The organism is Sulfuritalea sp., from assembly GCF_031426875.1.
Lineage (GTDB): Bacteria > Pseudomonadota > Gammaproteobacteria > Burkholderiales > Rhodocyclaceae > Sulfuritalea.
Genome location: NZ_JASJPC010000012.1, coordinates 50,778 through 106,753, shown reverse-complemented (window position 1 = coordinate 106,753; position 55,976 = coordinate 50,778). Strand labels below are relative to the sequence as shown.

At 64.8% G+C, this 55,976-nt stretch carries 54 protein-coding genes and 1 tRNA gene (1 of these 55 only partly in view); 25 read left to right on the top strand and 30 right to left on the bottom strand.

The annotated features are described in order from the left end of the window. The 4 genes in view from RMO95_RS06150 to RMO95_RS06135 are tightly spaced (at most 6 nt apart) and all read left to right on the top strand, a layout consistent with a single transcriptional unit that may run on beyond the window. Positions 1-1,553, top strand: partial view of an ATP-binding protein gene (locus RMO95_RS06150; RefSeq protein ID WP_310449715.1) — the 3' portion only. The gene continues 370 nt to the left of window position 1, outside the view; the window shows 1,553 of its 1,923 coding nt (coding positions 371-1,923); its start codon lies off the left edge, out of view; the stop codon is at positions 1,551-1,553. Beyond that, a complete protein-coding gene (locus RMO95_RS06145) occupies positions 1,547-3,709 on the top strand; it encodes an ATP-binding protein (protein WP_310449714.1) in 2,163 nt (720 codons plus the stop codon). Before RMO95_RS06150 ends, RMO95_RS06145 begins: the two co-directional genes overlap by 7 nt. After that, on the top strand, positions 3,693-4,142 hold the full coding sequence (locus RMO95_RS06140; RefSeq protein WP_310449713.1) for a response regulator: 450 nt from the start codon (positions 3,693-3,695) through the stop codon (positions 4,140-4,142). Before RMO95_RS06145 ends, RMO95_RS06140 begins: the two co-directional genes overlap by 17 nt. A gap of 6 nt (positions 4,143-4,148) precedes the next feature. Continuing rightward, positions 4,149-6,434, top strand: a complete 2,286-nt coding sequence (locus tag RMO95_RS06135; protein WP_310449712.1) for a PAS domain S-box protein — start codon at positions 4,149-4,151, stop codon at positions 6,432-6,434. A gap of 22 nt (positions 6,435-6,456) precedes the next feature. On the opposite strand, the gene RMO95_RS06130 is transcribed toward RMO95_RS06135, so the two are convergent. The 4 genes from RMO95_RS06130 to RMO95_RS06115 all read right to left on the bottom strand — a co-directional run bounded on the left by RMO95_RS06130 (position 6,457) and on the right by RMO95_RS06115 (position 11,069). Further along, a complete protein-coding gene (locus tag RMO95_RS06130) occupies positions 6,457-8,595 on the bottom strand; it encodes an EAL domain-containing protein (RefSeq protein WP_310449711.1) in 2,139 nt (712 codons plus the stop codon). Between the two features lie 64 nt (positions 8,596-8,659). Continuing rightward, positions 8,660-9,109: a response regulator gene (locus tag RMO95_RS06125; protein ID WP_310449710.1), complete on the bottom strand. Its 450-nt coding sequence runs from the start codon at positions 9,107-9,109 to the stop codon at positions 8,660-8,662. Then, positions 9,106-10,380 (bottom strand): sensor histidine kinase, encoded by a 1,275-nt coding sequence (locus RMO95_RS06120; protein WP_310449709.1) that lies wholly within the window; start codon positions 10,378-10,380, stop codon positions 9,106-9,108. The genes RMO95_RS06125 and RMO95_RS06120 overlap by 4 nt, the downstream gene beginning before the upstream one ends. Positions 10,381-10,634: 254 nt before the next feature. After that, entirely contained in the window at positions 10,635-11,069 is a 435-nt protein-coding gene (locus RMO95_RS06115) for an Rrf2 family transcriptional regulator (protein WP_310449708.1), read from the bottom strand. Between the two features lie 101 nt (positions 11,070-11,170). Here RMO95_RS06115 and RMO95_RS06110 point away from each other — a divergent pair, with 101 nt between their 5' ends. The 7 genes from RMO95_RS06110 to RMO95_RS06080 all read left to right on the top strand — a co-directional run bounded on the left by RMO95_RS06110 (position 11,171) and on the right by RMO95_RS06080 (position 15,691). Then, a complete protein-coding gene (locus tag RMO95_RS06110) occupies positions 11,171-11,512 on the top strand; it encodes a metal-sulfur cluster assembly factor (RefSeq protein ID WP_310449707.1) in 342 nt (113 codons plus the stop codon). A gap of 79 nt (positions 11,513-11,591) precedes the next feature. After that, positions 11,592-11,882: a DUF2249 domain-containing protein gene (locus RMO95_RS06105; RefSeq protein WP_310449706.1), complete on the top strand. Its 291-nt coding sequence runs from the start codon at positions 11,592-11,594 to the stop codon at positions 11,880-11,882. Positions 11,883-11,894: 12 nt separating this feature from the next. Then, positions 11,895-13,007, top strand: a complete 1,113-nt coding sequence (locus RMO95_RS06100) for a hypothetical protein (RefSeq protein WP_310449705.1) — start codon at positions 11,895-11,897, stop codon at positions 13,005-13,007. 30 nt (positions 13,008-13,037) lie between these two features. Next, positions 13,038-14,138 carry a methyl-accepting chemotaxis protein gene (locus tag RMO95_RS06095; protein ID WP_310449704.1) on the top strand — a complete coding sequence of 367 codons (1,101 nt, stop codon included), beginning with the start codon at positions 13,038-13,040 and terminating at the stop codon, positions 14,136-14,138. Between the two features lie 109 nt (positions 14,139-14,247). Beyond that, on the top strand, positions 14,248-15,021 hold the full coding sequence (locus RMO95_RS06090; RefSeq protein ID WP_310449703.1) for a ferredoxin--NADP reductase: 774 nt from the start codon (positions 14,248-14,250) through the stop codon (positions 15,019-15,021). A gap of 16 nt (positions 15,022-15,037) precedes the next feature. Next, complete coding sequence (locus RMO95_RS06085; protein WP_310449702.1) at positions 15,038-15,433, top strand: hemerythrin domain-containing protein; 396 nt, start codon at positions 15,038-15,040, stop codon at positions 15,431-15,433. 36 nt (positions 15,434-15,469) lie between these two features. Next, positions 15,470-15,691 (top strand): DUF3079 domain-containing protein, encoded by a 222-nt coding sequence (locus RMO95_RS06080; RefSeq protein WP_310449701.1) that lies wholly within the window; start codon positions 15,470-15,472, stop codon positions 15,689-15,691. A gap of 285 nt (positions 15,692-15,976) precedes the next feature. Here RMO95_RS06080 and RMO95_RS06075 read toward each other — a convergent pair whose 3' ends face one another. Together RMO95_RS06075 and RMO95_RS06070 are read right to left on the bottom strand one after the other, a co-directional pair. Beyond that, positions 15,977-16,507, bottom strand: coding sequence for a FlgO family outer membrane protein (locus RMO95_RS06075; protein ID WP_310449700.1), 531 nt, complete (start codon positions 16,505-16,507; stop codon positions 15,977-15,979). Continuing rightward, the gene (locus RMO95_RS06070; protein ID WP_310449699.1) at positions 16,504-17,193 is read right to left on the bottom strand and encodes a hypothetical protein; all 690 of its coding nucleotides are present in this window, start codon (positions 17,191-17,193) and stop codon (positions 16,504-16,506) included. Before RMO95_RS06070 ends, RMO95_RS06075 begins: the two co-directional genes overlap by 4 nt. A gap of 108 nt (positions 17,194-17,301) precedes the next feature. Here RMO95_RS06070 and RMO95_RS06065 point away from each other — a divergent pair, with 108 nt between their 5' ends. Then, complete coding sequence (locus RMO95_RS06065; protein ID WP_310449698.1) at positions 17,302-17,556, top strand: helix-turn-helix transcriptional regulator; 255 nt, start codon at positions 17,302-17,304, stop codon at positions 17,554-17,556. A gap of 76 nt (positions 17,557-17,632) precedes the next feature. On the opposite strand, the gene RMO95_RS06060 is transcribed toward RMO95_RS06065, so the two are convergent. From RMO95_RS06060 to RMO95_RS06030, 7 genes are all read right to left on the bottom strand, one after another. Continuing rightward, a complete protein-coding gene (locus RMO95_RS06060; protein WP_310449697.1) occupies positions 17,633-18,064 on the bottom strand; it encodes a putative toxin-antitoxin system toxin component, PIN family in 432 nt (143 codons plus the stop codon). 6 nt (positions 18,065-18,070) lie between these two features. Beyond that, positions 18,071-18,364 (bottom strand): type II toxin-antitoxin system Phd/YefM family antitoxin, encoded by a 294-nt coding sequence (locus RMO95_RS06055; protein ID WP_310449696.1) that lies wholly within the window; start codon positions 18,362-18,364, stop codon positions 18,071-18,073. Between the two features lie 108 nt (positions 18,365-18,472). Then, complete coding sequence (locus RMO95_RS06050; RefSeq protein WP_310449695.1) at positions 18,473-19,189, bottom strand: protocatechuate 3,4-dioxygenase; 717 nt, start codon at positions 19,187-19,189, stop codon at positions 18,473-18,475. Positions 19,190-19,213: 24 nt separating this feature from the next. Next, a complete protein-coding gene (locus RMO95_RS06045) occupies positions 19,214-19,951 on the bottom strand; it encodes an SDR family oxidoreductase (protein ID WP_310449694.1) in 738 nt (245 codons plus the stop codon). A 150-nt stretch (positions 19,952-20,101) separates the two neighbouring features. Then, on the bottom strand, positions 20,102-22,168 hold the full coding sequence (locus RMO95_RS06040) for a nitric oxide reductase activation protein (protein WP_310449693.1): 2,067 nt from the start codon (positions 22,166-22,168) through the stop codon (positions 20,102-20,104). 6 nt (positions 22,169-22,174) lie between these two features. Beyond that, on the bottom strand, positions 22,175-23,005 hold the full coding sequence (locus RMO95_RS06035) for a CbbQ/NirQ/NorQ/GpvN family protein (RefSeq protein WP_310449692.1): 831 nt from the start codon (positions 23,003-23,005) through the stop codon (positions 22,175-22,177). A gap of 70 nt (positions 23,006-23,075) precedes the next feature. Then, the gene (locus tag RMO95_RS06030; RefSeq protein WP_310449691.1) at positions 23,076-24,536 is read right to left on the bottom strand and encodes a M48 family metalloprotease; all 1,461 of its coding nucleotides are present in this window, start codon (positions 24,534-24,536) and stop codon (positions 23,076-23,078) included. Between the two features lie 48 nt (positions 24,537-24,584). On the opposite strand from RMO95_RS06030, the gene moaC reads away from it, so the two are divergent. From moaC to RMO95_RS06005, 6 genes are all read left to right on the top strand, one after another. Beyond that, on the top strand, positions 24,585-25,124 hold the full coding sequence (gene moaC, locus RMO95_RS06025) for a cyclic pyranopterin monophosphate synthase MoaC (protein WP_310449690.1): 540 nt from the start codon (positions 24,585-24,587) through the stop codon (positions 25,122-25,124). Then, positions 25,121-26,173, top strand: a complete 1,053-nt coding sequence (locus tag RMO95_RS06020) for a COX15/CtaA family protein (RefSeq protein ID WP_310449689.1) — start codon at positions 25,121-25,123, stop codon at positions 26,171-26,173. Before moaC ends, RMO95_RS06020 begins: the two co-directional genes overlap by 4 nt. A gap of 213 nt (positions 26,174-26,386) precedes the next feature. Continuing rightward, entirely contained in the window at positions 26,387-26,674 is a 288-nt protein-coding gene (locus tag RMO95_RS06015) for a DUF1778 domain-containing protein (RefSeq protein ID WP_310449688.1), read from the top strand. After that, positions 26,671-27,171: a GNAT family N-acetyltransferase gene (locus RMO95_RS06010; protein WP_310449687.1), complete on the top strand. Its 501-nt coding sequence runs from the start codon at positions 26,671-26,673 to the stop codon at positions 27,169-27,171. Before RMO95_RS06015 ends, RMO95_RS06010 begins: the two co-directional genes overlap by 4 nt. 204 nt (positions 27,172-27,375) lie before the next feature. Continuing rightward, positions 27,376-27,588 (top strand): FitA-like ribbon-helix-helix domain-containing protein, encoded by a 213-nt coding sequence (locus tag RMO95_RS23110; RefSeq protein WP_409574929.1) that lies wholly within the window; start codon positions 27,376-27,378, stop codon positions 27,586-27,588. Positions 27,589-27,596: 8 nt separating this feature from the next. Then, positions 27,597-28,007, top strand: coding sequence for a type II toxin-antitoxin system VapC family toxin (locus RMO95_RS06005; protein ID WP_310449686.1), 411 nt, complete (start codon positions 27,597-27,599; stop codon positions 28,005-28,007). A 196-nt stretch (positions 28,008-28,203) separates the two neighbouring features. Here the strand turns inward: RMO95_RS06005 and RMO95_RS06000 are convergent, their stop codons facing one another. Continuing rightward, on the bottom strand, positions 28,204-28,392 hold the full coding sequence (locus tag RMO95_RS06000; protein WP_310449685.1) for a hypothetical protein: 189 nt from the start codon (positions 28,390-28,392) through the stop codon (positions 28,204-28,206). 226 nt (positions 28,393-28,618) lie between these two features. After that, positions 28,619-29,161 carry a transcription elongation factor GreB gene (gene greB, locus RMO95_RS05995; RefSeq protein WP_310449684.1) on the bottom strand — a complete coding sequence of 181 codons (543 nt, stop codon included), beginning with the start codon at positions 29,159-29,161 and terminating at the stop codon, positions 28,619-28,621. 43 nt (positions 29,162-29,204) lie between these two features. Between greB and RMO95_RS05990 the strand changes: the two genes are divergently transcribed. Then, positions 29,205-30,428: an MFS transporter gene (locus RMO95_RS05990; RefSeq protein WP_310449683.1), complete on the top strand. Its 1,224-nt coding sequence runs from the start codon at positions 29,205-29,207 to the stop codon at positions 30,426-30,428. A 184-nt stretch (positions 30,429-30,612) separates the two neighbouring features. Further along, positions 30,613-30,963, top strand: a complete 351-nt coding sequence (locus RMO95_RS05985; RefSeq protein WP_310449682.1) for a flagellar protein FliT — start codon at positions 30,613-30,615, stop codon at positions 30,961-30,963. Between the two features lie 18 nt (positions 30,964-30,981). Here RMO95_RS05985 and RMO95_RS05980 read toward each other — a convergent pair whose 3' ends face one another. The 5 genes from RMO95_RS05980 to RMO95_RS05960 all read right to left on the bottom strand — a co-directional run bounded on the left by RMO95_RS05980 (position 30,982) and on the right by RMO95_RS05960 (position 36,002). After that, positions 30,982-31,776, bottom strand: a complete 795-nt coding sequence (locus RMO95_RS05980) for a M48 family metallopeptidase (protein WP_310449681.1) — start codon at positions 31,774-31,776, stop codon at positions 30,982-30,984. Between the two features lie 4 nt (positions 31,777-31,780). Beyond that, entirely contained in the window at positions 31,781-32,680 is a 900-nt protein-coding gene (locus RMO95_RS05975) for a recombination-associated protein RdgC (RefSeq protein WP_310449680.1), read from the bottom strand. Positions 32,681-32,825: 145 nt separating this feature from the next. After that, a complete protein-coding gene (gene flhC / locus RMO95_RS05970) occupies positions 32,826-33,383 on the bottom strand; it encodes a flagellar transcriptional regulator FlhC (protein ID WP_310449679.1) in 558 nt (185 codons plus the stop codon). Positions 33,384-33,427: 44 nt separating this feature from the next. Further along, on the bottom strand, positions 33,428-33,745 hold the full coding sequence (gene flhD, locus RMO95_RS05965) for a flagellar transcriptional regulator FlhD (RefSeq protein ID WP_310449793.1): 318 nt from the start codon (positions 33,743-33,745) through the stop codon (positions 33,428-33,430). A 274-nt stretch (positions 33,746-34,019) separates the two neighbouring features. Then, entirely contained in the window at positions 34,020-36,002 is a 1,983-nt protein-coding gene (locus tag RMO95_RS05960; RefSeq protein ID WP_310449678.1) for a diguanylate cyclase, read from the bottom strand. Between the two features lie 85 nt (positions 36,003-36,087). Here RMO95_RS05960 and RMO95_RS05955 point away from each other — a divergent pair, with 85 nt between their 5' ends. Then, on the top strand, positions 36,088-36,630 hold the full coding sequence (locus tag RMO95_RS05955; protein ID WP_310449677.1) for an NUDIX hydrolase: 543 nt from the start codon (positions 36,088-36,090) through the stop codon (positions 36,628-36,630). A gap of 8 nt (positions 36,631-36,638) precedes the next feature. Here RMO95_RS05955 and RMO95_RS05950 read toward each other — a convergent pair whose 3' ends face one another. Next, positions 36,639-37,046 carry a TonB family protein gene (locus tag RMO95_RS05950; protein WP_310449792.1) on the bottom strand — a complete coding sequence of 136 codons (408 nt, stop codon included), beginning with the start codon at positions 37,044-37,046 and terminating at the stop codon, positions 36,639-36,641. Positions 37,047-37,432: 386 nt separating this feature from the next. On the opposite strand from RMO95_RS05950, the gene RMO95_RS05945 reads away from it, so the two are divergent. The 3 genes from RMO95_RS05945 to RMO95_RS05935 all read left to right on the top strand — a co-directional run bounded on the left by RMO95_RS05945 (position 37,433) and on the right by RMO95_RS05935 (position 45,681). Further along, positions 37,433-38,008, top strand: coding sequence for an HNH endonuclease (locus tag RMO95_RS05945; RefSeq protein ID WP_310449676.1), 576 nt, complete (start codon positions 37,433-37,435; stop codon positions 38,006-38,008). Positions 38,009-38,054: 46 nt separating this feature from the next. Beyond that, positions 38,055-43,280 (top strand): RecQ family ATP-dependent DNA helicase, encoded by a 5,226-nt coding sequence (locus tag RMO95_RS05940; RefSeq protein WP_310449675.1) that lies wholly within the window; start codon positions 38,055-38,057, stop codon positions 43,278-43,280. 235 nt (positions 43,281-43,515) lie between these two features. Continuing rightward, the gene (locus RMO95_RS05935; RefSeq protein WP_409574930.1) at positions 43,516-45,681 is read left to right on the top strand and encodes a YgiQ family radical SAM protein; all 2,166 of its coding nucleotides are present in this window, start codon (positions 43,516-43,518) and stop codon (positions 45,679-45,681) included. Between the two features lie 40 nt (positions 45,682-45,721). Here the strand turns inward: RMO95_RS05935 and RMO95_RS05930 are convergent. Then, positions 45,722-45,811, bottom strand: a tRNA-Ser gene (locus RMO95_RS05930). A 61-nt stretch (positions 45,812-45,872) separates the two neighbouring features. Between RMO95_RS05930 and mltF the strand changes: the two genes are divergently transcribed. Next, positions 45,873-47,285: a membrane-bound lytic murein transglycosylase MltF gene (gene mltF / locus RMO95_RS05925; protein ID WP_310449673.1), complete on the top strand. Its 1,413-nt coding sequence runs from the start codon at positions 45,873-45,875 to the stop codon at positions 47,283-47,285. Here the strand turns inward: mltF and serS are convergent. The 8 genes from serS to RMO95_RS05885 form a co-directional block, all read right to left on the bottom strand. Continuing rightward, positions 47,224-48,504 (bottom strand): serine--tRNA ligase, encoded by a 1,281-nt coding sequence (gene serS / locus RMO95_RS05920; RefSeq protein ID WP_310449672.1) that lies wholly within the window; start codon positions 48,502-48,504, stop codon positions 47,224-47,226. The genes mltF and serS overlap by 62 nt on opposite strands. Before the next feature lie 35 nt (positions 48,505-48,539). Next, complete coding sequence (locus RMO95_RS05915) at positions 48,540-48,905, bottom strand: GxxExxY protein (RefSeq protein WP_310449671.1); 366 nt, start codon at positions 48,903-48,905, stop codon at positions 48,540-48,542. Positions 48,906-48,937: 32 nt separating this feature from the next. After that, positions 48,938-50,194, bottom strand: coding sequence for a replication-associated recombination protein A (locus tag RMO95_RS05910; RefSeq protein ID WP_310449791.1), 1,257 nt, complete (start codon positions 50,192-50,194; stop codon positions 48,938-48,940). A gap of 43 nt (positions 50,195-50,237) precedes the next feature. After that, complete coding sequence (gene lolA / locus RMO95_RS05905) at positions 50,238-50,855, bottom strand: outer membrane lipoprotein chaperone LolA (RefSeq protein WP_310449670.1); 618 nt, start codon at positions 50,853-50,855, stop codon at positions 50,238-50,240. A gap of 33 nt (positions 50,856-50,888) precedes the next feature. Further along, positions 50,889-53,204: a DNA translocase FtsK gene (locus RMO95_RS05900; protein WP_310449669.1), complete on the bottom strand. Its 2,316-nt coding sequence runs from the start codon at positions 53,202-53,204 to the stop codon at positions 50,889-50,891. A 183-nt stretch (positions 53,205-53,387) separates the two neighbouring features. Continuing rightward, the gene (locus tag RMO95_RS05895; protein WP_310449668.1) at positions 53,388-54,056 is read right to left on the bottom strand and encodes a hypothetical protein; all 669 of its coding nucleotides are present in this window, start codon (positions 54,054-54,056) and stop codon (positions 53,388-53,390) included. Beyond that, a complete protein-coding gene (locus tag RMO95_RS05890) occupies positions 54,050-54,607 on the bottom strand; it encodes an OmpA family protein (RefSeq protein WP_310449667.1) in 558 nt (185 codons plus the stop codon). The genes RMO95_RS05895 and RMO95_RS05890 overlap by 7 nt, the downstream gene beginning before the upstream one ends. A gap of 149 nt (positions 54,608-54,756) precedes the next feature. Further along, a partial coding sequence (locus RMO95_RS05885) for a hypothetical protein (RefSeq protein ID WP_310449666.1) occupies positions 54,757-55,976 on the bottom strand: 1,220 nt, incomplete at its 5' end.

The following is a 55,976-nucleotide window of genomic DNA, read 5'->3' as shown; positions in this document are numbered from 1 at the left end:
AAAAAGGGCGCATCGTCAGCTTGCGCCCGCTCAATCCCATCAACACGCCGGATCAATGGGAACACGCGGCACTGCTGCGCTTCGAAGCGGGCGCGCAGGAGGTGTCGGCGGTCGATAAGCTCGGCGGCGTGCCGCACCTGCGCGTGATGAAGCCCATCTACACCGTGCAGGGCTGCCTGAAATGTCACGGCCACCAGGGCTACAAAGTCGGTGAAGTGCGCGGCGGAATCGTCGTCTCGCTGTCCCTGGAACCCTTCTACGAGGCCGCCAGCCAGACCAAACGGCATCTGCTGGTCAGCCATTCCGCCGGCTGGCTGATCGGCCTGCTGGCGATCGGCCTGGTGGCGATACGCAGCCATCGGCGCGAACTCGAACGCGAGGCGGCGGAAGACGTCCTGCGCCACAGCGAATCCAGCCTGGCGGAAGCCCAGCGCATCGCCCATCTGGGCAATTGGGAACTCGACCTGGTCGGCAACGTGCTGACCAGGTCGCCGGAGATATTTCGGATATTCGAAATCGACCCGGCGAAATTCGGCGCCTCCTATGAAGCCTTTCTCGCAGCAGTCCATCCCGACGACCGGGCGATGGTCAATCAGTCCTTCACCGAGTCCGTGGCCAACCGGCAACCCTATGACATCGTGCATCGCCTGCTGATGCAGGACGGCCGCGTCAAGTACGTCAATGAAAAATGCGAGACCCACTATGCGACGGACGGCAGGCCGATACGCTCGCTGGGCACGGTGCATGACATCACCGAGCGCCAGCGCGCCGAAGAGCAGGTCCGCGCCCTCAACCAGGAACTGGAGCAGCGGGTCGCGGCGCGCACCACTCAACTGGAAGCCGCCAACAAGGAACTTGAGGCCTTCGCCTTTTCCGTCTCGCACGACCTGCGGGCGCCCTTGCGCGCCATCGACGGCTTCTCGCGCATCCTGGTCGAGGATTACGAACACACGCTCGATGACGAAGCCCGGCGCCTGCTCGGCGTGGTGCGCGAGAACAGCCAGCGCATGGGCCAGCTGATCGACGACATACTGAGCTTCTCGCGCATGAGCCGCCGCGACATGGGCTTCAGCGACTTCGACCTGGCGCTGCTGGCGCAATCGGTTTTCGACGAGCAGCAGGCCGCGGTTCCCGAACGCCGACTGCTGCTGAAGCTCGGCGAACTGCCCAGGGCGCGCGGCGATCGGGCGATGATCCGGCAGGTGCTGACGAACCTGATTGCGAACGCGATCAAATTCACCGCGCCGCGCCCGGAGGCCCTGATCGAAATCGCCGGCGACAACGCGAGCGGCAGCGATGAAAACCACTACTGGGTGCGCGACAACGGCGTCGGCTTCGACATGCAATACGTCGACAAGCTGTTCGGCGCCTTCCAGCGCCTGCACAGCACGGAACAGTTCGAGGGGACCGGCATCGGCCTGGCCATCGTCAAGCGCGTCGTCGCCCGCCACGGCGGACGGGTCTGGGCCGAAGGCCGGGTCAATGAAGGTGCGGCGATCCATTTCACCTTGCCGCGCGGCAAGGCACCGGAGCAGCCGGCGCGACCATGGTGACGCCGACAATATCGGCCAAGGGCAGACCGCGCCTTGCCGACCGCGCAATATCGTCCGCCGCCTTCGTCAAGTGGATGCAGGCGGGATTTGCACTGATCAACCTGCTGGTGTTCGGCGTCGTGGCCGCTTCGCTCTATGAAAGTCATGCGGAGTCGCAGCAGCGGGCCGAGCTCACCGCGCAGAACCTGTCGGACCTGCTGGCGCAGGGCATCGCCGGCGACATCGACAGAATCGACCTGGCACTGCTTTCTGCGGTTGACGAAGTGCAACGCCAGCTAGCCGCAGGCGGCATCGACGGCCCGGCGCTGAATGCCTTCCTGGCGCGACAGCAGGGGCGCCTGCCCGAGATTTTCAGCCTGCGCACGACCGATGCCGACGGCATTATCACGCATGGAACCGGAGTAAACCCGACGGCCCGGCACGGCAATGCGGACCGCGAGCACTTCGTCCGCCAGCGCGACAATCCGGGAACCGGACTGGTGATTGCCAGCCCGGCATTGACGCGCCTCGACCAACGCTGGGCAGTGCCCCTGTCGCGCGCCTTCGATCTGCCGGACGGATCCTTCGGCGGCGTGGTCTATGCCAATCTTTCGCTGGATCACCTGGCCAACACGCTTGCCGCCATCGATGTCGGCCGGCGCGGATCAACCACCCTGCGCGACAAGGATCTGAGGATTTTCGCGCTCTCGCCGGTTCCCGCGAACATCGACCAGGTCGCAGGTAGAAAGCTCGCCATGCCGGAATTGGAGGCACTGATCCAGGCCGGCAGGGATGCCGGCAGCTATATTTCGGCGCACACGGTCGATGGCGTCGAACGGAAATTTGCCGTGCGCCGCGTCGCCGGTTTCCCCCTCTATGTCGTCGTCGGCAGGTCCACCGACGAATACATGGCGCAGTGGCGGAATCAGGCGACCAACACCGCGGCGATGGTCGCGCTGTTTTTCCTGACGACGCTGATTTCGTCCTGGCTGATCTACCGCAACTGGAAACACCACCAGGCCGCCACGCTGGAACTGGCGCGCGAGGAGGAAAAATTCCATACCGTCGCCGACTACACCTACGACTGGGAATACTGGGAAGGCCCGGGCGGGGAAATACTGTTCATGTCGCCCTCGTGCGAGCGGGTGACGGGATATTCCCCGGCCGAGTTCCTGGCGCAGCCGGATCTGCTCTACCGAATCATCCATCCCGATGATGCTCACCTGATGGCCGGCCATCGGAGCGACATCGCCGCCCAGGACGAAGCCGGGGTGGATTTCCGCATCGTGCGCCGCGACGGTGAGGTCCGCTGGATCGGCCACGGCTGCCGGGCCGTGTTCGGGTGCGACGGCAAGTTCATGGGGCGCCGCGCCAACAACCGGGACATCACCGAACGCGTCCAGGCCGAGGCCACGGTGCGTCAGTTGAACGCCGAGCTCGAACAGCGCGTGGCGAGGCGCACTGCCGAGCTGGAGGCCGCCAACAAGGAGCTCGAGGACTTTTCGTACTCGATTTCCCACGATTTGCGCACACCCTTGCGTGCGATTGCCGGATTCGCCCGCATCCTGGTCGATGAACATGCCGCCACTCTCGACAGCGAAGGTCTGCGTCTGCTCGACGTGGTCCAGGTCAATACCGTGCGCATGGGCCGTTTGATCGATGAATTGCTCGAGTTTCTGCGCCTCGGTCGACGGCCGATGAATTTCGGGCCGGTGGACGTCGCGCAACTGGTCCTGGAAATTTTCAGGGAACTGCGGGCCTCGGTGCCCGACCGCGAGCTGCAGCTGGTGCTGAAGAATCCGCCGCCGCTGTGGGGCGACCGCACCATGATCCGCCGCCTGCTGACGAACCTGCTCTCGAATGCGGTCAAGTTCACCCAGCCGCGGCCACAGGCGGTGATCGAAGTCGGCGGCAAGATCGAGGGCGATCAGGTCCTCTACTATGTCAAGGACAATGGCGTGGGCTTCGACATGCAATACGTAGATAAGCTGTTCCAGGTCTTCGAGCGCGTGCATCCGGTGGGACAGTTCGAAGGCAGCGGCACCGGCCTGGCGATGGTCAGGCGCATCGTCGGCCGCCATGGCGGCCGCGTCTGGGCCGAAGGCCGGGGCGACGTCGGTGCCACCATCAGTTTTACCTTGCCGGCAAGAGAGGTCGCAAATGACTCAACGCAATGACGAAGTGGAAATCCTGCTGGTCGAGGACACGGCAGCCGACGCCGAACTGACCATCCGCGCCCTGAAGAAGAGCTGTCTGGTGAATAACCTGGTCTGGGTCAAGGACGGTGCCGAGGCACTCGATTTCCTGTTCGCCACCGGTGCCTACGCCGAACGCGACACGGCCCAACAGCCCAGGGTGGTCCTGCTCGATCTGCGCCTGCCGCGCATCAGCGGCGTCGAGGTGCTGCGGCGGCTGAAGAACGACGAGCGCACGCGGACGATTCCGGTGGTGGTGCTGACTTCCTCGAAGGAGGACGTCGACATCGAGGAGTGCTACCGGCTCGGCGTCAACAGCTACATCACCAAGCCCGTGGCCTTCGACGAGTTCGTCAAGGTGGTGGGCGAACTGGGCCTTTACTGGCTGCTGCTGAACAAGATTCCCAACGAGTGAGCCGCAATGACAGAAGGACTGAAAATTCTGCTGCTGGAAGACGAACCGATCGACGCCGAGTTGGCGACGCGCGCACTGCACAAGGCCGGCATCGAGTTCTCGCCCTTGCGGGTGGAAACCCGGGATGCGTTCGTCGCGGCGCTGAAGGATTTCCGCCCCGACATCGTCCTCGCCGACTATCGGCTGCCGGCCTTCGACGGCCTGGAAGCGCTGGCCATCGCGGTGGATCAGGCGCCGGACGTGCCGTTCATTTTCGTCTCCGGCGCCATGGGCGAGGAATTCGCCATCGAGACCCTGCATCAGGGCGCGGCGGACTATGTCATCAAGGACCGCCTCGGCAAGCTCGCGCCGGCGGTCAGCCGGGCCTTGCAGGAAGCGGCGGAGCGCCGCCTGCGCCGCCGCGCCGAGGCCGAGCTGGCGGCGAGCGAGGAGCGTTTTCGCAAAATCGCCGAATCGGCGCAGGACGGCCTGATCACGGTCGACCAGGGCGAGTCGATCACCTACTGGAACCCTGCGGCGGAACGCATGTTCGGTTACAGCGCGGCGGAAGCCGTCGGCCGCAACCTGCATCGACTGCTGGCGCCGGCGCGCTACCGGCAGGCCATACAGCAGGGCTGGGACCGCTTCTGCGAAACCGGCCAGGGGCCGGTGGTCGGTCACACCCTGGAAATGTCAGGCCAGCGCAAGAACGGCGAAGAGTTTCCGGTCGAATTGTCGATTTCCTCGGTGGCGATCGACGGGCACTGGCACGCCACGGGCATCGTGCGCGACATTTCCGAACGCCACCGAGCCGAGGCATTGCGCCGCGAACTGGCCGCCATCGTCGAATCCTCGGAAGACGCCATCATCGGCAAGGCGGCGGACGGGCGCATCACGACCTGGAACAGCGGCGCCGAGAAAATGTACGGCTACGCCGCCGCAGATATCGTCGGCAAGCAGGTGAATCAACTGGCGCCGGACGATCGTCAGCAGGAGGTGGTCGATCTGCTCGACGCGGTCAGGAGCGGCAAGAGCGTCGCGCATTACGAAACCGTGCGCATCCGCAGCGATGGCCGCCTGATCGAGGTATCGCTGTCGCTGTCGCCGATCCGCGACTCATCGGGAACGATCAGCGGCGTGTCGACGATCGCGCGCGACATCACGGCACGCAAGGCCGCCGAGCGCGCGATCCAGCGCAGCAACCGCTTCCTGCGCACCCTCAGCCGCTGCAATGAAACCCTGGTCCATGCCACCGAGGAAATGACCCTGCTGGAAGACATGTGCCGAGTCGTGGTCGAGGCGGGCGGTTTCCCGATGGCCTGGGTGGCCTATGTCGAACACGACGCCGCCAGGTCCGTCAGGCCGGTGGCGCAGTTCGGCGAGCGCGCCGCCGACTATGTGAATGCCCTGCACCTGACCTGGGCCGACTGCGAACGCGGGCAGGGGCCGACCGGCAGGGCCGTGCGTAGCGGCCAGGTCCAGGTCGCCACCGATATCGCCACCGACGCCAACTTCGCCCCATGGCGTTCGCCGGCGCTGGAGTTCGGTTACCGTTCGAGCGTCGCCCTGCCGCTCAAGGCGGATCAGCAAGTGATAGGCACGCTCAACATCTACGCGGCCGAGGCCGGGGTGTTCGGCGAGGAGGAACTCGGCCTGCTCGCCGAACTCGCCGCCGACCTTGCCTTCGGCATTGTCACGGTGCGTGGCCGCGCCGCGCAGCGCGACAGCGCGCTCAAGCTCGAACACGCCCTGGAGGACACGATCCAGGCCATCGCCACGACGATAGAGGCGCGCGACCCCTACACGGCGGGGCACCAGCAACGGGTCAGCCTGCTGGCGACCGCGATCGCCCGCGAAATGGGGGTCGCCGACGCCGTCGTGGCCGGGGTCCAGCGCGGCGCGGTGATTCACGACATCGGCAAGGTCTATGTTCCGGCGGAGATCCTGAACCGTCCCGGGAAACTCAGCGACATCGAGTTCTCGCTGATCAGGACCCATTCCCAGGTCGGCTACGACATCATCAAGGACATCGATTTTCCCTGGCCCATCGCCAATATCATTCTCCAGCACCACGAGCGGATGGATGGCAGCGGCTATCCGAACGGACTGAAGGGCGAGGAGATCCTGCTGGAGGCGAGAATCATCGCCGTGGCCGACGTCGTCGAAGCCATGATGAACCACCGCCCCTACCGCGCCGCGCTGGGCCTCGACGCGGCCATCACGGAGATCGAAAGCTGCGCCGGCGGACAGTTCGATCCGCAGGTGGTCGCGGCCTGCGTCCGGGTGATGCGCAGGGGCAATGTGTTTGCCTGACGGCAGCGGGGGGGCGCCGGCGCTAGTCCTCCATGCCGGCCGCGGCGGGCAGCTTCCCGCGCCAGACCGGATCGGCCTGGCGCAAGGCTTCCGTCGCCGCCGGCATGGACAAGGGCCTGGAAAAATAGTGCCCCTGGACATGGGGGCAGCCCATGTCCTTGAGCAACTGCACCTCTTCGGCCGTTTCGGGCCCTTCCGCGATGACGTCCATTTTCAGGGACTGCGCCAGGCTCAGGATGGCGCGCACGATGGCCACGGCCTCGGCCGACTTGCCCAAGTTGCGGATAAAGGACTGGTCGATCTTCAGGATATCGACCGGAAAGCGATGCAGGTAGCTGAGCGAGGAATAGCCGGTGCCGAAATCATCCATGCTGATGCGCACCCCGATGCCCTTCAGCTGCCGCAGCTTCTCGGACGCTGCCGTCACATCGGCCATGAGTATACTTTCCGTGATTTCGAGCTTCAGGTTTGCCGCCGGCAGCCCGCTCCTGCGCAGCGTATCCGCGACTTGCGCTACCAGGTCGTTGTTGCCGAACAGCTGCCGGCTTGAGAGATTCACGCTGATGGTGACGTGACCCAGGTCCGGCCCCAGGCTGCGCCAGCTTGCCAGTTGCCGGCAGGCCTCGAACAGCACCCATTGCCCGATGGCCACGATCAGGCCGGTTTCCTCGGCCAAAGGAATGAACTCGGCAGGCGAAACCGGCCCAAGCTCGGCGTGCTGCCAGCGTATCAGCGCCTCGAAGCCGACCAGTTGCCCCGAGCCGAGTGCGATCACGGGTTGATATTCGAGGTGGAAGGCCTGCTGCTCGACCGCCCGCCGCAAGTCGGCCTCCATTTTCAATTCGGCCACCGCCCTGGCGTGCATGGCCGCATCGAATAGCGAATAACAGGCCTTGCCCTGCGCCTTGGCGCGGTACATGGCGGTATCGGCGTCGCGCAGCAGTTCTTCGGGCTGGGTGTAATGCGGCGAGCTGATGGCCACGCCTATGCTGCCGGACATGGACAGGACGTGCCCGTCGATGGTCAGCGACTTTTCCAGGTCGGCCTGCACCCGCTCGGCGACGCGGATCGCATCGGACTCGCCGGAAATATCGTCCAGCAGCAGGATGAACTCGTCGCCACCGAGCCGCGCCAGCGTGTCCTCGGGCCGGCAGCACAGCGCCAGGCGCCGCCCGCACTCGACGAGAAAGCGGTCGCCGACCATGTGCCCGAGGCTGTCGTTGACGTTCTTGAAGCGATCGAGATCGATGAACAGCACGGCGAACATGTGTTGCGGACGCCGCTGCGCCCGGTCGAGAGCGCGCCGCAGGGACTCCATCAGCAGGGCGCGATTGGGCAGTCCGGTCAGCGAATCGTGCAGTGCGTCGTGCAGCAGTTGCTGCGCGGCGAGCTTGCGGTCATGGATATCGGTCTGCGAGCCGGCCAGCCGCCAGGTCATGCCGTGAGCATCGCGCACGGCGATGCCGCGGCACAGCATCCAGCGATGGCTGCCGTCCTTGTGCAGGATGCGATACTCGGCCACCAGGTGGTCGCTCTGCCCGGCCACGCAACGCCCCAGCCGCTCGCGGAACTCAGGCAGGTCTTCGGCATGGATGCGCTGCAGCCAATCGTTCTCGGTGCTGCCGATCTGATCCTCGGCAAAGCCGAGCATGGCTTTCCAGCGCGGCGAAAAATACACGTGGCGCTGGAGCAGATGCCAGTCCCACAGTCCGTCGTTGGAACCCGCGGCTGCCAGGGCATAGCGCTCCTCGCTGGCGCGCAAGGCTTTTTCGGCCTGCTTGCGTTCCATGGCGTAGCGCATCGCGCGCTGCAGCAGGTTGCTGTCGACATGCCCCTTGACCAGATAGTCCTGGGCGCCGGTCTTGACCGCGCTGAGGGCCAGGATTTCGTCGTCGGTTCCGGTCAGCACGATGATCGGAACCTGGGGCGCCCGCGCGAACACGCTGCTGAACGTGTCGAGACCCAGGCTGTCGGGCAGGGACAGGTCCAGCAGCACCATGCCGATATCGCCCTGGTCCAGGAAGTCCAGTCCGGAGGACAGGCGATCCGCCTGGCGCCACAGGCGGAACTGATCCTGGCTGCTTTCCGCCAGCATCTCCTGGATCAGGCGCGCATCGCCGGGATTGTCCTCGACCAGAAGGACATTCGCCGCGTGGTTCACTGGACTACCCTCCCCCCGGCCCCCTCGCCAGGCGAGGGGGTGACAATGGTTCGCCGCGGGGCGCTCATGACCCCACCTGCGGCGGCAGGGTTACGATCGACAGGTAGAAGGAATCGATGCCCCTGACCACCTCGGCAAACTTGCCGAAGTCGACGGGTTTGGTGATGAAGCAACTGGCCTGCAGCAGATACGACTTCTGCACGTCCTGCTCGGCCGCCGAGGTGGTCAACACCACCACGGGTATGTGTTTCAGGCGGACGTCGGCCTTCACCGCGGCGAGGACTTCGCGCCCGTCCATGCGCGGCAGGTTCAGGTCGAGCAGGATCAGGTCGGGCAGCGGCCGGTCGCGGTAGGCGCCCTCCTGGCGCAGGTAGGCCAGCGCCTCGACGCCGTCCCTGACGACATCCATCGGGTTGTCCACCTTGCCGTCCTTGAAGGCTTCCACGGTCAGGCGCACATCGCCCGGATTGTCTTCGACCAGCAGGATTCTGATCGGATGGGTGCGAGGATTCATGACGGGTCTCCGTCGGGAAGGGTGAAGCAGAAGCTGGAACCGCTTCCGGCTTCGGCACTGACCCAGATGCGTCCGCCGTGACGCTCGACTATCCGCTTGCAGATCGCCAGCCCGATGCCGGTTCCCGGATAGTCTGCCGCCGTGTGCAGCCGCTGGAAAATCACGAATATCCTTTCGGCGTATTGCGGATCGATGCCGATACCCTGGTCCGCGACGCTAAGCTGCCATTCGCCTTCCCCGCGCAGCGCAGCGATGCGGATCATCGGCGGCGCTTCGCGGCGGAACTTTATGCCGTTACTGACGAGGTTTTGCAGCAGGAGTTCCATCTGGGTCGCGTCGGCCCAGACGGTGGGCAGGTCATCGACACGAATCGCCGCACCGCTTTCGTCGATGGCGGCTTTCAGGTTCGCCAGGACACGCTGCATCACCGCCGCCAGAGGTGTCGGCTCCAGTTCCCTGCCGCGCGTGCCGACGCGGGAAAACGCCAGCAGGTCGTTGATCAGCCTTTGCATGCGCAGGGCGCCGTCCACGATGTAGTTCAGGAAGTCATCGGCATCCGCGTCGATGCGGCCGCGATAGCGCTTGACCAGCAACTGCGTGTAGCTGGCGACCATGCGCAACGGCTCCTGCAGGTCGTGCGAGGCGACGTAGGCAAACTGTTCCAGGTCGGCATTGGAGCGGGCCAGTTCCCTGGCTTGCTGCGCCAGGCGGCGGTTGGAGTCGCGCAATTCGGCAGTGCGCTCCCTGACGCGGATTTCCAGTTCGTCGTGAGCGCGCTGCAAGGCCTCTTCCGCGGCCTTGCGCGCGGTGACGTCGCGCAGGATGACGGTGAACACCAGGCCCGTGTCCAGCACCAGCTTGGCGATCGAGGCTTCGGCCGGGAACTCGCTGCCGTCCTTGCGGCGACCGTAGATTTCGCGGCGCTCGGCCATGACGCGGGCCGCATCCGGCGCCACGGCAAAGCCCTCGACCAAGCCGTGGTGGCTGTTCCTGAACCGATCCGGCAACAGGATTTCGAGCGGCCGGCCGAGCGCCTCGTCGACCTTGTAGCCGAAAATGCGCTCGGCACCGCGGTTGAACATGGTGATCGCCTGCGCGGCATTCACCGTGATGATGGCGTCATCGGCGATATCGAGGATTTCGGCAAGGTGCGGATCGGCCGTCGCGGCACCGCCCGGATTTGCCTCAGCGCGAAACGCAGCGGCGGGCCTGCTGCTCGCCGTCGATGCCACACCGATAGCGCTTTTCTCGCCGCCAAGGTCCGTTTTCAAGGCCCACTCCATCACCCTGCCATGAAAACCACAATGCACCCGATGAGCGCCAATATCAACCACAAGCACATCAGGGTGGAATCGCCGCCGCCGGTCTGCTGCGCCCTTTTGTGGGGCCGGCTTCAGCCGGGTAGAGATGGATCGCGCTGTAGGGCCGTGTAGGGCCGACTTCAGTCGGCCAAAGGTGGCTGGCGGGCTGAAGCCCGCCCTACAATCCGCCCCCCAGAGCGCCCGACAAGGGAACAACCATCGCGCTAGCTGCGCGTGAGGATCGCCTTCAGCCGGTTCGGCGTGCGCACCAGGTCGGCCAGCGTGTATTCGTCCAGCGTCGCATACAGAGTCTCGAAGGCGCGCGACAGCACCGCCGCCAGCCGGCAGGCCGGCGCGATACGGCAGCTTGCGGGCTCATCCGACAGGCATTCGACGATCGGCGCGTTACCCTCGCTGGCGCGCACGATCTGCCCCAGGCGGATTTCCTCGGGCGGGCGCGCCAGGCGGATGCCGCCGCCCTTGCCGCGCACCGAGTCGATGACCCCGGCGCGCGCCAGCTGATGCACCACCTTCATCAGATGGTTCTCGGAAATCTCGTAGGCCGCGGCAATCTCCGGAATGGTGGCCAGCCGCTCGCGACTGAGCGCGAGGAACATCAGCACGCGCAGGGTGTAATCTGAAAAAGTGGTCAGTCTCATGATGTCGGGTCCGCGCTTATAAGCTGCATCCATTATATTGCTTTTAAAAAAGCGCGGTGTTAGGATTAAGCTGTATTTAATTTACTGCTTTGTAAAAGACCATGGCCACCGACACCGACATAGATACAGCCAAGCCCGTGCCCGATGAAGCCGCGATCAGGGCGCTGCTGCGCCGGGTGATCGATCCCGAGATCGGCATGAACATCGTCGACCTCGGCCTGCTGTACCGCGTCGATGCCGGGCCGCAAGGCGTCCTGATCGAAATGACCATGACCTCGCCGGCCTGCCCGATGGGCGAAATGATCCTCGACGAGGTCAAGGACGTGCTCGCCCATGCGCTGCCGCAAAACTGCGCGACGGATGTCCGCCTGGTCTGGGAACCGCCCTGGACGCCCGCGATGATGGATGCGGCGGCCAAGCAGCATTTCGGCTGGGAGCCCTAGATTCCGCAATCCTCCAACCCTCCGTTACACCCGTTGCACTCTCAACCCGCAGCATTCAACATTCAACAGGAGCAAGCCCATGAGCAGCACACCGAACTTCAAATCCACCGTCGATGTCCGCAGCATCGCCCCGCGCGAGCGCCACCCGCTGATTTTCGGCACTTTCGATGCGCTCGCCGCCGGCGAGGCGCTGCTGCTGGTCAACGACCACGATCCGAAGCCGCTGTTCTACCAGTTCCAGGCCGAATCGAAGGGCGAGTTCACCTGGGACTACCTGGAGTCCGGCCCCGAAGTCTGGCAGGTGAAGATCGGCAAGCCCGCAGCCGGCGCAGCGCCGGTGGCGGTCGGCGGCTGCGGCTGCGCGCACTGACCGACAACGGCGATGGCCGACCTGCGCCCCGCCGCCCGCCTGCCGCTGCTGGTGCTGGGCATGTTGTCCCTGGTCGGCGGCGTGCTGGCCGGCCTGGCGCGGCTGGACTGGCACATGCCGTCGGTGGCGGCAGGTGCCGCCGGCTGGCACGGGGCGCTGATGATTTCCGCCTTTCTCGGCACCGTGATCAGCCTCGAACGGGCCGTGGCGCTGGGCCGCGGCTGGGCCTACCTGGCGCCGGCCGCGGCCGGCATCGGCGGCGTCGCCCTGCTGGCCGGCGCGCCACTGTTGCTGACGCAGCTGTTGGCAGTCGCCGCGGCAGCGACCCTGGTCGCCGCCAGCGCCCAGGTGCTGCGCCGCCTGGTGGCGCCCTTCACCGTGATCCTGGCGATCGGCGCGCTGTGCTGGCTGATCGGCAACCTGGCCTGGCTGGGCGACGGCGCACTGACCGCAGCGGTACCCTGGTGGCTGGCCTTCCTGGTGCTGACGATCGCCGGCGAGCGGCTGGAACTGACCCGCTTCCTGCCCACCCCGGCGCGGGCGCAACGGCTGTTCTTCGCCATCGTCGGCGCCATCCTGGCCGGCGCCGCGACCAGCTTCTGGCACCTCGATGCCGGCCTCGGCCTGTTTGCCGGCGGCCTGCTGGCGCTGGCCGTCTGGCTGCTGCGCTACGACCTGGCGCGGCGCAATGCCCGGCAACAGGGTCTGACCCGCTTCATCGCGCTGTGCCTGCTCTCCGGCTACGCCTGGCTGGTCCTGGCCGGCCTGCTCGGGATCAGTGGGGGCTTCCTGCCCGGCCATCCCTGGCGCGATGCGGCATTGCACGCGGTCGGCCTCGGCTTCGTGTTCTCGATGATCTTCGGCCACGCGCCGATCATTTTTCCCGCCGTGATGCGGGTCAGGATTCCCTACCACCCGGCCTTCTACCTGCCGCTGCTGGTGCTGCACGTTTCGCTGGCGCTGCGGGTTTTCGGCGGCCTCAGCGGCGAATTCGCGCTGCGCAGCGAAGGCGGCCTGATCAACGCCATCGCCCTGCTGCTGTTCGTCGCCACCCTGCTGACCAGCGTCCTGCGCGGCCGGCGCACAGCGCCGCTGGCGCAGGCCCACGGCCACACGCCGCCCTGAAGCCGCACCCCACCTCAACCCGGAGCTGCCATGTTCTTCAGCAAACTCAAAACCCGCCTCGCCGCAGCAGAAGCCGACCAGGCCCGGCTGCAGGCCGAGAACGCCGCGCTACTGCAGCGCATCGGCCAGATCGAGTCCGCCCACGCGGCGCTGAGCGGCGAAACCGGCGGCCTGCGCCGCGACCGCGCCCATCTCGATGGCGTCTTCTCCAGCCTCGGCAGTTTCGGTGAATCCCTCAGCGGCGTCAGCCAGTCCTTCCTCGGCCTGGCCACCACGCTGAACCGCGAAAAAGCTTCGGCCCTGGAAGCCGCGACCCAGTCCGACACCAACCGCCTGAGCTTCGAAAAGACCGCCGACAACCTGAATGCGATGTTCAGGAAAATGACCGACGCCTCGCGCAACGTCGACAGCCTGAATCAGCGCGCCGCCGAGATCGGCGGCATCGTCGGCCTGATCAAGGAAATCGCCGACCAGACCAACCTGCTGGCGCTCAACGCCGCGATCGAGGCAGCACGGGCCGGCGAGGCCGGACGCGGCTTCGCCGTGGTCGCCGACGAAGTGCGCAAGCTGGCGGAGCGCACGGCCAAGGCCACCACCGAGATTTCCGGCCTGGTCGGCGCCATCCAGCAGGAGACCGGCACCGCCAAAGCGGCGATGGAAGTGGGCGCCGGGGAAGCCAGCCGCTATTCGGCCGAAAGCGAGCAGGCGATGCACAGCATGCAGCGCCTGCATGAATTGTCGCGGCACATGGAAGGCGCCATCGCCTCGTCCGCCCTGCTGTCGAACGTCGAACTGGCCAATCTCGAAGAGCTGATGCTGAAGCTGGAGGTGTACAAGGTGTTTCTCGGCATCTCGCGCCTGCAGCCCAAGGATCTGCCGGACGAGACGCAATGCCGTCTCGGCCAGTGGTACTACGCCGGCGAAGGCCGTGAGCGCTTTGCCGGCCTGCGCGGCTATGCCGACCTGGAAGCCCCGCACCGCGCCGTGCATCAGCACGCCCGCCGCGCCGTGGAGCTCTACTATGCCAGCGGCCTGGAGGCGGGCCTGGCCGAACTCAAGGCGATGGAGCAGTCCAACCTGGTGGTGATGTCCGGCATGAACCGGATGCTTGGCGCATTGGCCGCATCATGAGCGCCCCGCACGGCCGCCCGAAGGAGCGCCAGTCATCCCACGAAGCCGCAGAGCGGCGCACCGTAGTCACCCCCTCGCTCGGCGAGGGGGCTGGGGGGAGGGTCGTCCAGTGAATGCGAACCCCGGCGCAGAAAAATGGACCGTCGAGCAGGTGCTCTCTATCCATGCCTGGACCCCCACCCTGCTGACCTTCCGCACCACACGTCCGGCCGACTTCCGCTTCACCGCGGGGCACTACACGCGCCTGGGCCTCGGCGCCGACGACGCGGTGGTGTGGCGCCCCTATTCGATGGCCTCGGCGCCGCAGGCCGACTATCTCGAATTCATCGCCGTGCTGGTACCCGGCGGCGCGTTCTCGGAGCAGTTGAAGAAGCTCCGCGTCGGCGACAGCCTGCGCGTGGACAAGGCCAGCTACGGCTTCCTCACCGTCAACCAACTGGCGCCGGGCAGGGATCTCTGGCTGCTCGCCAGCGGCACCGGGCTCGGTCCCTTCGTCTCCATCCTGCGCGACGCGGCGGTGTGGCAGGACTACGCGCGCCTGATCCTGGTGCACAGCGTGCGCCAGTCGGCCGAACTCGCCTGGCGCGACGAAATCGCCGCGCTGCCCGAAAAGCATGGCGGGGCGCCGGCCCGGCTCAGCTACATCCCCATCGTCACCCGCGAACCCGGCGCCACGGCGCTGGCCGCACGCATCCCGCTGCTGCTCGCCGACGGCCGCCTCGAAGCCGCGGCGGGCAGCCCCTTGAGCATCGCCGATTCGCGCCTGATGGTCTGCGGCAATCCCGAGCTGGCGCGCGAACTGCGCGAGTTCCTCGGCGCGCGCGGCTACGCCACCAACCGCCGCGGCGTACCGGGACAGATGGCCTTCGAGAAATACTGGTAAGCGCGATGCCGCCGCGATGAAGCGCCATCCTCAACTACAGGACCTCTCGCGCGAACATCACGGCGCGCTGAAGCTCGCGCGCGACGCGCGCCAGGCCGCCGAGACAGGCGCGGCGGGCAAGCTCGCGACGATCGCCGAGCGCGTCGTGCGCCTGTTCGCCGCCGAACTCGATCCGCATTTCCGCGTCGAGGAGCAAGGCCTCCTGGCGACCCTGGCGCAGGCCGGCGAACATGCGCTGGTGCAGCGCACCCTGGACGAGCACACGCAACTGCGCCGCCTCGTCGCAGATCTGGCGGCACCCGATGCCGCCACGCTCCTGCGCTTCGCCGACCTGCTCGCCGCGCACGTGCGCTTCGAGGAGCGCGAACTGTTCGAAGTGGCCCAAGGCCACCTCGCGACCGGCCCGGCCTGACGGACGCCGATCCGTGCCAACGCAGCCCGTCCGGCCATGACAAAGAAATTTCCCTTGCATCCCAGGCATCCCGAGCGGATTTGCTGGGGCTGCGACAAATACTGCCCGGTCGATGCCCTCGAGTGCGGCAACGGATCGGACCGCACCCAGCACCCGGTGGAACTGCTCGGCGAGGACTGGCTGGAGCACGGCGACTGGGGCATAGCAACCGAACCGGCCCCAGCCGCCGACGATGCCGATCGGAGCGCCGCGGATTAGCTTCGGCGGATTGCGCACCACCAAGAGTTGGCGCTGGCGATACGGCAGGCCGTGCGGCCCAGGGCAATCGCATGAACGCCGAAAGCGGCACCTCCTCCCCCTTCAAGGGGGAGGCCGGGAGGAGGATGGGGAAAAAACGGGCCAGCGTCGGTTCAAGTTTCGACGCATATCCCAAATGCGAGAGTTGGTGCTGGCGATACGGCGGCGAGTTTTGTCGAAAATCCGACGAGAACTCTATCTCGTGCTACTCGAACAATTCCGAGTCCTTCGGTAGCGGCGCAGCCCTTATCGACTGGCCTGTTCCAGCAGCGCCTTGTTATTTTCCGTCAGCGGCAACAGGTAATTGACGGCCGCGATCACACGGTTATCCGTTGCGGCTACTGCCTTCAGGGTCAAGTACACGTAGCCTGCCGCAACCGCGTAATTTCCCACGACGACCACCTGCGCGTTGTAGTTCTTCGTGAGTTCGCGCACGTCGCGGGAAAGCAGCAGTTCGCCGGTTCCTTCACGGATATAGACATTGTTGCGAAGCTTCATCTCGACGATGTTGTATCCCCGCTGCGTAAGCCGCGTCGCCACCTGTTCGGAGATCAAGCGCCCCAGTCGCGAGGACTGGTTCAGGGAGTCGATATTCACCATCGTGGCGATCAGCACCGGGAGATTCTTGTCGATTGGCACCGCTGTTACGGCTACCAGCTTATCGACAGCCGAGTAGTTTGCCTGGGTGAACTCGCTCGTTTCTGCCGCCTGATATGTTGGACCTGTGGCGCAAGCGGCCAGGAAAGCGACGCAAAGCAGGGCGACGATCTTCTTCATTGTCCAGTCACTCCAATATTCTTGGTCTGTGCCTGGAATGGCGGCTCATACACGTACATTCGGCTGTCCGCATCCGCGACGTAGTAGATGCTCGTACTACGGGCCAGATACTGGCTGGCGTCGCCTACGCTGGTGGTGACAATGATTTCTGTCTGCGGCGTTTCGCCCGTGGCGAACTCAGAGCGGAACCAGGAATAGGCGTCGGCACCTGCGGCAATTGCGACACCGGCACCAAGCACCTTGCCCGCCGTATCGAGATTTACGTTACGCAACGCCCATACGCCGGCCGTCACGGCAGTGGCCAGACCGGTGTAGTTGTATTGAGGGCGATTCGGCGCAAAGCGAACGGCCTGCGTATCCACGTCGACGCTCAGGGCTCCGGCAGGGCTCTTCATCACTGTGTAGCCCTTGCCCACCAAGGCGGAAATCAAGTCGTTGGTGAAGGCCCGGTCGAAGGCGGTCCTGACCGAAGACTGATTCACGTATAGCGGGCGCTTGTCCTTGAGGCCCGATGAAATCTGTTTTGCAACGTCTCCCGCGATCACGTTCCAATGCGCGGCCGCCTGAAGTTTCGGCTGCTTGCTGGTCGGGAAGTTGGTGGCCAGGGGAACCTCGCTGTAGGGTGTCGCGCAAGCGGCGAACAGCGGAACAACGAGCAGAGCTACGACAAATTGGGTTCTGGTCATACGTTTTCCCCTTGGGTGAGTGCCTTACGCGCATTCAGCATCCATACAGGATAACGCATACAACGGTATGCAGACAAGGCGAGGTGTATAGGCAAACCTTGCCCGCTTATGCGGGACAAGAAATTACCGACGGCGATGTTTGGCGAGGTGTTGCAGGAGTTGCGCTTGCGACAGGCTCTCACGCAAGATCAACTCGCCGAACGCGCAGGTACCGAACGCAGCCACATCAGCGCCCTTGAGCGGGCCGAGAAAGGTCCGGCGCTCGCAACTATTTTCAGTCTCGCCGACGCTCTCGGCATTTCGGCGGCCGAATTGATCGGACACGTCGAGCAGAAACTGAAATCTACGCAAAAGCAACGATAACGGTTCTGACGGGTCAGCGTCGGTTCAGGTTTCGACGCATTCCCCAAACCCGAGAGTCAGCGCTGGTGGCGCGGGCTCAAAGACCCGCATGCGTTGCCCAGAACTTCGCGGGAGTGACGATCGGGTAGCGCGATGCCAGAGCCAGCAAGTCTTTGTCTCCAGTGATCAGATAGTCCGCGCCGGATGTCGCTATCGCCGCCAGCAGCGTGGCCAGTACAGGTTGATCATCGGCATCGCGCAATTCCGGGTCTATGCCGGGCACCGGTTCGACGAGCTCGGCCTGGATGGAAAGCGCATCGACCAGATCGTCAATTTCAGCCGCCGTCAAACCATGGCGCTGTGCCAGTCGAGGCAAGACGCGTCGCAATTCGTCCAGAATGAATGCGGAAAGCAATACCTCCACAGAACCGTGGCGCCAGGCAGCCAATATCCTGCCCGGCACACTGGCCGGATAGGCGATGCCCGAGAGCAGGACATTGGTATCGAGCACCACCCGCAGAGTCGCCATGGCGACTCAACGCTTATCGGCCGAGCGACGCGACTGCTTTCGTTCCAACGCTATGGCGACGTCGATTTCAGCCAGTCCTTCCGCCTCCGGGATCGCGGCAAAGCCAGCCTCGATGCGTTGACATAGCGCATCGAAGCGGACCTGCATACGTCGGATACGCTCGAACAGGCGAGCATCCACCAGCGCCGCCACTGGCTTGCCGTCCTTGTTGATCACCACGGTGTCGTGGCGATACTGCACCTGGTTGAGCATCTCACCCAGGTTCTGCCGAAAGTTGACCGCACTGGTTTCGGTAATCATGGCGCCTCCGTGATATGACCATACTTACCATTATGACCCATATGATCGTCATGATCAAAGCTTTCCCATGTGGCCGCGGGCAATGCCCGGCCTGCCCAGATTGCGATTTCAGCGCGCGGCCTCCAGCACGATGTCGAAGCGCAGGGTATTCGGCGCCCCGGTCTCGGGCAGCCCGAGCAGCGCCCGGCGCGCGGCGGGGTCGCGGATCGCCATGAACAGGCCGTCGCGCTCGTTGGCGGCGCCAGCCGCGCCGGGCAGATACATCTGGGTCACCAGCAGTTCGCGCGTGCCGCGGCTGGCGCGAAAATGCACATGCGGCGTGCGCCCCGGATACTCGACCGGTTCGATCGTGAGGAAGCGATAGCTGCCGTCGGCGCCGCTCGTGGCGCGGCCATAGCCGCCGAACTGCGGATCGAGCGGCTGCGGGCTGTTGTCGTGCGGGTGGTGGTAGCGGCCGTGCGCGTTGGTCTGCCAGATTTCGAGCAGCACGCCCGGCTGCGGGCGGCCGGAGGTATCGAGCACACGGCCGACGATGGTCAGCGGCTTGCCCTGGGCGCGGGCCTTGCCGTCCTGGGTGGCGAGATCGTTGCCGGCGCCCGTGTCGGGGCGCAGCGGATAGAAGGGGCCCAGCGCCTGACGCGGCGTCGCCATCGGGCCGGACGCGGCACGGGCGGCGTGCGGCAGCAAGACGAGCAGCGGCGACGCCAGCAGCAAGCGGCGCCGGCGGCGCGTGGCGGCGGCCGATGGCGCAAGAGTTGGCGCTTGCCGGCCCGCGAAGCGGAATCCCCGGCAGACAGAGTCCGCTACGGCGAGGCGGATGGTCATGGCTTCACTCTCCCGCTCACATGCTCACATGGTCAGAGTCAGGCCGCCATCGACCACGAAAATGTGGCCGGTGGCATAGCGGCTGCGCAGCAGCCCCAGCGTGGCCTCGACGCAGTCGTCCGGAACGGCGGAGCGCTGCAGCGGCGCGCGGCTCCTGACCGCCTCGTGCTGCGCCTGCCAGTCCTTGGTCCACGGCGTTTCGACCAGGCCGGGAGCGACGGCATTGACCCGCACCGGGCCGCAGGACTTGGCCAGCAACCGCGTCATCTGGTTCAGCGCAGCCTTGGCCATCGAATAGGCGATCGAGCTGCCGACCGGGCGCACGCCTGCGATCGAGGTGATGTTGATGACATTGCCGTCGGCGCTTTGCTTGAGGTAAGGCATCGCCGCCTTGGTCAGCAGCCAGGTGCCGGTGACGTTGATGTCGAAGGTTCTGGCGAATATCTCGTCGGTCAGCGCGGCGAGGTCGTGATGCGGCACGGCCGTGGTCCAGCCGGCGTTGTTCACCAGGATGTCGAGTTTGCCGAAGCGTTCGATGGTGGCGGCCAGCAGGCGTTCGCCGGCGGCCTTGTCGCTGATGTCGGCCTGCACGTAGCAGGCGTCCTTGCCGAGTTCGGCGGCGATGCGGCTGCCGGCTTCGACCGAGTGCGCCGAGTTGATCACCACCGAGGCGCCCAGCGCGGAGAGCCGCCGCGCGATGGCCTCGCCGATGCCGCTGCTGGACCCCGTGACCAGCGCCACTCTGTTGGAAAACTCGCTCATCAAATCCTCCTGTTTTGTTGTGGGACGGACCGCAGGGCGGAAGTAGGGCGGACTTCAGTCCGCCATCCACCTTGGCCGACTGAAGTCGGCCCTACAGCGCCGGCTGCAGCCGCCCTGCGTGGCCTTATGGGACGGCAGGATAGCCCAGACTCAGCCGGTCAGCTTGCGGTAGATCTCGGCGATTTTCTGCGGCAGCTTTTTGGCGTCGTCGATCACCGCATAATGCGCCGGGCCATAGAGCTGCGGCAGGTAGTCGGCGCCGTGGCGGTCGATGGTGACGCAGTAGCTGCGGATGCCCTTCTCGCGCGCTTCGAGCAAGGCGCGGCGGGTGTCCTCGATGCCGTAGCGGCCGCGGTATTCGTCGCCGTAGTCGTCGGGGCGGCCGTCGGACAGCGTCACCAGCAGCTTGTGGCGGGTGTTCTGGCGGGCCAGCAGGCCGGTCAGGTGGCGCACCGCAACGCCCATGCGGGTGTAGTCCTTGGCTTCGATGCCGGCGATGCGGCTGCGCGTGGCGGCGTCGTAGCGGTCGCTGAAACGCTTGACCGGATAGATGTCGCAATGCGTGCGCGTCCAGCCCGAAAAACCGTAGATCGCGTAGCTGTCGCCCAGCGCCTCGATCGCCTCGCACAGCAGCACCAGCGATTCGCGCTCGGCATCATTGACCCAGCCCTTGGTCGAACCGCTCATGTCGACCATGAACATCACGGCCAGCGAGCGTTCGATGCGACGGCGGTGGATGAACAGGCGCGGCGAGGGTTCCGTGCCGCTCTTGCGGTCGGCGCGCGCCTCGACCTGGGCGTCGAGGTCGATTTCCTCGCCGTCGAACTGGCGCCGCTGCGGCTTGTCCTCGCCGCGCAGGGCCTCGAAGCGGCGGCGGATGCTGCGGATCAGGTGGGCATGGCGGGTACGCACTTCATCGACCCACGCGTGGTCGCCGACCGGCGCCTTCATTTCATAGAGATGGCACCAGCCATGGCGCCAGGCCGCGCGCCGGTAGTCCCACTCGTCATAGAAGGCGTCGGGCTGGGTGGTGACGGTGACCGCAGCGTAACTGTCGACGCCATCGACCGGCGCCCAGGCACCCGGCCCCGCCGCCTGCAGGACTTCGGGCGGAATCTCGCCGAGATCCTGCTGCAGCGAGCGCGCGGCGGCGCGCGCCGGCGGCGGCAGCGCAACGAACTCCGCCTGCGGGTCGACATGCTGGGTCTGGCCTTCCGCCGCCAACGGCGGGTAGTCCGGATGGTCCTGTCCACCCGCGCTCGGATCGACGGCGCGCAGCAGGTTCAGCGCCTGGCGCAGCGTCGCCGTATCGCGCGCGATGCGGACAGCGCGCACGCGGCGCGCGGCGAGCGGATCGAGCGCGCCGACATGCGGGAAATTCGGCGTCTCGCCAGCGCCAACTCTGCGCAACTCGGCCAGACAGGCCAGGCTGTCGGCCGCGCTCGCCTGCGGCCGCGCCAGGGCCGCCGCGGTGGCCGCAAGCTGTGCCGGCCACGGCCCGCGCAAACCGGCGATGTCGGCGGCAAGGCCGGGCAATTCGCGCGCGATACAAGCTTCGAGACGCATCGCCTCGAACAGCGCGAACCAGCGCAGCGCGGGCTCGGGCGCGGGCCACTGCGCCAGTTCGGGCTCGGGGTCGATGTTGAAGCTGCCGAAGCGCGTCTGCGCCCACAGCAGCGCCGCGATGGCCTTGTACAGGCGGCGGTTGCCGGCGGCATCCGGCGCCGCGTCGAGGCGTTCCGGCAGCCACAGGGTTTCGCTGTCGGTCCAGGCCCGGGCCCCGCTGGCCAGCTTCAGCGGCCGGCCTTCGAGCGCATGCAGGAAGCGCGACAGGCGGCCCTCGATCGCGCCGAAGGCAACGCCCTCCTGCGACTCGAAGGCGCCGGCCCGGTGCGCCGCGGCGAAGTCGTTCAGGGCACGGCGCGTGGCGGCGAGGCCGCTGTGATCGTAGGCATCGAGCCCGGCGCGCGCCCAGTCGTCGAGTTGCGCGCCGAGGCTGGCGGCCTGCTCCGCGGCGCGCGAGGCGATCAGCCAGCCCAGGTCGTCCGAGGTCTGCGCGGCGACCCCCGCCCAGTGCAGCACGCGCTCCTGCAGTTCGCGCGGCAGGGTTTCGAGCAGCGCCGCCGGCTCCGCCGCCGAGCGCTGGCGCAGGGACAGCAGCAGCAGTTCGTCGAGCCGCACTTCGAGTTCGTGAGCGAAGAGCTTGCGTTCGCTCATGAGGGTCTAAAAAACTGCGCGGATCAGGTCGTCGAGCGCGTCGCGCGTATCGGTTTCGTCGGCCAGCGGGCGGGCGATGGCCGCGGTGCAAGCGATCGCCGGACTCATGCCGCTGGCAATCAGCTGCGCGGCATGCACCAGGAGGCGCGTGCCGGCGCCTTCGTCGAGCCCGGCGCCTTTCAGCTTGCGCGTGAGACCGCCGAGCTTGACCAGCTTCCGCGCGGTGTCGTCATCGACGCCGCCTTCGTGGGCCACGATGCGCGCCTCGATCGCGGCCTCCGGGTAGTCGAAATCCAGCGCGACGAAGCGCTGCCGTGTGCTCGGCTTCATTTCCTTCAGCACGCTCTGGTAGCCGGGGTTGTAGGAAATCACCAGCATGAAGTCCGGCGGCGCCTCGATGTACTCGCCGCGCTTTTCCACCGGCAGCGCGCGCCGCGAATCGGTCAGCGGATGGATTACCACCGTGGTGTCCTTGCGCGCCTCGACGATCTCGTCGAGATAGCAGATGGCGCCGGCGCGCACCGCGGCCGTCAGCGGGCCGTCCATCCAGACGGTTTCGTCGCCGACGATCAGGTAGCGGCCGACGAGATCCGCCGTGGTCAGGTCGTCGTGGCAGGCCACGGTCACCAGCGGCCGCTGCAGGCGCCAGGCCATGTGCTCGACGAAGCGCGTCTTGCCGCAGCCGGTGGGGCCCTTCAGCATCACCGGCAGGCCGCTTTTCGCCGCCGAGGCGAAGACCTCGAGTTCGTCGCCGGTGGCATGGTAGTAGGGTTCGCTGGCGAGATGCACCAGCGGTGTGGCCAGCGCGCGCGGCGCCGAGTTTCGGGCAGGGTTCATCGCGGTACCTGTTTCACAACTATTTCGTCGGCAACTATTTGGGCAACTACTTCGGCAACTATTTAGGCAACTATTTAGGCAACTTCGGCTGCTTGGCTTCGTCGGCCAGGCGTTTTTTCAGTTCGCGCAGCCGCGAATCCACTTGCGACTGTTCGTAGAAATTGCCGTCGCCGGCCTTTTGCGCCAGTTCGAGTTGTTCCACGGCCTGCGGCAACTGGCCCAGCAGCACATAGCTTTCGGCCTGGGCGCGATGCTGCTGCAGGCGCTTGTCGAGCAGCGACCAGGTCTGCGCCTGCAGGGCATGCATCTTGGCGTCCGAGGGGTAGTTCAGCAGTTCGTCTTCGGTGACCTTGATCGCCTGCTGCGGCTGGCGCGCCTCCAGCAGGGATTCGACCAGGCCGTAGGCGATCGCACGCTCCTGCGGAAAGCGCGGCTGCGCGTCGCGCAGTATCTTCACCGCGCCGGCCGCATCGCCCTGCTTCAGGCGCAGTTGCGCGGCGAGCGTCTCGATCATCGGCGACACCGCCTTGAGGCGACGCAGCTCGCCCATCTGCTTTTCCGCCGCCGCGAGATTGCGATCCCGCAACTGCGCCTGGGCCAGGCCGTAGCGCACGGCGGCCTCGCTGCCGGCGAAGCTGCGATCCTTGAGCCGGGTTTCGAACTCGGTCACCGCGTCGCGCGGCGTGCCATCCTGCGCGCGCAGCTTGGCGCGCACCAGTTGGAATTCGAGAGAATCCGCCACCTGCCGGTAGGGCCGCGACTGGATCCGGTTGCCCATGTCGGCCAGACGCTCGGTGGTCAGCGGGTGGGTCCGCAGATAGCCCGGCGCATTGTTCTCGTACAGGCGCCCGAACTTTTGCAGCCGCTCGAAAAAACTGCTCATGCCGCGAATATCGAAGCCGGAACGCTCCAGCACGCCGAGGCCGAAACGGTCGGCCTCGCGCTCGAAATCGCGCGAGTAGTTGAGCTGGTTCTGGATCGCCGCGCCCTGCCCGGCCATGGCCGCGCCCATGGCCAGATCCGGGCTGCTGCGCGCCGCGAGGATCGCCACCGCGAGCGCCAGCAGACTGGTCACCTGCCCCTGCCCCGACTTGTTGACCAGGCGCGCCAGGTGGCGCTGGGTGACGTGGGAAATTTCGTGCGCCAGCACCGAGGCCAGCTCGGATTCGGAAGCCGCCGCGAGGATCAATCCGGTATGCACGCCGATGAAGCCGCCGGGCATGGCGAAGGCATTGAGCGTCGTGTCGCGCAGCGCGAAGAACTCGAATTCCTGGCGCGCTTCCGCGCTCTGCGCCGCCAGCCGGTTGCCCAGCCGGTTGAGATAGCTGTTGACCTCGGGGTCATCGAGCCACGCCGGATCGCGCCGGATATCCAGCATCACCGATTCGCCGATGCGCCGTTCCATGGCCGGCGAGAACTCGGCCTGCGCGGCTTCGCCGAGGTCGGGCAGGCCGTCGGCCACCGACAGGGCCGGTGCCGAAAGAATGCCGAAACCGAGAATCAGGGTGCTGGCAAGCGGATAAAATTTCATACCGCTATGATAGCGGCTCCGCAAAAACCAGTTGTGACAGCGTATTTCATGAAGCCATCGCCCATACCGTCCGCACCGCCCCCACAGCCCGATCGCAACGCCTCTGCCAGCCCGCTGACCCACTTCGATGCCGCCGGCCAAGCGCACATGGTCGACGTCGGCGCCAAGAGCGAAACCACGCGCGTGGCGCGCGCCCGGGGCCATATCCGCATGGCAGCGGCCACCTTCGCCCTGATCGAAAGCGGCTCGGCCAAGAAAGGCGACGTGCTGGGCATTGCGCGCATCGCGGCGATCCAGGGCTCCAAGCGCACCTCCGAGCTGATTCCGCTGTGCCACCCGCTGGCGCTGACGCGCGTCGCCGCCGAATTCACGCTCGATGCCGAACGCCACCGGGTGACACTTGAAGTGACGGCGGAAACCGTGGGCCGCACCGGCGTCGAGATGGAGGCCCTGACCGCGGTGTCGGTCGGCCTGCTGACCATTTACGACATGTGCAAGGCCGCCGACCGCGGCATGGTCATCGAAGACGTACGCCTGCTGGAGAAGGCCGGCGGCAAATCCGGACACTGGCTGGCTGACGACAAATGAACTCGAGCAATCAACAACGCGCCGTGGCCTGGTGGCTGTTCGCCTGCTGCGCCATGGTGTTCCTGACCATGGTGGTCGGCGGCGTGACGCGCCTGACCCACTCGGGCCTGTCCATCGTCGAATGGAAGCCGCTGATCGGCGCCCTGCCGCCGCTGACCCATGCCGATTGGCTGGAACTCTTCGCCAAGTACCAACAGACGCCGGAGTTCATCCAGCGCAACCACGACATGACGCTCGAAGGCTTTCAGTTCATCTTCTGGTGGGAATGGGCGCATCGCCTGCTCGGCCGCTCGATCGGCCTGGTGTTCTTCGTTCCCTACGCCTGGTTCCTGCTGCGCGGCCGCTTGCGCGGCGCGCTGGCGGCCAAGGTGTTCGGCTTCTTCATCCTCGGCGGCCTGCAGGGTGCGATGGGCTGGTACATGGTCAAGAGCGGCCTGGTCGACGATCCGCGCGTGTCGCAGTACCGGCTGGCCGCACACCTCGGGCTGGCCTTCGTGCTGTTCGGCCTGATGGCCTGGACCGGGCTGGGCATGCTGCAGCCGAGGAATGCCAATAGCGCCGTCTCGCCAGCGCCATCCCACCAGGGGATACCGCTTCGCATAACTTTCACGCGACGGCTCGGCAACTGGCTGGTGGCGCTGGTCTTCATCATGGTGCTGTCGGGCGCGCTGGTCGCCGGCATCCGCGCCGGCCTGGCCTACAACACCTTCCCGCTGATGAACGGGCATTTCGTACCGCCCGAGATCTTCATGGTCGAGCCGCTATGGCTGAACTTCTTCACCAACATGGCCACGGTGCAGTTCGACCACCGCATGATCGCCTGGCTGCTGATGGGACTGATCCCCTGGTATTCCTGGCACATATGGCGCGAGACGCCCGCGGCGCGCACGCCGGCCGTGGTGTTGACGCTATGGCTGGCGGTGCAGGTGAGCCTGGGCATCGCCACGCTGCTGCTGCAAGTGCCGGTGGCGCTCGGCGCCGCGCACCAGGCCGGGGCGATGGTGCTGTTCGGGCTGCTGATCTGGGCCAATCACGCGATCCGGCGATAAAGGGCTGTTGGCTGTAGCGTACTGGACCCGCTGATCGGATATTTGTCGTCGATGCCGGTCTAGCGCTATCGGGCGACAATCGGCCATTCCCCGACGTTCCGTCACGCCGCCAAGTGGCACCACCAATACGTCAATTGTACGGTTTGAATTGCGTACCGTTTCGCACTGAACTACAATGAGCCGTATTTCTTCCGTAATGAAGGCGAGCCTATCATGTCTACTGTTGCCCAAACCCACGAACGCATTGATTTGCGCACATCGCCGGAAATCAAGGAACTGATTGTCCGGGCGGCCTCTTCTGCAGGGATGTCGGTAAGCGCTTTTCTGCTCGGCACTGCTCAGGAACGAGCCAAGCAGATCCTAGCGGAGAAAGAGATGATCACTCTCACCTCCCGTGACTGGAACGCCTTTGCGAAAGCGCTGGACAATGCCGAGAAACCCAGGCCGAAGTTGTCCGCTGCAATAAAACGTCACCGCAATTGGCAGCAAGGCAAGCGTTGACTTCCATTCCCTTGATCAGCATTGAAGCGCTGGCGTCGACTCATGACCGCCGCACATTTTCATGTGGTGTTGACGCACTGGATGAATATCTTCGGCGGTTTGCTCGCCAGCATGCCGATGCCAATGTAAGCCGCACCTACGTTGCCGTGGAGGGATCAACTGTTCGCGGTTTCTACAGCTTGGCTATGTCGGCTATCCGAAAGGAGAACCTGCCTGCCAAGCACCTGAACCGATTCCCAAACTTCCCGCTTCCGGTTGCACGCCTTGCTCGCCTGGCTGTTGAAATGCGCCATCAGAGGCAAGGACTAGGTGAGTTGCTGCTGGCGGATGCCTTACAGCGTTGCCTGCGGCTTTCCGTCGAGATTGGAATGATCGGCGTCATTGTGGACGCCAAGGATGACCATGCGCGGGGCTGGTATGAACGCTATGAATTCGAGCGGCTACCAGATTCGCCCTTGACATTGTGGTTACCCACACCAGCGATTGCCCGTCTATAGGTAGTATTTGATGCCGGCGAGGATGGAAGAACACCGGTCCGCCTCGGGAAACAACCGCGAGTCGGCGGGGCGAGCTGAGCCGGACCTCGAATCGTCGCAGTCCGGCCATTTCCAGCCAGTCGCGTTTGGGGCCAAAATACCATTGCGGTGCAATCATTTCCCCGCTAAACTGCTATCATTGATAGCAACTCGGGAGGTAAGATTATGGCTACCAATCTTGTGGTTCGGAATGTTGACGAGGACGTTGCCTTGGCACTGAAACAGCTGGCAGCAGCTCATGGTAGAAGTGCGGAAGCCGAGCATCGCGAGATTCTAAGATCAGTTTTGCAGCGCCCGAAGCGGCGGTCTGTTGCCGAGATTCTCTCGAATATGCCAAATGTTGGTGAAGACTCCGACTTCAATTGCCGCAATGGGTAGGCGCCGACATGTACCTGGTCGACACCAATGTCATCAGCGAGGCCCGGAAGGGGGAAAAAGCGAACCCAGGTGTTCAAAGGTTTTTCCAGGCAATCGAAGCTGAAGACCTCTATTTGTCCGTACAAACCATCGGTGAGATTCGACGAGGGCTGGAGAATATCCGGCATCGTGGCGATCTTCCTCAAGCCAAGAAGCTAGAAGTTTGGCTTGACTTGGTCGTGACGAGCTACGCTGATCGGATATTGAGCTTCGATGAAGAATGTGCTCAAGTATGGGGCCGCCTGATGTCGCCTCGTCATGAACATCCAATAGACAAACAGATTGCAGCCATTGCGTTGATCCATGACCTGACAGTAGTAACCCGCAACGTCGATGATTTCCGCGGAACTGGTACGAAAACCAGCAATCCCTTCGTTTAACAACTTCAGATCTTCTTATGCCTCTCAATTGAATGGCTGCTTTGAGGCAGCGCAAGCGTCGCTTATGGGCACTTCTGCGACATTCAATCCTGGCGGTCATCAACGTAGACGGCGGAGACACGGTTTCCTCAGGGAATCGTGGCCTGCGCGGAATTTCCCATGATTTACAGAAAGTCGGCGCTGGCGCTACGGCGATTCATGGTCGGGAGCCGAGCATTTCCGCGCATTCCTCTTCAAGCGCGTCGAACACGGCGGGCGGTATGCGCGGCTGATACTGCTTGCGCCGCCGCAGGGAAAGCCCGCCGTTGTTCTGCAGGCAGGCCACCGCCAGCGTGGTGAGGTCGTTGCCGCGCACGTCGAAGCGCGCATCCACCGCCTTGTGCATCCAATCGAAGCGGGCAAGAAAGCCCGTTTCCTGGCGCAGATTTTGTTTCCCGATCCCGGAAAATCTTGAATTCGAGCCGCGACGCCTAATTTTTTATTCAGGCGCGGATCTGGTCAAACGGTTTTTGCAACAGCAACTGAGAGCTATTCGCCAAGCTCCCGATTTTCTCTGCGCCCTCTGTGCCCTCTGTGCCCTCTGTGTTCTCTGTGGCCAATAGGTTTATCGCTTACTCGTAGCGGACCTCGATGATGTCGATTTCGCGCAAGCCCCCGGGGCTGTCGAAGCGCACCGTATCGCCTTCGCGGGCTTTCAGCAGTGCGCGCGCCAAGGGCGAGATCCAACTGATGCGGCCCTCCTGCGCGTTGGCTTCGTCGATGCCGACGATCTGGTAGGTCTCTTCCGTGCCGTCGGCATCGCAGACCGTGACCGTGGCGGCGAAGAACACCTGATCGCAGTTGCGCTGATCGGCCGGATCGACGATCACCGCCGACTCCAAACGCTTGCTCAAAAAACGGATGCGCCGATCGATTTCGCGCAGGCGCTTCTTGCCGTAGATGTAGTCGCCGTTCTCCGAGCGGTCGCCGTTGCCCGCCGCCCAGGACACCACCTGCACGATCGCGGGCCGTTCGACCTTGACCAGGTGCTCGAACTCGGCGCGAATCTGCGCGTGGCCGCGCACCGTCATGTAGTTTTTGGTGCCGGCGGGGATCTGCGACTCGGGCGCTTCTTCCTCGTCGTCGTCCGATTCTTTGACAAAAGCCTTGTTCACGTGATGGAAATCGCCAACAAAATTAAATGTTAACATCCAAAGCATGACAAGTCCCGCCGCCTCCACACCGCAACGCCCTCTTTCCACCGTGCTAATGTTTGCCGCGCTGATCGTCTGCGTGGCCATGGGCATCCGCCATACCTTCGGCCTGTTCCTGACGCCGATGAGCATGGAGCACCAGTGGAGCCGCGAAGTCTTTTCCTTCGCCCTCGCGCTGCAGAACCTGATGTGGGGCGCGACGCAGCCCTTTGCCGGTTTTCTCGCCGACCGCTTCGGCGCCCGGCGCGTGTTGTGGGGCGCCAGCCTCCTGTATGCGCTCGGGCTGGTGGGCATGGCTTACGCAGCGACCGGCAGCGGCCTCGCCGCCAGCGCCGGCCTGATGATCGGCGCCGCGCAAAGCGGTTGCACCTACAGCGTGGTGTTCGCCGCCCTCGGCTCCCTGGTGCCGGCAGCGCGGCGCGGCTGGGCGATGGGCGTGGTCGCGGCGGCCGGCTCCTTCGGCCAGTTCCTGATGATTCCGGTGGCATCGGGCCTGATCAACGGCATGGGCTGGTTCGGCACGCTGCTGGTGTTCGCCGCCGGATCCCTGCTGATCATCCCGCTCGGCGGGGCGCTGACCCGCGGACTGGTCGCCGCGGCCGCGAGCAAGGGTCAGACCGGGCGCGAAGCGCTGCACGAAGCCGCCCGCGAAAAAGGCTACCTGCTGCTCAACCTGGGCTATTTCGTCTGCGGCTTCCAGGTGGTGTTCATCGGCGTGCATTTCCCCACCTACCTGCTCGACAAGGGCCTCGGCCCCGAGGTCGGCATGACCTGCCTGGCCCTGATCGGCCTGTTCAACGTGTTCGGCAGCTACGGCGCCGGCCAGCTCGGCAACCGTTTTCCGAAGCGCCTGCTGCTGTCGGCGATCTACGGCACGCGCAGCATCGCCATCGCGCTGTTCCTCTGGATGCCGCTGACGCCGGCCAGCGCCTACCTGTTCGCCGCGACCATGGGCGTGCTGTGGTTGTCCACCGTGCCGCTGACCAATGCCCTGGTGGCCCAGGTGTTCGGCGTGCGCTATCTGGGCATGCTCTCCGGACTGGTGTTTTTCAGCCACCAGGTGGGCAGCTTCCTCGGCGTCTGGCTCGGCGGCCGGTTGTTCGACGCCACCGGCTCCTACGACACCATCTGGGGCATCTGCATCCTGCTCGGCGTAGTTGCGGCGCTTTGCCACCTGCCGATCGACGAGCGCAGCCTGGAAACCCGGCGCCTGGCCGCCGCCACCTGAAGCCACCTGCAGCCACCTGCAGCGGGTGACTGCGCCTGGATATCGATTTGAGAGGCTATTTCGCCTCAATTCCGGCGCTAAGCACCCGCGCCGGGAAAATTCCGCCCGGCCGGAAGGAATAGGGCAAATATCCCGCCGCAGCTTTGCGCAATACCGCGGCAGCAGGATCGCTAGCATGCGCTGGATGCCTAGCCAAGTTGAACTCTACGAACAAATGAGCCTGCTGTCGTCCGGCATGGTCGCCGCGGTGCGCGCGCGCGACTGGGACAGGCTGACCGAACTCGAACGCGACGCCAGTTGCCTGCGCGACACCCTGACGACCGCGCCTGAAGGCAGCGAGTCGCTAACCGCCGATCTGGCGCGCAAGCACAGCCTGATCCAGCGCATCCTCGACGACGATGCCGAAGTGCGCCGCCATACCGAACCCTGGATGGAAAGAGTGTGCCAATTCCTCGGCGGTGAGCGCCGCCACGATCCCCCGCAGGCCCGCAGCACCGAAGCCGGCGAGACCGCCGCCGGCGGTTGCGGCGCCTGAGTCCGGCGCGAACTCCGCTCAGCGGCTGCGCTTCGCCTTTTCGTAGAGCGGCATCACCTGCGGCAGATGCTTTTCGATGTCCTTGATGCGACTGTCGCCCGCCGGGTGGGTCGACAAAAACTCCAGCGGCGCGCGGCTGTTGGCGGCCGCCATCTTCTGCCACAGGCTGATTGCGGCGCGCGGATCGAAACCCGCCCGTGCGGCCAGGTCGAGCCCGACCACATCGGCTTCGGATTCGTCATCGCGCGAAAACTTCAAGGACAGCAGGTTGCCGCCGAGCTGGAAGGCGCCGGAATAGCGCCCGCCACCCACCAGTTCGCCGAGCAGGCTGGCGCCGAGCTGGGTCAACTGGCTTTTAGCGATGCGCTCGCGCGCGTGCTCGCGCAGGGCATGGGCGATCTCGTGGCCCATGACCATCGCCACCTCGTCGTCGGTCAGCTTGAACTGATCGAGGATCCCGCTGTAGAAGGCGATCTTGCCGCCGGGCATGCAGAAAGCATTGATCTGCTTCGAACCGATCAGGTTGATTTCCCATTGCCACTGCCGCGCCCGCGGGTTGTAGCGATCGACCAGGGGAATCATGCGCGCGGCGATCGCCCGCAGCCGTATCACCTGCGGATGCTCGTCCAGCCCCAGCGCGCGCTTGGCGGCTGCCTGGCGCTTGAGCTCGCCGTATTGCTGCGCCGCCTGCTTTTCCACCGTGGCGGCCGGCACCAGATTGGCCATCGCCGAGGGCTTGCCGACCTCGACGCCGTCCGCCAGCACCGGCAGGCCCGCCGCGAGCGCCAGCAAAGCGATCAGCGTGCGCAGCATCGATTTACTCGCCTTCGCCGCCCAGCACTTCGAGCAGATGCCCCAGCAGTTGCGCCAGTTCGCCGCTCATCAACGCGAAATCGGCGGCGAACAGGTCGTCGGCATTCTCCGACTGACGCTCGGCATCCTCCTTGAGCATGTCGAGGAAGGCCAGCTTCTTGATCTGCAACTGCTCGGTCAGCACGAAGGAAACGCGGTCGTTCCAGGTCAGTGCCAGGCGCGTCGCCGACTTGCCGCCGGCAATGTGGCTGCGTACCTCTTCGCTGTCCAGGTTGTGGCGCACGTAGCGCACTGCCGCGCGCTCCTCGGCCGCCGCGCACAGTTCGCAATCGCGGTCGATGCTGAAGCTGCCCGGGGCGTGGCCCGCCGCCAGCCACTGCGTCATCGCGGTAGCCGGCGCCAGCTGCGTCTTGACCAGGGTCACCGGCAGTTCGCCGAGCGACAGTTTCAGGTGCTCCATGACTTCGTCGGCGCGGGTGCTGGATGAAGCGTCCACCAGCAACCAGCGGTTGACCGGATCGATCCAGACATAGGTGAGTCCGCGCTTGACGAAGGCGCGCGGCAGCAATTCGATCTCCAACTGCTCGACGACTTCGCGCGCCTGCTTGCGCCCCGGCTTGTAGCCCTGCGCCGCCTCGATTTCGGCCAGCTTGGCCTGGGCATACTGGCGCACCACGGAGGCCGGCAGCAATTTCTGTTCGACGCCGAGGGCGATCAGCTGCTGGCGGGCGACAGCGAACACCAGCGCGCCCTCTTCGCCGCGCGGCGGCACCCAGCCGCGCGCTACCCTGTCGGTGGCGCCGCAGCCCTGGAAGAGTCCCTTGCGCAGGGCTTCCGCCAGCGCGTCGGTGCTATAGGCCCAGTCGGGAGTGAGGCGGAAAATCTGGAGATTGCGAAACCACATGGCGAGAAGGCGAGGAATGAAAGGACGCCCATTCTAGGGCGTGTGCCACCCATTGAGTTGCGCCGCATCGCCAGCAAGCGGGCTCCTACCAGTCCAGGCCGAGCCGCCGCCCCGGTAGGAGCGAGCTTGCTCGCGATTGGGTTGTTTATTGAACGGCGGCGAGCGCGGCGCTGGCCGCGGCTTCGGCGGCACGCCGGGTCTTGCCGGCGCGCGCCGGCATGTGGCAAAGGCCGCAGACATAGCCGCGCGTCGGATCATAGGCATGGGCGACGAAGTCGCCGCCGCACTCGCGACAAGTGGCCATCTGCAGCATGCTGGCATCGAAGAAGCGCACCATGGTCCAGGCCCGGGTCAGCGACAGCACGGTATCCAGGCCGCCGCGCTTGACCTGGTCGAGATACATCCGGTAGGACTTGATGATCAGCTCCAGCCCGGTCAGTTGCGTATGCGACTTGAGGAAGCGGTAGTAGGCCATGAACAGCGAGGCATGGATATTCGGCTGCCAGGTCATGAACCAGTCGGTCGAGAAGGGCAGCATGCCCTTGGGCGGCGACTCGTGGCGGACTTCCTTGTACAGCTTGAGCAGACGCTCGCGCGACAGGTTGGTTTCCGCCTCCAGCAGTTGCAGGCGGGCGCCGAGTTCGATCAACTCGATCGCCAGGCCGATATCCTTCGCTTCTATGATGACCGATTTGTTGCGCATGGTGATTCTCCGCAGCGTGACGCTTGATTTGGACGACGGCCTTGTCAGGCAAGGGTTGCGACGGGCCGCCCGGCGGCGAGAATCGCCGCATGCAGGTGTCCCACGCCGCGATCGCGCTCGTGGTTGGCGAGCAGGTCGAGCAACAGGGTGTCGTCGAAGCGGAAGCTGCACAGCAGCATGTCGGAACTGGCCATTTTCAGAACCTGGCCCGGCGTCAGGCGCCCCAGTACATCGGCAATCTCTTGACTGATGCCCAGACGAAAAATGGCCGCCTCGCGATCGGAGCGAACCATGTTCTGCGCCAGCATCAGGTAGGAGAGATTGACTTCCTTTATGTCGTTGTAGGTGTCGGTCGATTTCATCATGCACTCCTTGTGAGCGCCGGCCAGGCCCGAATTGGAGCCCGAATCACGGCAGATGCATGATCACACAGGCCATGACAAGAAAGAAATCAGTGGAAAAACCATTCTATTGTAAGAATTAGATACAACAGCTTTGTAAGAGAAAACATTACAAAATAGCCATATCCGTTTGTTTATTTAGTTATTTTTAGCGCACTCCCGCGCCGCTACTGGATTTCCCCGGCTGCGACCTCCGCCAATAACACGGCGCTCGGCCCTGAGTCGGCCCCGTCGACTAAACCGGGCGCAGCGAGAAAGGCGGGTTCGACTGCACGGTCGCCACGGTATTGCGGCTGCGCTTGGCGAGATAGGCGCCCTGGTCCGCCAGCCGGATCAGGGCATCCGGGTCCGCCACCGACGCATCGCGCACGGAGACGCCGATGCTGACACTGCCGCGCACCGCCTGAGCACCGCCGACTATCGGCAAGCTCGAGACCGCGGCGCGCATGCGGTCGGCGCAAGCCATCGCCGCCTGCAGCGTGGTATCGGGACAGATCACCAGGAATTCGTCGCCGCCGCTGCGCGCCAGCACGTCCTGCGCCCGCATCTCGTCCTTGAAGGCGCTGGCCACGAGCTTGAGAACCATGTCGCCGGCGACATGGCCGTGGCTGTCATTGACCTGTTTCAGGTTGTCGATGTCGATGACCATGCATGACAGCGGACGCTGGCTGCGTGTCGCCATCGCCCATTCCTGCTGGATCCGGTCCATGGCGCAGCGCCGATTGGGGCAGCCGGTCAGCAGGTCGGTCATGCCCACGTCCTGCAACTGCTGGTTGCTCACCGACAGCTCGGCGGAAATACGCCGGATTTCCTCCTGCTCGCGCGCAAGTTCCTCCTGCAGCCGGGCCACGCGCTGACCGGCGCGCAGGCGCGCCGCCAGCACCGTTGGCGGCACGGGCAGGCAGAGGAAATCGTCGGCGCCGGCCGCGAAGGCCCGCACCAGTTCCGCGTCATCGGCACGGGCGGCGAGAACCATGACGTAGATGCTGCGTCCGGCCTTGAACTGGCGCAGCGTGCGGGTCAGTTCGAGGCCGTCCAATTCCGCCGCCTGCGCGTCGACCAGCATGATCTGCGGCTGCAATTCGACGGCCATGGCCAGGCCCTGCCGGCCATCTGCCGCCTCGAACACCTGATGTCCGGCCGTGGTCAAGGCGCCGCAGAGCGGATTGCGGACTCGTGCCTGGTCGCCCACCACCAGTATGCACATGCGATCGGCGGTGGTCCCGACGACGGCGACGGCAGGGGCGGCCGGCGCAACCGGCGTCGGCGCGGGCTGCTGAAGCCCGGGCGATTCCTCGAAGTGCGGTGCCGGGCCGGTTTTGACGCCGAGCAGGGCGCCCCACTCGCGCCATTCGTGGGCGATCCGGTCACACTGCGCGATCAACGTCTCGTCCTTGAGCGAAAGTCGCGCGCCGAGTTGAAACAGCCTGGGCATCAGCGCACGCCACTCGCTCGGCGGCGCAACGCAGATATCGGCAATGAGATCGGCCAGCGCGAGGATGTTCTTGGCATTGTAGGATCCGGAGCCTTCCGGATAAGCCTGCGACTCGGGCAGGTCGAAGCCATCGACTGCCGCGATATATGCCACGGGCAGGCCGCAATCCTGCATCACCGACGCCGCGATCGTCGCATGGGTGATGGCGAATGCCTCAAGTTCGAGATCCGGTAGACGCGCGTCGGGTGCCGCGCACCGGCGCTGCAGCAGGTCCGAGTACTGCTGCGGAAACAAGGTGGCCAGAACCAGTTCACCGCAGCGCGCCAGCAAGCCGGCGCTGAACGCATCCGCCGGCGGGCAGCCGTCGCACGCTGCCGCCAGCAACTGCAGCGTCAGCGCCCGCACCAGTGCCTGCGACCAGTAGCGCGGGTAGTCGAAGTTGCGACATGGGCCGCTTCGATAGTTCGCCAGCAGCGAGAACCCGGTAGCCAGCGCCCGCACCGCCGGCACGCCCAGCACATTCACCGCATCGCGCAGCGAAATCACCGGGCCATGGTCCGCACCGCCCACGCCATTGGCAACCTTGATCACCTGCACCGAGAATGCCGGATCGGCCTTGATGGCATGGGCCAGCACCGCCAGCGAGGTGGTTTCCCTTTGGGTCAGGCGAACCAGCGCCAAGGCCGCGCCCTTGGGCAGCGGGTAGGCCTCCATGGCCTTGATTTCCTCAAGCCGCGTACGTCCGGTAAAGTCCAACTCGGAATGGGTTTTTTCGCTTGTCATTGGCTGGCTTATATCACCATTTCGTCGCCGCGAGCAACGCCGAAAGGGATGTTTCGCAGGCTAGAATAAGTTCATGGACCCGGCCATGAACTTTTGCAGCGCCTGCGGCGCACCCGTCACGCTGCGCGTACCCGCCGGCGATTCCCTGCCGCGCCATGTCTGCGATGCCTGCGGGGCGATTCACTACCGCAACCCACGCCTGGTGGTGGGAGCACTGCCCGAATGGGAAGACCGCATCCTGCTCTGCCGCCGCGCCATCGAGCCACGCCACGGCAAATGGACCTTGCCGGCCGGCTTCATGGAAAACGGCGAGACCGTCGCCGCCGCGGCCATGCGTGAGACCCTCGAAGAAGCCTGCGCGCGCATCGAACTGGGTGAGATGTACACCCTGATCAGCGTGCCGCACATACACCAGGTGCATGTCATCTACCGTTCGCAGTTGCTCGATCTTGACTTCGCCGCCGGCGTGGAAACCCTCGAACTGCGCCTGTTCCGGGAGGACGAAATTCCCTGGGACGACATCGCCTTTCGCACCATTGCCATCACCCTGAGACACTACTTCGCCGATCGCCGCGCCGGACAGTTCGGTTTCCATACCGAAGACCTGACCGCACCGCCGCCGCGCTGAAGACCCGGCTACTGCTCCTCGAGGTTGAAGACCACCGGCAGCACTACCGCGAAGGCCTGGCCGCGCAAGCTGTCCGGCACGCGCGCGCGCAAGGCGCCGGCATCGATCATGGCCAGCGCCGCCTGATCCAGCGCCTCATGGCCGCTGGAGTGAGCCACGGTGGCGGCGCGCGGCCGACCGTCGCGGCCGACCTCGACGCGGATGTCGGCGCTCCCCGCCCACCCGGAAGCCATCGCCTGCGTCGGGTAGCGCTTGTAGCGCCGCGCCTGGGTCGCCACCGCGAGCCGATAGCCGCGCAGACCGTCCACCACCTCGGCGGAGGCGCCGGCCTCGGTCAGCGGGGAAGCGCCGGCCGCTGCCGCGACCGGCCCAGCAGTTGTAATGGCCGGGACGGACGACGGCGCCGGGCCGGACATCGGCTTCAAATCCGGAACAGGCGATAGCGCGGGTGATCGCGGAACCGAAGCAGGCTCGGGCCGCTCTAATGGGACTGGCTCCGGTTTGTATGCGGGCGGCGCAAGAGTAGGCGCTGGCGCCACGGCGCGTTGCGGCGGTTTGGGCGAAAACCCGGGCGACATCGGCGCGGGCAGCGGGTGCGGCAACTGGCGCAGCGAAGCCTGCAGTTGAGAAGGCGTATCCTTCGTCAGGAGGCTTGGACTGGCCGGCCAGAGTAACAGCAGGTGCAGCAGCAACGAAGCAGCGATGGAATAGAGCAGCCGTCGCCTTGCTGATCCCTTCAACCCCGGACTATGAAAAGTCATTGCGCTCTGCTAAATTCTTGCCAATACAGGATTCTATAGAGATGAGTAGCCATCCGCTGATCCTTACCCTCGACCAACACGGTGTGCCGCACCGTTGGGTGAGTTGGCAGCATGCCTGCATTTATGTCGCGCGCGACCTGGTGGCGTGGGATGCGGGCGATACTCATTTCATTTTCTACGGCGGTACCAACCGCGTCACCGGCGAACGCTCCGAGCTTGCCACCAGCAGCATCATCGCGATACGCGGCAAGGCCCTCTCGGGCAAGTCCCTGCATCCGACCCCGCCGCTGTCGAACCGCGAACTGTTCCACCGCGATCGCCACATCTGCGCCTACTGCGCCCGCGAGTTCTCCTCGCAGCGGCTGACCCGCGACCATATCCTGCCGGTTTCTCAAGGCGGCCGCGACAACTGGATGAACGTCGTCACCGCCTGCCGCAACTGCAACCAGACCAAGAGCGGACGCACTCCCGAACAGGCGCGCATGGAACTGGTCTACGCGCCCTACGTGCCGAACAAGGCCGAATACCTGATCCTCAGCAACCGCAACATCCTCGCCGATCAGATGGACTTCCTCGCCCGCCACGTGCCGTCGCAGAGCCGCGTGCGCGCTGCTTAAGAGCGGGCACGACCGAAGCTTCCGCCTCGCAGTATCATCCGCCGTCATGACGGATAGCAATGACGGCGCAGTTCCCTCGAAACCATTTCAGCCACGCTGTCTGGTCATCGACCTCGAAGTCGGCAAGAAGAATGGGCGCCTCCAGCAAATCGGTGCGCTACGCGCCGACGGTGACGAGCGCCTGCACTGGCGGGGCGGCGAATCCGGTGCCGGACTCGACCAACTCGATGCGCTGGCCGACGGCGCGGCCTTCGTCCTCGGCCACAACATCATTGGCTTCGATCTGCCGCAACTTGCCTCCTTGCGCCCCGGACTGCAACTGCTCGGGCTGCCTGCCGTTGACACGCTGCGCCTCAACCCGCTCGCCTTTCCGCGCAATCCCTACCATCACCTGGTCAAGCACTATCAGGATGGTCCGCTCGCCAGCGGCTATCGCAACAACCCGCTGAAGGATGCGGAACTCGCCCTGAACCTTTTTCGCGATCAGCAAGATGCGCTGCACGCCCTCAATACTGAAGCCCCGCGGCGGCTGGCCGCCTGGCACTGGCTGACGACCCAGGACGACACCGTCAGCGGCATGAACCGCTTTTTCATGACCCTGCGCGACAGCCCGCGCCCTTCCCGTGCCGAAGCGCGAACGGCAATCCTCGCCTGCCTCGACGGGCAGAGCTGTCAAACGCAGCGCGACGAGGTGCTGACCGATGCCGAGAACGACGGCTGGCCCTTGGCCTACGCCCTGGCCTGGCTGTCGGTGGCCGGCGGCAACTCGGTGATGCCGCCGTGGGTGCGCCACCAGTTTCCCCAGGCCGGCGAAATCGTGCGGCGTCTGCGCGATACCGCCTGCACCGACCCGAGCTGCGCCTGGTGCCGCGAGCATCACGATGCCAACAAGGCGCTGCAACACTGGTTCGGCTTCTCCGACTTCCGCCCCAAACCGGCGGACGCGGAAGGTCGCCCCTTGCAGCAAGCCATCGTCGAAGCGGCCATGGCGGGCAGCCATGTGCTGGGCATCCTGCCCACCGGGACCGGCAAGTCGGTGTGCTACCAGATTCCGGCGCTTTCGCGCTTCGACAAGACCGGCGCGCTGACCGTGGTCATCTCGCCGCTGGTGGCACTGATGGCCGACCAGGTCGCCGGCCTCAGGAACCGTCACGGCATCGATTCCTGCGAGGCGCTCAACGGCTTGCTTTCCATGCCCGAACGCAGCGACGTACTCGACCGCGTGCGCCTGGGCGACATCGGCATTCTGATCGTCTCGCCCGAACAGTTGCGCAACCGCACCTTGCGCCGTGTGCTGGAGCAGCGCGAAATCGGCGCCTGGGTGCTCGATGAAGCCCATTGCCTGTCGAAATGGGGCCACGACTTCCGCCCCGACTATCGCTACGTCAGCCGCTTCATCAAGGAAAGGGCCGGCGCCGGCGCGGTGCCGCCGGTGCTGTGCCTGACCGCCACGGCCAAGCCCGATGTCATCGCCGAGATCCTCGCGCATTTTCGCGAGAAAGTCGGCATCGAACTGACTTGCATGGATGGCGGCGCCAACCGCCACAACCTCGACTTCCTGGTGGCGCCCACCAACCCGGCGACCAAGTTCGACGACGTGCACCGCTGGATCGAGGCGGAACTGCCGGCGGGCGCAAGCGGCGGCGCCATCGTCTATTGCGCGACGCGCAAACGGACCGAGGAGATTGCCGCCTTCCTGCGCGACAAGGGACTGACGGCGGGCTGCTTCCACGCCGGACTCTCGCCCGAAGTCAAAAAGAACATGCAGGCCGGTTTCATCGGCGGCGAACTGCGGGTGATTGCCGCCACCAATGCCTTCGGCATGGGCATCGACAAACCCGATGTGCGCCTGGTGATCCACGCCGACATTCCCGGCTCGCTGGAAAACTACCTCCAGGAAGCCGGCCGCGCCGGGCGCGACCAGGAAAATGCGCGCTGCGTGTTGCTCTATACCATGGAGGACGTGGAGCGCCAGTTCGGCATGTCGGCCCGCTCGCGGCTGTCGCAAAAGGAAATTCGCGCCATCCTCAAATCGCTGCGCCGGCTCGACAGCAGGAAGCGCCGGGAAGGCAAAGGCGGTGACGAGGTGATCGCCACCTCCGGCGAGATTCTGGCCGAGGACAGCGATGCCGATTTCGTGCGCGACTCGGCCACCGACGACACCCGCGTGCGCACCGCGATTTCCTGGCTGGAGGAATCCGCCCTGCTCAGCCGCGAGGAAAACCGGGTGCAGATATTCCCGTCGTCGCTGCGCGTCATGTCGATCGACGAAGCGCGCAAGAAGCTGCTCGGCAAAACGATTGCCGAAGACTACAAGCGGCAACTGCTCGCCCTGGTCGACGCGCTGATCGCCGCCGATGCCGACGAGGGCATCTCGACCGACGAACTGTTGGGCGTCGCCGGACTGTCCTCCACTCGCTTGCGCAAGGCCTTTGCCGATCTGGAAACGCTGGGACTGGCCAGCAACGATGCTGCGCTCACGGCCTATGTGCATGTCGGTACGCCACACCCCTCGAAGGCGCGCCTGGAAGCCGCCGCGCGGCTCGAAGCGGCGCTGATCGCCGAGCTGCGCGCCGCCGCGCCGGATCTGGCCAAGGGCGAAAGCGTGCCCTTACACCTGCGCCTGGTCTGTCAGCATCTGAAGAACGCCGGCCACGCAAGCGCTCTGCCGGACAGCGTGCGTCGACTGCTGAAAAGCCTGTCCGCCGACGGCCGCGACGAGGAAGGCGGCAGCGGCAGCCTGGGCCTGCGCCGCTTGAGCGAAGAAAGCCTGCAGGTCACTTTGCAGCGCGACTGGCCGGCGCTGGAAATGACGGCCGATCTGCGTCGCCTGGCGGCGCAACACCTGCTCGACCATCTGCTGGCGCGCCTGCCGGCCGGCGCGCGCGGCGCCGATCTGCTGGCGGAAACCACCATGGGACACCTGAGCGCGGTGATCGAGGGCGACATCGACCTGAAGCAGAGGGTGAAAGACCCGCAAAAACTGATCGAACGCGCCCTGCTCTGGCTGCACGAACAGGAGATCATCCGCCTCAACAAGGGGCTGACCGTGTTCCGTCCGGCCATGACCATCCGCCTCGACAGCGACTGGAAGAAGCAGTTCGGGGCCACCGATTTCGCGCCGCTCAAACTGCACTACGAGGAGCAGGTGCTGCAAATTCACGTCATGGCCGAATACGTCCAGCTCGGCCTGGACAAAATAGCGGACGCACTGCGGCTGGCGAAGGACTATTTCGCCCTGACCCAGGACGAGTTCCTGCAACGCTGGCTGCCGGGACGCGACAAAGAGCTCCAACGCCAGACCACGCCGGAATCGTGGCGCGGCATCGTCGAGTCGCTGGGCAACAAGGCGCAGCGCGACATCGTCGCCGACGAACGCGAGAGCGCCAACGTGCTGGTGCTGGCCGGCCCCGGCTCGGGCAAGACGCGGGTGCTGGTGCATCGCATCGCCTATCTGGTGCGCTGTCGGCGCGAAGACCCGCGCGGCATTCTGGCGCTGGCCTACAACCGCCACGCCGCCGCGCAGATTCGGCAACGCCTCCACGCGCTGATCGGCGGCGACGCGCGCGGCGTCATCGTGCTCACCGTGCATGCGCTGGCGATGCGGCTGACCGGCACCAGCTACGCCGAACGAGCCGCCCAGGCGAAGAGCAACGGCAATGACGATTTCTTTCGCAGCGTCCTGCTCGAAGCCACGGCGCTGCTCAAGGCCGACGATCTGCCGGCCGACGATGGTGACGTGGGCGACGGAGGCGACGATGGCGGCGGAGTCAACGATGGCGGTGCCACGCGCGAGCGGTTGCTGGGCGGTTTCCGCTGGATTCTGGTCGATGAATACCAGGACATAGGCCGCGAACAGTACGAACTGATCGCCGCGATTGCGGGCCGCACGCGCGCCGACGAGGACAAGATCAACCTGCTTGCCGTCGGCGACGACGACCAGAACATCTATGCCTTTGCCGGAGCTTCGATCGAGTTCATCGGTCGCTTCGAGACCGACTACAAGGCGAAGCCGGCGTATCTGATCGACAACTACCGCTCCACTGCGCACATCATCGCCGCGGCCAACGCCTTGATCGCCGCCGTGTCGGGCCGCATGAAAACCGCGCATCCGATCCGCATCGACCGTCTGCGCAGCAAGGCGCCCGCCGGCGGCGACTGGCAGCAGCGCGACAGGGTCGGCCAGGGGCGCGCACAGATACTGCCGGCCGGCGCGGACGCATTCAGCCAGGCGATGGCGGTGATGGCGGAGTTCGAACGCATGGCAAGCCTTGACCGCGACTGGAACTGGGCGGCCTGCGCCGTCATCGCGCGGGAGTGGAAATGGCTGGAGCCGGTGCGCAGCTATTGCGAGTGGCGCGGCATTCCGGTGCAACTGGCCAGCGAAGACAGCGGCCAGTTCTGGCGCTTGCGCGAAACCCAGGCATTGCTCGCCGCCATCGCGGCGCGCAAGTCGCCGCTCGTCACCGCGCAGCAACTCGAGCTCTGGCTGCATGAGCACGCCATCGCCGGCAATCCTCACCATGCGCTGCTGGCCGGGGCGCTGGCCGACTACGCGCTGGAAAGCGGCGACGCAGAACTGCCTGCCGCACATTTTCGCGAATGGCTGTCCGAATGGGGGCATAAGGCACGTCAGCGACAAAACGGTTTGCTGCTGGTCACCGCGCATGGCGCCAAGGGGCTGGAGTTCGACCACGTCATGGTGCTCGACGGCGGCTGGAAAAGCGGTCGCAACGAAGACCCGGCGGCCGTCACCCGCCTTTACTACGTGGCGATGACCCGGGCCAGGAATACCCTCTGCCTCTCTCGCCTCGCTGGCCTCAATGCGCCGCATCACCCGCTGCTCGACAGCCTGGCGGAGGGGCCGCATCTGCTGCGCCGAGCGCCGGTCGATCTGCCACCAGCCCCGCTGGAACTGCAACGTCGCCATATCCTGCCATCGCTTGGGGATATCGACCTTGGCTACGCAGGACGCAAGCCGGTGACCGATGCCATCCATTCCACCATCGCCCGCCTGTCGTTCGGCTCGGCGCTGCGCCTCGAAGCGACGGGCAAGGGCTGGCGATTGTTGAACGAGCAGCGCAATGTCGTCGGCAAGATGGCGAGAGATTTCAAGCCGCCGGAAGGCATGCACTGCATCAATGCCAGCGTGCACTGCATCCACGTTCGCGACAAGGTGCAGTCCGATCCGGAGAAATATGGCGAGCCGCGCTGCGAGCGCTGGGAGGTCGTCGTGCCGGAGTTGATCTTCGCGCCCGGAGAACAGGGATAATGGCGGAACTTGCGCGGCCCTCCCGCCGTCTCACCATCCGCTACGGCGAGGAGAGCGTTTTTTGCTCGACCGCCTTGTAGCGCAGTTGCTTCATCAGAGCCGACTTTTGACGCATCCCGACCTCCATGAACTTTTTCGCCGCTCTCGACGCATCTTGAACACGCCGGCCCCGCGCCCGCTGACCGCTTATCGCCCCTATTGGGCCAAGCGCTTCGGCACCGCCCCCTTCCTGCCCATGTCGCGCGCCGAAATGGACAAGCTGGGTTGGGACGAATGCGACATCATCCTGGTCACCGGCGACGCCTATATCGACCACCCCAGCTTCGGCATGGCCCTGGTCGGCCGCCTGCTCGAAGCCCAGAGTTTCCGCGTCGGCATCGTCGCGCAGCCTGACTGGCACTCGGCGGACGATTTCAAGCGCCTGGGCAAGCCGAAACTGTTCTTCGGCATCACCGCCGGCAACATGGATTCGATGGTCAACCGCTACACCTCGGATCGCAAGATCCGCTCCGACGACGCCTACACGCCGAACGCCGCACCCGACCGCCGCCCCGACCGCGCCGTGATCGTGTATTCGCAGCGCGCCCGCGAGGCCTACCCCGAAGTGCCGCTGGTGATCGGCAGCATCGAGGCGTCCTTGCGCCGCATCGCGCATTACGACTACTGGTCGGACAAGGTGCGGCGCTCGATCCTGCCGCACTCCAAGGCCGACCTGCTGATCTTCGGCAATGCCGAGCGCGCACTGGTGGAACTCGCCCATCGCCTGGCGAAAGGCGAACGAATCGGCGAGATACGCGACCTGCGCGGCACCGCCTTCATGGTGCCGCATGGCTGGCTGCCGGGACCCGACTGGGCCGAGGCCGACTCGACCACGGTGGATACGCCGGGAGCGGTCCATGCGCATCCCGATCCCTATGCGATGCAGGCCACGGCGCCGACCCTGAAAGTTGGCGCTGGCGACCCGGCGATCGTGCGCCTCGTCGGCCGCGCCGAGCGCCTCGCGCAGCATAAGGCGGCCCGCGCGCACACCGCGATCCGCCTGCCGTCATACGAGCAGGTGCGCGACGACCCGGTGCTCTATGCCCACGCCTCGCGCACTTTCCATCTCGAATCGAATCCCGGCAATGCGCGCGCCCTGATCCAGGCCCACGGCGAAGGCGCGGCGCGGCGCGACGTCTGGCTCAATCCGCCGCCGATTCCGCTGTCCACCGAAGAGATGGACCACGTCTTCGGCCTGCCCTATGCGCGTGCGCCGCATCCCGCCTATGGCGACGCGCGGATTCCGGCCTGGGAAATGATCCGCTTCTCGATCAACATCATGCGCGGCTGCTTCGGCGGCTGCACCTTCTGCTCGATCACCGAGCATGAAGGACGCATCATCCAGAGCCGCTCCGAGGAATCGATCCTGCACGAGATCGAGGAAATCCGCGACAAGACGCCCGGCTTCACCGGCGTCATTTCCGACCTCGGCGGGCCGACCGCCAACATGTACCGCATGGCCTGCAAGGATCCGAAAATCGAATCCTCCTGCCGCCGGCTGTCCTGCGTCTATCCGGACATCTGTCCGAACATGAACACCGACCATGCGCCGCTGATCTCGGTGTACCGCAAGGCGCGCGCGCTGCCCGGCATCAAGAAGATCCAGATCAGTTCCGGCCTGCGCTACGACCTCGCGGTGCGCTCGCCCGAGTACGTCAAGGAACTGGTGACCCATCATGTCGGTGGCTACCTGAAGATTGCGCCCGAGCACACCCAGGAAGGCCCGCTGTCGAAAATGATGAAGCCGGGCATCGGCGCCTACGAGCGCTTCAAGCAGATGTTCGACAAGTTCTCCAAGGAAGCCGGCAAGGAGCAGTACCTGATCCCCTACTTCATCGCCGCCCATCCGGGCACCACCGACGAAGACATGCTGGAACTCGCGCTGTGGCTGAAGAAGAACGGCTTCCGCCTCGATCAGGTGCAGACCTTCCTGCCGACGCCGCTGGCCATCGCCACCGCGATGTGGCACACGGAGAAGAACCCGTTGCGCAAAGTCACGGCGGACTCCGAGTCAGTCGCCGTGGTGCGCGGCGGACGCCAGCGCAAACTGCACAAGGCCTTCCTGCGCTACCACGATGCCGAAAACTGGCCGCTGCTGCGCGAGGCCCTGAAAGCCATGGGCCGCAGCGACCTGATCGGGCCGGGCAAGCGCCACCTGATCCCGGCCTGGCAACCGGCCGGCACCGCATGCTCCACGGCGCCACGCCGGACCCCGCCGATCGCCGATGCGAAATCTCGGCCGCAAAAGTTGGCGCTGGCGACACGGCGCGCAACGCCTGCCGCGCCGGCCAAACCCAGCCCGCCCGCGCGCCGTCATCCGGACGTGCCGAGGCACCCGCTGTCACGCCACAAGGGCGGCTGAAGGCGAAATAAACTGAGGATTTTGAGCAGGTAGAATCGGGTGGCGGAGAGGGTGGGATTCGAACCCACGGATGCCTTGCGACATCGCCTGATTTCGAGTCAGGTACATTCGACCACTCTGCCACCTCTCCGCGAGGCGCGGATTATACCCGCGAAGCGGCCGTCGGTCACAGCACGCACGGAGGGAAAGCATTGTCGAAGCCGCTTCGCCTGATCTGCTGCCTTGCCCTGGCCTTGGCGACCGCCTGCGGCCGCATCGAGCCGCCTGTGGCAGACGGCAGGCTGGTGGTTGCGGTGCGAGAGACGCCAGCCTTTTTCCAGCAGCGCGAAGGCACCGTCGCGAGCGGCTTCGAACACGACCTTGTCACCGCCTTTGCCGTGAGCATCGGTCTCAAGGCGCACTTCATCAAGGCCGCCGATCCCTATGAACTCAACGATCTGGCCCTGGCCGGCCGGGTCCATCTGGCGGCATCGATGCCGCTGGGCAACGGTTCTTTGCAGTACTCGATCCCGATCCGCAGCGTCAGCCAATGGATAGTCGGTTACGCCGATGTCCTCGGACCCGGGAAAATGTCCGATCTCGCCGGACAAACCATCGAGGTGGTAGCGGGTTCGACGCTGGCCGACACGCTGCGCGGACTGGACGAACAATCACGCCCGCTGGTCGTCGAAGTACCCGGCGTCAACGAAATGGAACTGCTGGCGCGCGTTGCGGAACGCAAGGCGGCGCTGGTCGCCGTCCACGACATCAATCTCGACCTGGGCGTCAATTTCCACCCGGAGCTGAACCCCCTGCTGCAGCTGCCGGGCAAGCTGGAGTTTGGCTGGGCCTTCGGCGCGGACGGCGCCGACGAGCTGCGCGCCAAGGCCGATGCCTTCATCGCCGCGGCACGCGCCGACGGTACGCTGGCGCGCATTCATGACCGCTACTTCGGCCACATCAAGCGCATCAATGCAGAGGGCATCGCGAAATTCCTCGACGACACGAGAACCAGGCTGCCCAACTGGCGCCACCACTTTCAATCGGCACAGGAACTCTCCGGCATCGACTGGCGCCTGCTGGCCGCCCTGGCCTATCAGGAATCGCATTGGAATCCGCTGGCGACCTCGCCCACCAATGTGCGCGGCATGATGATGCTGACCGAGGACACGGCCGATTTGCTGCGCGTCAAGAATCGCCTCGATGGCGCGGAAAGCATCCGCGCCGGAGCGCGCTACCTGGCGCAGCTGGTGGACCAGATTCCGGCCAGTGCGGAGCATCCGGATCGGCTGTGGCTGGCGCTGTCGGCCTACAACCTGGGCATGGGTCACTTCCGCGGCGCACGCGCCATCGCCAAGAAGATGAAGCGCGATCCGGACGTCTGGTACGAAATGAAGCAGGTTCTGCCGCAACTGGCGCGGCCGGAAATCTATGCCCGGCTCAAGAGCGGCGCCGCGCGCGGCGGCGAGGCGGTGATCATGGTGGAGAACATCCGCAGCTACTACGACATCCTGCGTCGCTTCGAACCGGCCCACGACGCGCCTTTTTCGACGCAGCCGGCGTTCAGGCAGCGCGAATTGCCTCGGTCCCGCCCATCCATGGCCGCAGCGCCGCAGGAACCGTGACGCTGCCGTCCGCGTTCTGGTAATTCTCGAGCACCGCAACCAGTGTGCGACCCACCGCGAGGCCGGAGCCGTTCAACGTGTGCAGCAGCTCCGGCTTGTTCTTGTCGTTCCTGAAGCGGGCCTGCATGCGCCGGGCCTGGAAGGATTCGAAGTTGGAGCAGGAGGAAATCTCGCGATAAGTGTTCTGCGCCGGCAGCCAGACTTCGAGGTCGTAGGTTTTCGCCGCGGAAAATCCCATGTCGCCGGTGCATAGCGCCACCTTGCGGTAGGGCAGTTCGAGCTTCTGCAATACCGCCTCGGCATGGCCGGTGAGTTCTTCGAGCGCCTCCCACGACTGATCGGGGCGCACCATCTGCACCAGTTCCACTTTGTCGAACTGGTGCTGGCGGATCATGCCGCGCGTGTCCTTGCCGTAGCTGCCGGCCTCCGAACGGAAGCAGGGCGTGTGGGCGACGAACTTGAGCGGCAGCACATCGGCCATAAGAATCTCGCCGCGCACCATGTTGGTCACCGGGACTTCGGCGGTCGGAATCAGATAGAGCTTGCTGCCGTCGCTGCGCGGCACCATGAACAGGTCTTCCTCGAACTTCGGCAGCTGGCCGGTGCCGAACATGCTCTCGGGATTGACCAGGTAGGGCGTATAGACCTCGGTGTAGCCGTGCTCGTCGGTGTGCAGATCGAGCATGAACTGCGCGAGCGCGCGATGCAGGCGGGCGATCAGCCCCTTCATGACCGTGAAGCGGCTGCCGGAAATCTTCACCCCGGCCTCGAAATCCAGGCCGCCCAGTGCGGTGCCGAGATCGACGTGGTCGCGCGGCGCGGCGATCGCGCGCGGCGTGCCCCAGCGCAGAATTTCGACGTTGCCGGTTTCGTCCTTGCCGACCGGCACGCTCTCGTGCGGCAGGTTGGGAATCAGTTCGAGAAAGCTATCGAAGCGCGGCATCAGTTCCGCCAGCGCCGCCTCGCCGGCCTTGAGCTCGTCGCCCAAGCCGGCGACTTCGGCCATCACGGCGGAGGCGTCCTCGCCCTTGCCCTTGAGCATGCCGATCTGTTTTGACAGCGTATTGCGTTTGGCCTGCAAGTCCTGGGTGTGCACCTGCAGGCGCTTGCGCTCGGCTTCCAGCGCTTCGAAAGCCGCGGTGTCGAGCGTCACGCCGCGCAGGGCCAGGCGCTCGGCGACGAAGGGAAGATTGGTGCGAAGGAGTTGAATGTCTAGCATTTTTAAAACCTATTTAGCCACAGAGGACACAGAGATCACAGAGAAAAGCGTTTGATGCCGTCGGTCAGTTTTTGTTGGCCAAAATTGACCAAAAGGCCACGTTTCATACCGGACGCTTTCAAGTAGGACAAGACCTGAGCTGCTGCCACTTCCGGCAGCTTGTGCTGCGACTTTAGCTCCACTACCACCTCATCGGCAACAATGAGGTCGAGGCGCTGGCCGCTTATGTTCTTTTCCTTGTACCGTACGACAATATCAACCTGGCGGCGGATCGGCAGACCACGCAGTGAAAGTTCGTGACACAGCGCTTCTTCATAAATCGACTCGAGCAGCCCCGGACCGAGAATCCGATGTACTTCGATCGCCGCCCCAATAATCCGCTCCGTCACTTCATCCGACATGTCTTTCTCTGTGCCCTCTGTGTCCTCTGTGGCTAACGGGTTTTAGCCTTTGCGTCGAGTTCGCGCAGGTGGGCAAGTTTTTCGGCGATCTTCTGTTCCAGTCCTCGTGCCACCGGTTGATACCACTGCACGGCGGGCATGCCTTCGGGCAGGTAGGTTTCCCCGGCGGCATAACCCTCGGCTTCGTCGTGGGCGTAACGGTAGTCGGCGCCGTAGCCGAGCTCCTTCATCAGCTTGGTCGGCGCGTTGCGCAAATGCTCGGGTACGCCGCGACTCTTGTCCTTCCCGACGAACGCGCGGGCGGCATTATAGGCGACGTAGGCGGCGTTCGACTTGGGCGCCACGGCCATGTAGAGCACGGCGTTGGCCAGCGCCAGCTCGCCTTCCGGACTGCCCAGGCGCTCGTAGGTGGCGCAGGCGTTGAGCGCGATCTCCCAGGCGCGCGGATCGGCCAGGCCGACATCCTCGATCGCCATGCGCACGATGCGCCGCCCCATGTAGAGCGGATCGGCGCCGCCGTCGAGCATGCGCACCAGCCAGTACAGCGCGGCGTCCGGATTGGAGCCGCGCACGGATTTGTGCAGGGCCGAGATCTGGTCGTAGAAGGCGTCGCCACCCTTGTCGAAGCGGCGCAGGTCGGCGGCCAGCGCCTGCTCCAGAAAGTTGGCGCTGACGACACGGTGCTTGGCCGTGGCTGCGGCCGTACGCAACTGCTCCAGCACGTTGAGCAGGCGTCGCGCATCGCCGTCGGCATAGCCGATCAGGCGCTCGCGCGCGTCCGGCTCGAATTCGAGTTGATCGAGCGCCCTGGTCCGCGCGCGGTCGAACAGCTCGCCCAGCTCGGCTTCGTCGAGGCTCTTCAGCACATACACGGAAGCCCGCGACAGCAAGGCGGAGTTCACTTCGAAGGAAGGATTCTCGGTGGTAGCGCCGATGAAGGTCACCGTGCCGCGTTCGACGTAGGGCAGGAAGGCATCCTGCTGCGCCTTGTTGAAGCGATGCACTTCGTCGACGAACAGTATCGTGCGGCGGCCCTGCTGGGCCATGACTTCGGCCTGCTGCATCGCCTCGCGAATATCCTTGACGCCCGAAAATACGGCCGACAGCGCGATGAATTCGGCATCGAAGCTGTCCGCCATGAGGCGCGCCAGCGTGGTCTTGCCGACACCGGGCGGGCCCCAGAGGATCATCGAATGCGGCGTGCCCGATGAAAATGCCAGGCGCAGCGGTTTGCCTTCGCCCAGCAGGTGGCGCTGGCCGATCACCTCATCCAGCGTGCGCGGCCGCATCTGCTCGGCCAGCGGAGCGTGCGCGACCGACGCCGGAAACAGGTCACTCGCCGACAACGTCGGCCCCGGCCGGTGCGACGAAGCGGAACAGCGCAGCCGGCAGTGCCGGGTTGGCCTCGAACTGGGTGAAGCGCAGGACCGTCACCTGGCCGAAGCTGTCGTGGATTTCCATGCTCACCGGGCGGTTGGCGGTGAAGCCGATCTTGACCCGCTCGAAGCTCGCATCGCCGCCCTTGGGCGTGGCCTCGACGAACTCGATGCCGTCCGCCGCGGCGCCGTCCTTGAGTACGAAGTGCTTGTCCAGATCCTGGCCTGCGAGCAATGCGGCGGGGCTGGAACCGAAGGCAGTGCCGAGCTTTTTGACCGCGACCTGGTTCAGATCGGGATCGTAGCTCCACAGCTTGTTGCCGTCGCTGACCAGCAGCTGCTTGTAGGGCTTTTCGTAGGACCAGCGAAACTTGCCGGGACGCTGTAAGGCGAAGATGCCCGCCGACTGCTGCGGCTTGCGACCCGACTTGGCGATCACGGTTTGCACGAACACGCCGCGGGCGCTGCGGTTGGTATCAAGAAAGCTCTTGAGCTGGTCGAGGCCGCCGGCCTGGACGGGAGCCAAAAAACCGTAGCCAAAAAGGGCGCAGAGGACGTGGAGGGATATCTTCATGCCGCGATTATCGCAGCCCTGCGCTCCCGGTGGTCAATCCTGTCTTGCGGGCCCAATCACCTCGCGTCCGCCCGCACCGTTCATGGGCGAAACCAGGCCAGCCTTCTCCATGGCTTCGATCAGACGCGCGGCGCGGTTGTAGCCGATGCGCAGATGGCGCTGCACCAGCGAGATAGAGGGCCGCCGCGTCTTAAGCACCACTTCGACGGCTTGGTCGTACATCGGGTCGGACTCGGCATCGCCTGCCGTGTCACCAGCGCCAACTTCCGTGTCGTCAGTTGCCGGACCGTCGAGCAGGCCGTCGATGTAGTCCGGCGGCCCGACCTTCTTCAGATGATCGACGACGTGATGCACCTCCTCGTCGGCAACGAAGGCGCCATGCACGCGAACCGGCAGGCCGGTACCCGGCGCCAGGAACAGCATGTCGCCCTGGCCGAGCAGGGCTTCGGCGCCCATCTGGTCGAGGATGGTGCGCGAATCGATCTTGCTCGATACCTGGAAAGCGATGCGGGTCGGGATGTTGGCCTTGATCAGGCCGGTGATCACATCGACGCTGGGCCGCTGCGTCGCCAGGATCAGGTGGATGCCCGAAGCCCGCGCCTTCTGTGCCAGGCGCGCGATCAGTTCCTCGATCTTCTTGCCCACCACCATCATCAGGTCGGCCAGCTCGTCGATCACCACGACGATGTAGGGCAGCGGCTCCAGCGGCTCGGGGCCGATCTCGGTATTCGCCGTCAGCGAGAAGGGATTGGGAATGTGCTCGCCGGCCTTCTTCGCGTCATTGATCTTGCTGTTGAAGCCCGACAGATTGCGCACGCCGAGGGCCGACATCAGCTTGTAGCGCCGCTCCATTTCGCCGACGCACCAATGCAGCGCATTGGCCGCCTTGGTCATGTCGGTCACCACCGGCGCCAGCAGGTGCGGAATGCCTTCGTAGATTGACAACTCCAGCATCTTCGGATCGACCATGATCATGCGCACGTCCTTGGGTTCGGACTTGTAGATCAGGGACAGAATCATGGCATTGACCCCGACCGACTTGCCCGAACCGGTGGTGCCGGCCACCAGCAGGTGTGGCATCTTGGCCAGATCGACCACCACCGGCTGGCCGCCGATGTCCTTACCCAGGGCCACGGACAGCGGCGAATGCATGCCGTGGTAGGCCTGCGAGCCGATGATTTCCGACAGGCGCACGATTTGCCGCTTCGGATTCGGCAATTCCAGCGCCATGCAGGACTTGCCGGGCACGGTTTCGACCACGCGGATCGACACCAGCGACAGGGCCCGCGCCAGATCCTTGGCCAGGCCGACGATCTGGCTGCCCTTGACGCCGACCGCCGGCTCGATCTCGTAGCGCGTCACCACCGGCCCGGGATGCGCGGTCAGTACCTTGGCTTCGACATTGAAGTCGGCCAGCTTGCGCTCGATCAGGCGCGAGGTGAATTCCAGGGTCTCCGCGGCCGGCAGATCGGCGGGATTGTGCGAGGGCTCGGCCAGCAGGTGCAGCGGCGGCAGGGCGCCGCCAGGAGCATCGAAAAACAAGGGCGCCTGACGCTCCTTTTCGGCCCGCGCCACGGCCTTGGGCGCGACCGGCACGACGATTTCGACAGGCTCGATCCTGACCGGCGGCAAAGGGCTTTCCTCGACCTTGCGCCGCTCGGTTTCCACCACCTCCTCGCGTTGCTCGGCGACGGCGCGGCCGTAGCGCCTGTCCTGCCAGCGGTCCCACAAGCTGCGCAGGCCGATATAGCCGCCCTCCAGCAGAACGCCGAACTTTTCGGCGATGACTATCCACGATGCACCGGTAAATAGGCTGAAGCCGATCATCGCCAGCACCAGCAAAATCAAGGTGCCGCCGGTATAGCCCAGAAACAGCGTGATGAGACGGCCGACCTCGAAACCCAGCATGCCGCCCGACCCCAGCGGCAGGGATAGCGCCAGACTCCAGAAGCGCATGGCCTCCAGGCCACAGCTGGCCAGCAACAGCATGAGAAAGCCCGACAAGGCAATCAGCAAGGGACGCCGGTCGCCACCGAACAGGCGGCTCAGGCGGTGGTAGCCCCATGCCAGCATAAAAAACGGCAGGGCCACCCACCACCAGGCGGAGAGCCCGAACAGATACAGCAGCAGATCGCTCAGCCAGGCGCCGAAGCGTCCGCCCGGATTGACGATGCGTTCCACCACGGCCGCGTGCGACCAGCCTGGATCTGCCTTGTCGAAACCCCAGAGCACCAGCCCCAGATAAAGTCCGATGAGGCCCACCAGCAGCCAGCGCGCCTCATGCACCAGCAAGGCGATTTTTTCCGGTAGCGGAGTCGAAGCGGATTCGGATGTGCTGATAGCACTCATGGCGAGGAGCGGATCGGGCGTTCCACCCGGACCGAAATGACGGACACTGGCAAATTATGGCGGTCCGTCGGGGTGCTCAAGCCAAAAAAAAGCCGACCAAGTCAGCCTTTGTTCCGCTCTTGCGGCAAGAGATCGGACGCCAACTCAGCCTGCAAGCCGCGACCGATCCTTCCCAAATGCAGATTACCGAGTACCCAGTGCGGCCTTGGCCAGTTGCTGGATGTCGGGATTGTTAGGCTGGCGCGCGAGCATGTTGCGAGCCACCATCTTCAGATCGTCGGCCATCCCATGTTCCTGGAACACCGAATACAGGAACAACTCCGGCGTCACATCGTCAGGCGCCGCTGCCGCCCGCATGGATTCATAAGCGGCCACCGCATCGGCAACTTCGTCCTTGCTCGCCGCGGTCTCCGCCTTCGCCGAGCGCACAACAAGGCCGCCCACCCGTGAAGTGTTCATCAGTTCGGAAATGCGGGCCAGCTTTTGCGGCACCGCGGCCGGCAATTGCACCACCTCTGGCTTGCTGCCTTTGAGCAATTCACCGCCCGCCGAGGTCGCGACAAAACTGCCCGGCCCTACCCATGACTCCTGGCGACTGGCCGTGGTGTAGCTGATGCGGATCTTGCTGGCAGCCGTGGCCAGCACGACCTTGTCACCATGACGCAACCTCATATAGGGCTGAGCCTTGCGCGCCGGGCCTTCCTTGCTTTGGTAACTCACCTCACCCTGCAAGGCGTTTACCAGGGCAACATCGCCGGCTGCCTCCTGCGCAAGAACTCCACCCGTCACCAGCGCGGCGACAGCCAGCGCACTCATTTGAAAGAAGGTTCTGAATATCATGGCGGTCACCAATTGGGAACGAACTCGACCCGACGATTCATGGCACCGGTCGGGTTATCGGTGTCGCGCAACTTATCGCTGGAAAGCCCTGCTGTCTCGATATTGCTCAATCCGAACTCGGCCTCCAGGAAACTCTTGACCGACTCGGCTCGGTTCTTCGACAAACGACGATTTGTCGCCTCACTGCCCGTAGCGTCCGTGTGACCCTCGATTGCCAATGACTGCCAGACACCGGCTTTGCGTTGCAGCGCAGCGCCCACCGACCTCAGGAAACCCTTTCCTTCTTCGGTCAGCATCGCCGAACCGCGAGCAAAAGTGATCTGGATCGTGTCGAGTGACGACTTGGGAATCACGCTCTGACAACGCAGCCCGATTTTTTCCATTTGTGCGCACTCATCCTTGAGCGCGACGATTTCTTTTGGAAACAAGGCACCTTCAACCTCTTCCACCTTGGGATTAGGGGAGTTGATGGACACCGTCTGGCGCATCTCATCATCTGCGGCGAACGCCACACCACACATGGAAGACACCAACAGCGCCGTAACAACTGCATGCTTAATCATGGCCAACCTCCGTTAATCCATTGCATCCAACTATTTGAAGTTAAAACATACAGTCACGTGCAACACCAAGTCAACGACAAATGTCACGGACGCCAGCAACTCCTGGCAAGAACAACAAACAGATAGTTCCCTCATAGTACAAATCCCGTTCATTGGCAAGCCAGTGCGTCGTTGCCGTAAGTGCCGTCGCACAATTCCATCCCCGCCAATCCGGTACTGTCGTCCACCGCCGGCTGGCCCGGCCCCGCTGACGTGACCACTCCACGACGCAACACCTTGCTGGCGTTCTCCTTCGCGAAGCCCGATTCGCGAATTTCCGTGGTCTGGTTACGGATGTCGAGATAGGCGGCATCCAAGGCACCTGTTAACTGGGCATTGGTCGCGTCGACACCGTTGTACTTGACGATCCGGTGCAAGGGATCGCCAGAAAACTCGTACTTAGGCTGCACCGCGTCGTCGCCAATCAAAAAGATGGTGCCGTCGCCGATTCCGTCGCCAAATACCTGAACCAGACCGCTGGTCTGAACGCGCAAGCCCTTGATGGTGGGGGCATTCGCATCTCCGATGACGCCATTGGCGGGAAGGGTGCGAATCGTCAGGGCGGCCGTCGGACCCAGCGGAGCGGTCGCAGTGACAAGACCTTCCGTTCCGTTCGTAATGAAGGCGCTGCCATTCGGTGCCTCCAGAGTCACATTGGCCGCCGTGATGCCGACATTGGTAGTCGTCAAATCCGATGGCCGTACCGTTCCCACTTCGATTCTGGTCGCATTGAGCCAAACCTGGTTGCCGGCACCCGCGATCAGTGAAACGCTGCCGCTGAGAGCATTGAGATTCTTAAGGAGAATGTCTCCGGTATTTGTGAAGGCCCACAGGTTGCCCCCCACCGTCAGTACACCGCTCTCGGTAATCCCACTACCGGCCGTGACATCGAGATATCCGGAAACCGTCGATGAGGCGAGGTCAATACTCCCCGTATCATTTAGCCGAACGTCCTTGCCGCTGACAACCGTGACAGTGCCGCCAAAGTCATTCCCACTGTCTAGAGTGATGTCGTTGGCCGCCCCTGCCGAGAGGCTGGTGGTGCCGGTGATGGCCAAGTTGCCCGAGTCGGTGATGGCGTCAGCCGCCGTAACAACGAGGTTGCCGCTGACGGTGGTGGCGGCAAAGTCGATCGCCCCGATATCGTTGAGCGTCACGTTGCTGCCGCTGACCACCGTGACGGCACCGCCAAAGTTGTTGGCATTGTCGAGAACGATGTTGTTGGCCGCCCCTGCCGTGAGGCTGGTAGTGCCGGTGATGGCCAGGTTGCCCGAATCGGTGATGGCGTCAGCCGCCGTAACAACGAGGTTGCCGCTGACGGTGGTGGCGG

Coding starts and splice junctions, on each gene's coding strand:
- RMO95_RS06145 (WP_310449714.1), top strand. CDS start 1,547: ATGGTGACGCCGACAATATCGGCCAAGGGCAGACCGCGCCTTGCCGAC.
- RMO95_RS06140 (WP_310449713.1), top strand. CDS start 3,693: ATGACTCAACGCAATGACGAAGTGGAAATCCTGCTGGTCGAGGACACG.
- RMO95_RS06135 (WP_310449712.1), top strand. CDS start 4,149: ATGACAGAAGGACTGAAAATTCTGCTGCTGGAAGACGAACCGATCGAC.
- RMO95_RS06125 (WP_310449710.1), bottom strand. CDS start 9,109: ATGAATCCTCGCACCCATCCGATCAGAATCCTGCTGGTCGAAGACAAT.
- RMO95_RS06115 (WP_310449708.1), bottom strand. CDS start 11,069: ATGAGACTGACCACTTTTTCAGATTACACCCTGCGCGTGCTGATGTTC.
- RMO95_RS06110 (WP_310449707.1), top strand. CDS start 11,171: ATGGCCACCGACACCGACATAGATACAGCCAAGCCCGTGCCCGATGAA.
- RMO95_RS06105 (WP_310449706.1), top strand. CDS start 11,592: ATGAGCAGCACACCGAACTTCAAATCCACCGTCGATGTCCGCAGCATC.
- RMO95_RS06100 (WP_310449705.1), top strand. CDS start 11,895: ATGGCCGACCTGCGCCCCGCCGCCCGCCTGCCGCTGCTGGTGCTGGGC.
- RMO95_RS06095 (WP_310449704.1), top strand. CDS start 13,038: ATGTTCTTCAGCAAACTCAAAACCCGCCTCGCCGCAGCAGAAGCCGAC.
- RMO95_RS06085 (WP_310449702.1), top strand. CDS start 15,038: ATGAAGCGCCATCCTCAACTACAGGACCTCTCGCGCGAACATCACGGC.
- RMO95_RS06080 (WP_310449701.1), top strand. CDS start 15,470: ATGACAAAGAAATTTCCCTTGCATCCCAGGCATCCCGAGCGGATTTGC.
- RMO95_RS06075 (WP_310449700.1), bottom strand. CDS start 16,507: ATGAAGAAGATCGTCGCCCTGCTTTGCGTCGCTTTCCTGGCCGCTTGC.
- RMO95_RS06070 (WP_310449699.1), bottom strand. CDS start 17,193: ATGACCAGAACCCAATTTGTCGTAGCTCTGCTCGTTGTTCCGCTGTTC.
- RMO95_RS06065 (WP_310449698.1), top strand. CDS start 17,302: ATGCGGGACAAGAAATTACCGACGGCGATGTTTGGCGAGGTGTTGCAG.
- RMO95_RS06060 (WP_310449697.1), bottom strand. CDS start 18,064: ATGGCGACTCTGCGGGTGGTGCTCGATACCAATGTCCTGCTCTCGGGC.
- RMO95_RS06055 (WP_310449696.1), bottom strand. CDS start 18,364: ATGATTACCGAAACCAGTGCGGTCAACTTTCGGCAGAACCTGGGTGAG.
- RMO95_RS06050 (WP_310449695.1), bottom strand. CDS start 19,189: ATGACCATCCGCCTCGCCGTAGCGGACTCTGTCTGCCGGGGATTCCGC.
- RMO95_RS06045 (WP_310449694.1), bottom strand. CDS start 19,951: ATGAGCGAGTTTTCCAACAGAGTGGCGCTGGTCACGGGGTCCAGCAGC.
- RMO95_RS06040 (WP_310449693.1), bottom strand. CDS start 22,168: ATGAGCGAACGCAAGCTCTTCGCTCACGAACTCGAAGTGCGGCTCGAC.
- RMO95_RS06035 (WP_310449692.1), bottom strand. CDS start 23,005: ATGAACCCTGCCCGAAACTCGGCGCCGCGCGCGCTGGCCACACCGCTG.
- RMO95_RS06030 (WP_310449691.1), bottom strand. CDS start 24,536: ATGAAATTTTATCCGCTTGCCAGCACCCTGATTCTCGGTTTCGGCATT.
- moaC (WP_310449690.1), top strand. CDS start 24,585: ATGAAGCCATCGCCCATACCGTCCGCACCGCCCCCACAGCCCGATCGC.
- RMO95_RS06020 (WP_310449689.1), top strand. CDS start 25,121: ATGAACTCGAGCAATCAACAACGCGCCGTGGCCTGGTGGCTGTTCGCC.
- RMO95_RS06015 (WP_310449688.1), top strand. CDS start 26,387: ATGTCTACTGTTGCCCAAACCCACGAACGCATTGATTTGCGCACATCG.
- RMO95_RS23110 (WP_409574929.1), top strand. CDS start 27,376: ATGGCTACCAATCTTGTGGTTCGGAATGTTGACGAGGACGTTGCCTTG.
- RMO95_RS06005 (WP_310449686.1), top strand. CDS start 27,597: ATGTACCTGGTCGACACCAATGTCATCAGCGAGGCCCGGAAGGGGGAA.
- RMO95_RS06000 (WP_310449685.1), bottom strand. CDS start 28,392: ATGCACAAGGCGGTGGATGCGCGCTTCGACGTGCGCGGCAACGACCTC.
- RMO95_RS05990 (WP_310449683.1), top strand. CDS start 29,205: ATGACAAGTCCCGCCGCCTCCACACCGCAACGCCCTCTTTCCACCGTG.
- RMO95_RS05985 (WP_310449682.1), top strand. CDS start 30,613: ATGCCTAGCCAAGTTGAACTCTACGAACAAATGAGCCTGCTGTCGTCC.
- RMO95_RS05980 (WP_310449681.1), bottom strand. CDS start 31,776: ATGCTGCGCACGCTGATCGCTTTGCTGGCGCTCGCGGCGGGCCTGCCG.
- RMO95_RS05975 (WP_310449680.1), bottom strand. CDS start 32,680: ATGTGGTTTCGCAATCTCCAGATTTTCCGCCTCACTCCCGACTGGGCC.
- flhC (WP_310449679.1), bottom strand. CDS start 33,383: ATGCGCAACAAATCGGTCATCATAGAAGCGAAGGATATCGGCCTGGCG.
- flhD (WP_310449793.1), bottom strand. CDS start 33,745: ATGAAATCGACCGACACCTACAACGACATAAAGGAAGTCAATCTCTCC.
- RMO95_RS05960 (WP_310449678.1), bottom strand. CDS start 36,002: ATGACAAGCGAAAAAACCCATTCCGAGTTGGACTTTACCGGACGTACG.
- RMO95_RS05955 (WP_310449677.1), top strand. CDS start 36,088: ATGAACTTTTGCAGCGCCTGCGGCGCACCCGTCACGCTGCGCGTACCC.
- RMO95_RS05950 (WP_310449792.1), bottom strand. CDS start 37,046: ATGTCCGGCCCGGCGCCGTCGTCCGTCCCGGCCATTACAACTGCTGGG.
- RMO95_RS05945 (WP_310449676.1), top strand. CDS start 37,433: ATGAGTAGCCATCCGCTGATCCTTACCCTCGACCAACACGGTGTGCCG.
- RMO95_RS05940 (WP_310449675.1), top strand. CDS start 38,055: ATGACGGATAGCAATGACGGCGCAGTTCCCTCGAAACCATTTCAGCCA.
- RMO95_RS05935 (WP_409574930.1), top strand. CDS start 43,516: ATGTCGCGCGCCGAAATGGACAAGCTGGGTTGGGACGAATGCGACATC.
- serS (WP_310449672.1), bottom strand. CDS start 48,504: ATGCTAGACATTCAACTCCTTCGCACCAATCTTCCCTTCGTCGCCGAG.
- RMO95_RS05915 (WP_310449671.1), bottom strand. CDS start 48,905: ATGTCGGATGAAGTGACGGAGCGGATTATTGGGGCGGCGATCGAAGTA.
- RMO95_RS05910 (WP_310449791.1), bottom strand. CDS start 50,194: ATGCGGCCGCGCACGCTGGATGAGGTGATCGGCCAGCGCCACCTGCTG.
- lolA (WP_310449670.1), bottom strand. CDS start 50,855: ATGAAGATATCCCTCCACGTCCTCTGCGCCCTTTTTGGCTACGGTTTT.
- RMO95_RS05900 (WP_310449669.1), bottom strand. CDS start 53,204: ATGAGTGCTATCAGCACATCCGAATCCGCTTCGACTCCGCTACCGGAA.
- RMO95_RS05890 (WP_310449667.1), bottom strand. CDS start 54,607: ATGATTAAGCATGCAGTTGTTACGGCGCTGTTGGTGTCTTCCATGTGT.